Origin of the sequence: Planctomonas sp. JC2975 (assembly GCF_012985205.1) — a bacterium.
GTDB lineage: Bacteria > Actinomycetota > Actinomycetes > Actinomycetales > Microbacteriaceae > Humibacter.
On the sequence record NZ_JABEKS010000001.1, the window covers coordinates 1,146,989 to 1,203,712 of the forward strand.

The window sequence follows — 56,724 nt, forward strand, 5'->3', positions numbered from 1 at the left end:
GGTGGCTCTCGTGGCGCGACGGTACCGACGGCTGCATCCGCATCCGGCGCACTGAGGCGGGATGCGCCGGGCATGGACGCAGAATCAGGCCTCTTGCACCCGTGCACGCGAATCGCGCTGCGGTGCGATCAGCACAAGGGCGGGATACGTGACCACCGCGACGGCGACGTGCATCACGGCCAGCACGAAAACGCCGTCCGCCGCCTGGCCGAGGTGCCAGACCCACACGTCGGGCGCGAACGACACGACGGTGACGATGACCGTGAGCCAGAAGAACAGCCGTGCAGCATGGCCGGCTACGAGCGTCACGACGGGCCACGCGAGGCACGCAAGGAGCACGCCGACGACCGTGAGCTTCGCGTAGTCGGCGAACGCGAAATGGCCGTATCCCACGGTGGACGGGAAGACGGATTCGCCGGCGACCACCAGCAGGCGGCATGCGAGGAGCGAGCCGCCGATGGCGACCGCGGTAGCGATCAGGAACCGCCACCACGACGGCTGCCGGGTGCCGAGCGGCCAATCGATGCCCAGCCGCGTCAGTATCCGTGCTGCGCCACCATCTGCTCCGCGTGCGGTACCGCTCGCCGACTTCGTGCCCGACATGCACCCTCCGTTCCGTGGCCGCGGACGGCGGCCAGACGCGAGGGTACGGCGAGGTTCTCAGCACTTTATTGGAGCGTACGGCTTCCTATACTGCGAGCATGATGCAGGCGGACGCACCGCGGATCCTCGTCGTCGAAGACGACAGGAGACTCGCATCGATGCTCGCTGAGCTTCTGACGGCCGAGGGCTACGACGTCGCGCTCGCGCACGACGGGCAGCGCGCTCTGCACGAGGGCCTCACCCGAGAGTTCGACGTCATGCTGTTCGACCGGGGACTTCCTGTCATGGACGGCCTCGACGTGCTCGGTCGGCTCCGCTCGAGCGGCGTGGTGACACCCACCCTGGTGCTGTCCGCGCTCGGCAACCCCGCCGACCGTGTCGAGGGGCTCGACCGCGGCGCGGAGGACTACCTCGCCAAGCCGTTCGACATCGACGAGCTGCTGGCGCGGCTTCGCGTGCTGCGGCGGCGGCTGAATCCGAGCGTGCCCGTGCTCAGGATCCCGGGGGGCCGATTCGATCCGGATCGACGAGAGGTGACGACGGACTCCGGTGCCGTCGTGGTGCTGTCTGAGCGCGAGGGCGACCTGCTGGCGCTGCTGGCCAGACGTCCGCAGCAGATCTTCACCCGCGACGATCTGCTCGCCATCGTGTTCGCCGACGCCGACGAGACCGGGGTGGTCGACACGTACGTGCACTACGTGCGCAAGAAGCTCGGACGAGGGTGCATCCTCACGGTTCGCGGCATCGGTTACGGACTGGGGCGTGCGACGTGAGCAGCGCCGGACGCGGCAGCAGTGCGGAGGCGACCGAGCTGCGCCGAGCATCTCGTCGGCTGGCACTGCGCTTCGCCGCGCTCATGGTCGCGCTCATCGTGGTGGTGGGCGGGGTGGTGTTCATCGTGGTGATCGCCAGCCAGAACGAGTCCATCAGGCAGTCGCTCATCGACGCCGAGCATGTCGACTCCCCCAGGGATGCCGCGCCCGGCACGTACATCGCGATCGTCCAGGGCGACGGAACGCAGGTGTCGCCTAACGCGCCGGACGGCTTCCCCGACCAGGGCGCGATCGCCCAGGTGCAGCGCACCGGACAGGCCGTCGAGACGACGGGGTCGTTCGACGGCCGTCAGTACGCCGTGCGCACCGACAGCGACACCGGCAGGGTCGTGCAGGTCGCCGTCGACAAGCGGGAGAGCCAAGAGGAGTTGCAGCGGCTGGCCATTGCGTTCGGGGCTGCCGGTCTCGTCGCCGTGATCGCTGCAGGCTTCGCGGCGGCGTGGATGGCCAGGAGGGCGATGCGACCGATGGCTCAAGCGCTCGCCCTTCAGCGGCGCTTCGTGATGGATGCCTCGCACGAGCTCCGCACGCCCCTCACCTTGCTCAGCACGCGGGCGCAGATGCTCAGGCGACGCCTACCGACGGACGGATCCGATGCGCTGGCCACCGGCGTCGACGAGGTCGTCCAGGACGCCAAGTCGCTGACCGAGATCCTCGACGACCTGCTCATCGCGGCGGATCCTCGGGCGGTTGCGGAGAATGCCGACGTCGACCTCACCGCGCTCGCGGACGATGTCGTCGCAAGCGCTCGAGCGGAGGCCGCCGACCGCGGCATCACGATCACCAGGGCCGGAGCGGAATCCGCCGTGGTGGTCTCTGGCGCCCGTACTGCGCTGTCCCGGCTCATGGTCGCGATCGTCGCGAACGCGCTCGACCACGCCCGAGGCGCGATCACCGTCGATGTCACGGCGAGCGGTGCGGATGCCGTCATCCGCGTCGGCGACGACGGCCCCGGCTTCCCGGCAGACCTGCAGGAACACGCCTTCGACCGATTCGCCGGAACGCGCACCAGCACTTCTGCCCCCGAAGACGGATCGCGCCACTACGGTCTCGGTCTGGCTCTCGTCGCCGAGGTGGCCGCCCGGCACGGCGGCACGGTCGGCATCGACCGGTCGACGGCCGGCGGCGCCGAGGTGGTCGTGCGACTGCCCCTCATAGGAACGACATAGGCTCCTCGCTGACTGCTTCCAGCCCGAATAAGAAAGTTGGAAGATCGGCCGCCGAGAGTGGAGCGCAGACGCACCCTCTCGGAAGGAGCACCGATGAACGCCAGGAACCGCGGGACCCGTCTCGCCCGCGCCGTCACGGCCGTGATCGGCAGCGGGAGCGCCGCCATCGCCGTGATCGCCGGAGCGCTGCTGTGGCACAACACGGCCGAGGCCTCCACGAACAGCACCACCGGATCGCATAAGACGAGCTCGACGTCGACTTCGAGCTCGTCGAAGGACACGACGTCGACCTCGACGCCGTCTGCGACCTCGACGCCGTCGAGCACACCATCGGTCACTCCGTCTTCGGGCAGCTCATCGAGCACGGGCAGCAGCTCGTCATCCGCCGGAACCTCTCCGGTCACCTCTGGCGACTCGTCGGGGTCGTCGCAGGCCACTTCCTCGGGCTCCTGAGGCCCCGACGCGGTCGGTGCCGGCGACCGTCCGAGGATTGCCGGCACCGACGCGATCTGCACCGAAGTCCAATCCACCGATCACACGCCGCACGAGAAGGAGAGGCACCGCATGACCACCACGGGTACGACCACCGACGCACCGACTCGTATTGACTGGACCGTCTGGGGTCTCAAGGCTTCGCTGGTCGTGGATCACCCGGCCGCGCTGGACTCGGCCGAGCGCATCATGCGCGAGGTACTCGACGACGTGGATCGCGCGTGCAGCAGGTTCCGCGACGACTCCGAGCTGTCGCTGCTGCGCGGACGCCTGTCGACGGGCGCCGAGGTGTCGCCGATGCTCGCCACGCTCGTCGCGGCGGCCCTCGAAGCGGCCGAGCTGAGCGGCGGCGACGTCGACCCGACGCTCGGCAACGAGCTACACGCGCTGGGCTACGACACGGACTTCGCGCGAGTGTTGGGCGCCCGAGCACCGACTGCCGCAGGGGATATCGGCGGCGCAGGCACCGCGGCCGGCCCATCACGGGCGTCGGCCGCACCTGGAGTGTCCGTGCGCATGCTGCGACGCTCAGAGCCCGGCTGGACGCGCATCGCACTGGCGCACCGCCTGCTGACCGTACCGGACGACCTGGCACTCGACTTGGGAGCCAGCGCGAAAGCGGCCGCCGCCGACCTCGCCGCACGGCGCATCGCCGGTGGACTGGGCACCGCCGTGCTCGTCAGCCTCGGCGGCGACATCGCCACCGAAGGCGAGCCGCGCACCGGCGGATGGGATGTGCTGGTCCAGGACACGCCGCACGATCCGGCGCAGCACGTTCGCCTCGAGGGTGGCTGGGCGATGGCCACCTCCAGCACGCAGAAGCGGCGTTGGATGCTCGGTGGCCGCAGCATGCACCACATCCTCGACCCGAGGTCCGGTCTGCCGGCATCCGACGTGTGGCGGACAACGACGGTCGTGGCCAGCACCTGTCTCCGGGCCAACGCGTTGAGCACGGCCGCGGTCGTGCGCGGGCGAGGGGCCATCGGATGGCTCGCGCGGCAGGGAGCGCCCGCTCGCCTCGTGGACGACAGAGGCCGCATCCTCACGACCGACGGCTGGCCGCACGACGATGGCGGTGATCGCCGTGTTCGATGACGCGATGTGGGCGTTCGGACGGATCAGCGGGATCCTCGCCCTCGCCCTCTTCACCCTGACCGTGATCCTCGGGATCCTCACTCGCTCCGGACGCCCGCTCATCGGGATGCCGCGCTTCTCCGTGACGCTCGTGCATCGCAACGTTGCGCTGCTGGCATCCGCGTTCCTCGTGCTGCACGTCGGAACACTCATGTTCGACAGCTACGCCCACCTCAACCTTGCGGACGTGGTCGTTCCGTTCTTCGGATCGTTCAAGCCGTTCTGGCAGGGCCTTGGAACCGTCGCGTTCGACCTGGTCATCGCGATCGTGATCACCGGCCTGCTTCGGCGGGTGATCGGACAGCGCACCTTCCGCTTCGTGCACTGGTTCACCTACGCGATGTGGCCGATCGCCGTCGCCCATGCGATCGGAAACGGCACGAACGGCACCGACGCCTGGTTCCTCGCCGGATCTGCGATCGCGTGCCTGCTGGTCGCGGCGGCCGTGATCTGGCGGCTCACCGATCGATTCACGGAGACCGCCAGGGCACGACGAGAAGGACGGTTGTCATGAGTACGAACACCCTCTCGAATGAGCCGGCCATGGCATCCCGCACCTCGCCACAGGCAGTGCAACGCCTCTTCGCGGCCGGACCGCACGCCGACCATCGTGCGCATCTGGCCACCTACGGTCCGCAGGACCGCGGTGGTTCCGTCACGCTGTTCGGCGAGCTCGAGCGCTCCGGCCTGACCGGACGCGGCGGTGCGGGCTTCGCCGCATGGCGCAAGGTGCTGGCGACTGACGACGCACGTACGAGCCGCGCCATGGCGGGCAGACCCGTGGTCATCGCGAACGGTGCGGAAGGCGAGCCGCGCAGCCTCAAGGACAAGACGCTGCTCGAGCACGCTCCGCACCTCGTCATCGACGGACTCCTCGCAGCGGCCGCTGCCGTGCACGCCGGTTCGACCTACCTCTATGCGGCCTCGCGCAGCCTGGAGCCGATCGCGGCGGCCATCACCGAGCGGGAGGATGCCGACAGCATCGTCCTGCGCGAAGCTCCCGACACCTTCATCGCCGGCGAGGCGAGTGCGGTCGTCAACGGCATCGAGAACGGAATCGCTCTGCCGCAGGACCGCATCCGGCGCCTCAGCGACACCGGCCTGAAGCGCCGCCCGACGCTCGTGCACAACGCGGAGACGCTCGCCCACCTCGCACTCATCGCGCGCTACGGATCGGGATGGTTCCGAACCGCCGGCACCTCGCGCGATCCTGGCACACGACTGGTCACGGTCTCGGGCGATGTTCCGCAGCAACGTGTCATGGAGGTCCCTGGCGGCGCGGTCCTCGGCGATATGCTGCTCGCAGCCGGCGTCGACATCGCCGCAGTCGGCGCGGTCCTGGTCGGTGGATACCACGGCGCGTGGGTCCCTGCCGACGTGCTCGACGCACCGCTTTCCGCGGACGGCCTCGCCCCTCTGGGCGCCGCTCCGGGCGCCGGCGTGCTGCTCGTGCTCGGTCGTCGCCGATGCGGCCTTCGGGCAACGGCCGACATCGCCGGCTACCTCGCCGACCAGTCGGCCCGTCAGTGCGGACCGTGCATGTTCGGCCTGCCCGAGCTGGCCAGGATGCTCGGTGAGCTCGCCGCGGGGATCCGCGACAAGGATCTTCCCGCACGACTCCGCGCGCTCTCCGCAGACGTCGCAGGCCGCGGCTCATGTCATCACCCCGACGGCACCACACGGATGATCGCGAGCGCGCTCGGCGTGTTCCGCGACGACGTCCACGCCCACCTTGCCGGACGCTGCCTCGCGGCAGAGGGACGTTAGGAGGACCCCCATGCCAGCCATCGGCGGCGACCGACCGTCTGACGACGCCCGTCTGCACATCGACTGGACCCGCTGCGACGGTCGCGGCCTGTGCGCGGAGCTCCTCCCAGAGCTTCTCGATCGGGACGAATGGGGCTATCCGCTGCCCACGCAGACCCGCGACCGGTCGAACGTCTCCGTGCCATCCGACCTGGTCGATGCCGCGCGGAGCGCGACGCGGGTGTGCCCGTTGCTTGCGTTGCGGCTGCTCGAGCCCACCCGTCTGTAGAGATCGCCGTCGTTCTGGGCGAACACGACTGCACCTGAATCAGGGACGGCCGCTTACCGGCTCGTGACGGCGGCCGGCTGCGGCACGCGGCCGAGCCGAGGCTGCCTGCGGAACTGGCCGGTGAGCACGAGGACTACAGCGATCACGGCCATGACGATCCACGGGACGAGACCGAGCGGTCCGACGATGACGGGATCCGGCCGGGATCCGGCCGCCGCCAGCAGGGTGAGGATCCCGGCGGCGCCGTTGAACCCAGCGTGCGCGAACACCGAGGGCCAGACCGAGCCGCTGCGCAGGCGCAGCCAGCCGACCAGGATGCCGAGGAACAGGCATCCGCCCACCATCATCAGCAGCCCGAACAGGTTGGGCTGGGCGAAGTCGTAGCCGAGCAGGATGATCGGCGCGTGCCAGAGCCCCCACACGACTCCCGTCAGGATGAGCGCAGGCCAGGTGCCGAGCGGTCGCAGGCTCGGCAGCAGCCAGCCGCGCCAGCCGAGCTCCTCGCCTACCGTCGCGAGCGTGTTGAAGACCGACGCGAAGGGCAGCGAGACGAGCTGGATCAGCACCAGCAGTCCGATCGGCAGCGGGATCGCCTTGCCGTGCGCAGCAGCGGCGAGCAGCTCCCTGAACGCGGAGAAGTGCACGAGGTCGAGCTTCACGAGCCCCAGAGCCGCCGCCAGGAACACGCTCGCGACGACGACCAGGATGCTGCCGAGGAGCCCGACGACCGTGAGTCCGATCACGCGCTTGGCCGGGGTGAGCGGCCACACGCCCAGGTACTCCCTCAGCGGACGCGGTCGTGGCCGCTGCACGAAGAAGGCGACGATGAGCGCGGCAGCGGCCGGCGTGTACATCATGGCGACGATCAGGAAGATCGCCCCCGGCGTGTTCAGACCCTCGCCGCTCAGCCAGAGCGGCAGGCAGATGAGCCAGGCGAGCCCGAAGGCGATGACGACATAGGTGCCGACGGCGGGCCAGGGCACCCTCACGGGGAAGGGCGATGCGGATGCCTCGTCCGCATCGACAGGGGGCAGCGCGGCAGCGGACTCCGCCGTTCCCGATCGGGCTGCGTGTTCGTCGTACGTCATGGTTCCTCCTGGGCTGAGAGGGTTCCGCTGGAGCGGATTCTGATGCTGAAGGTGCGTCGACCGGCTCACCGACGACGCTGGATCGATGGACTCGCGATCAGCGCGGCGCCCGCGAGACCATGGCGAACACGATGATGCCGAGGAGGACGACGAGGAGCGCCACGCAGATGGCGATGCCCGCCGGATGCCCGAGGTTGATCGTCCAGCCGACGCCGAAGCGTCGCGGCACCATGATGGACGGGTCGTCGGGGTTCACGTAGAAGATGCCGGCCTTCCAGAAGCGGTCGTCGTCTGGCGCATCCGCTGCGGACTTCGACGCCGCCGGCTTCGGCACACCGCTGCGGATGATCCGGCCCCACCGCACGAGGAACAGCACCAGCACGAGCAGGATCAGCGCCAGCATCACCAGCGTTCCGGCCGACACCGCCCAGTGCGACTCCGGCAACAGCCAGGAGACGACCGAGATCCAGGCGAGCGTCAGGGTGATGACGAACATCAGCCGGCCGAGGAGCGCGGAAACGGCGGATCGGATGGCGCGCGCTCGCAGCACGTTCTGCTCCGCCTCGGCGGAGGGGAGCCCTCGCACCGGTACGACGCGATTCAGGAACGACAGGGCGAAGATTCCGCAGAGCACGATCCCGCCGATGATCAGCGGACCGAACACGGCCCAGATGCTCTTCTCCGCATAGCGGTCAGGCGCTCCGCCGGCTCCCCAGTGGACCGGAACCTGTGCCGGCAGCGAGTCGTAGACGCCGACGCCGATCGCTGCGGCGATCGCGAGCAGGAGGAGGGATGCGGCGAACCACCCGGCGGGAACCGGCGCGTGCACGGGGTCGACCGTCACCGATCCGACGAGCCGAACCTGGACGCCCTTGTACCACTGACCCTCGTGCTTCGCGCGGACGATGGCCTGCCTGGCGACGATGTACGCAACGGCAGTGCCCACGACGAAGAGCAGCGTGCTGACGATCGCGGCCGCAACCGGAGACACGAAGACCAGCGCCACGAGCACGACGACCGCGAGCAACCAGGCCGCGCCGATCATCCAGAAATAGCGGTGGCGAGCGGAGCGGATCACCGGCTCGTCCTGCCGTGCGACGGGCACGTTCACACCCATCGGCACCGTCGGCGGCATCATCGCCGGAAGCAGGAGCATGATCGCGGCGATGACGATCAAGGTCACGAGGATCGTGACGAAGACTGCGGCGTTCATCGGTTGTCGTTCTCTCCTGCTCCGGTGTCACCATTCGAGCGCCGATCGGCGAAGTCCGCGAGGATGCTCCCCGCCGCCGTCAGCACTGTGCCGTCCGTTTCGCCCTGCGCGACGGCCTCCGCGAGCACCGTCGTGAGGCGCGCCTCCCAGCCCGCCCGCGCGGCGGCATCCCACTCGGGTGCCGAACCGTCGTTCGTGTGCGGACCGCGCGCGATCACGGATCCTGCCGTGCGGTTCGTCCGCACGAGACCCTCGGCCCGCAGCAGGTCGTAACCCTTGCCGACCGTGGCGATGTTGATACCGAACTGTCCGGCAAGCTGACGCACGGGCGTGAGCTTGTCGCCGGGGCGCAGCCGCCCTGCTGCGATGCCCTCAACCACCCTGTCGCGCAGCTGCTGGTACAGCGGAACCTCGGAGATCGGGTCGATCTCGATCTGCATCACGCCTCCCTGTATCGCTTGTACTAGTAGTTATAACACAAGTGATACAAGCCGGCTTCGCCCGGATCCGTTTGCCGCCGGTGGGTCCGGATATGCAGGAGGACGAAGGGGTGGGGGTGTCGACGACAAGCGGACCGTGCCGGGGCGCGCGCTGGCCGCGTCGTGCGGACCGGCCCGTTCGCGCGTGGGGTCAGGCCGGGAACAGTGCCGAGATCTCTTCCGCCTCGTCGAGCGTCGGGGTCCATGCAGTAGCTGCATCCGCGTTCGAGGTGACCTGCTCGGCGGATGTCGCGCCGGCGATCACACTGGTCAGGCCGGGCTGCGCGAGCAGCCATCCGAACGTGGCCTGCAGCATCGAGATGTCGCGGACGTCGCAGAAGCGCTGGAAGGCATCCAGCGCATCCCACGGCGCCTCGTCGATGATGTGACGCCGCTGCCGCATGATACGGCTGTCGTCGGGACCGCCCGACCGCGAGAACTTGCCGGTGAAGAGTCCGTTGTGCAGCGGGAAGAACGGCAGGAACCCGAGTCCGTACGCGTTCACCGCAGGGAGGACCTCACGCTCGGCATCCCGACGTACGAGGTTGTACTCGTTCTGCGCTGAGATGAACCGCGGATGCCCGTGCAGCACCGCCTGATACTCCGCGTCGGCGATCTGCCACCCTGCGAAGTTCGAGTGCCCGATGTAGCGCACCTTGCCCTCGGAGATGAGGTCGTCGAGCACGCCGAGGGTCTCTTCGATGGGCGTCAGCGGGTCCGGACGATGCAGCTGGTACAGGTCGATCCAGTCGGTCTGGAGCCTGGTGAGGGATGCCTCGACCGCGCGCCGTACGTAGCGTCGCGAACCACGGGCGCCCCAGTCCGGACCGTTCGCGCCGCGCATGTCCATGCCGAACTTCGTCGCCAGCACGACGCGTTCGCGCTTGCCCTTCAGCGCAACGCCCATGAGCGTTTCGCTCAGTCCCGGCGTCTTGCCGTAGACATCTGCCGTGTCGAGGAACGTGACACCGGCCTCAACGGCGGCGTCCAGCACCGCGCTGGTCCCCTCCTGCGTCTCGGTGCGGGTGTCGGGACGCCCGAAGTTGTTGCAGCCGAGACCCACCGTCGAGACGACGAGGCCGGAGGGACCGAGAGTGCGGTATTCGATATCTGCCATGGGGACGACGCTAGCGAGCGGGGCGCCGCCGCGTGCACTCATCGTCCGGCCGCGTACCCCTGCACCCCCCGCGGGTTGGCCGCGGCCCACAGCTCGCGCGGCGTCGACATCCCCTGCGACGTCGTGCTGCCGACACCGCTCAGGCGTCCCAGGGTCCACCCTCCGGCGACCGTGATGCTGTGCCCGCGGCGCTCGAGTTCGGCGATCACGTCGGATCCGACGCGATCCTCCACGACCAGGCCCGCCGGCTCCCACACGCGCGGCCAAAAGCTTGAGACGTGGCTCGTGGTATGGAACGTGGGGGCATCGATCGCGGCCTGCGGATCCCAGCCGGCCACCAGCATCCGCAGCAGGGCAGGCAACTGCCACTGGTCCTGCTGGTCACCACCAGGCGTGCCGAGCGTGAGCACCCGCGTGCTGCCGTTGGGAGCGGATGCCGTCACCAGCGTCGCAGAGAGCGTCGTGCGCGGGCGGGCGTCCGGCCGCAACACAGCAGGGGACTCCGGATCCAGCCAGGCCATCTGCAGACGCGTGCCGAGGCAGAAGCCCAGCTCCGGAATCGTCGGCGAGGACTGCAGCCATCCACCGGACGGCGTGACCGTGACGACATTGCCGAAGCGGTCGGCCACGTCGAGGTGGCAGGTATCGCCGCGCGTCTGACCGTGACGGTCGACGGTCGGCTCACCGACTCCGGCCGGCAGGTCGTTTCGTGACGCGGCCGTGGCAGCGCTCTCGGCCGTTCCGGCTGCGACATCGCCCGCCTCGTCGGCGTAAGCGCCGTCAGAGCACTCGTCGTCGCCGGAGTCGTCGTCGACCTCCGCGAGCCCGTCCTTGCCGATGCCGGCCCCGACGGCCGGCAGGTACGGAGTGCGACCATCCGGCGACCCGGGGCGGAGCTCTGCGCTCGCCTCATCGCCGATGAGCGCCGCACGTGCCTCCGCGTATTCCGGGGACAGCAACGCAGCGAGCGGAACGTCGGCGAATCGCGGATCCGCATACCAGGCATCCCGGTCGGCCAGCGCGAGCTTCTGCGCCTCGGCGATGACGTGGATGCCGAACGCGGTCGACGGATCCAGGTGCTCGTCGGCGAGCCCGTGGAGGCGACCGTATGCATCCAGGATGGCGAGGGTCTGCAGCAGGACGGGACCCTGCCCCCACGGCCCGGTCTTATGCAGAGCGAACCCGTGGAACTCTATGCTGACCGGCGCCTCGTCGCCCGCCTCGAAGGCCGTCAGGTCGGCTGCCGTGAGCACGCCGGCGTGGTCGTGGCCGTCGCTGTGGCGATGCGGCGTGCGCACGAAGCGCTCGATCGCGTGCGCGACGAATCCGGTCTTCCAGGCCTCACTGGCGGCGGCGATCCGCTCGGCCCGCGTCGCCCGGCCCTCCCCCGCATCGATTAGCCGGCGGAGCACTGCGGCGTACGTCGGGTTGACCATGAGCTCGCCCGGTTTCGGCGCATTGCCCTCCGCATCGAGCCAGAGCGCCGCAGAGGTCTGCCAGTGATCCAGGAAGTGCGTGCGGATTCGCTCGATCGTCGTGACGACGTTCTGGTGCACCGGATGCCCGTGCTCGGCGTATCCGATCGCGTACGCCAGCACGTCTCCGAGTTCCCACGTTCCGTGCTTGGCCAAGAGCCACAGCCACGCCTCGACCGACCCGGGAACGGCTGCCGCGAGGGCGCCGGCACCCGGGACATCCGTCAGCCCTTCGACGTCGCGGTAGCGCTCCAGCGTCGCGGCGGCCGGAGCCGGCCCTTGACCCATCAGCACGCGGACGTCGCCGTCTGCCGGACGGAACAGGCCGGCGAGGTCGCCGCCCGGACCGTTCAGGTGCGGCTCGACGACGTGCAGCACGAAGCCGGCGGCGACGGCGGCATCGAAGGCGTTTCCCCCGCGCTCGAGCACCGACTGTGCGCTGGCGGTGGCGATCCAATGGGTCGAAGCCGCCACGCCGAACGTGCCGCGAAGCGTGGGACGGGTCGTGAAAGCGGGAGCGGGGGCGAAGGTCACGGTGTCAACGGTAGCGATGGTGCACAAGGCTCGGAGCGGAGGGACGGCTCGATCAGAGCGCTTCCGCCCAGCCGAACGGATCCTCGCCGGCCGGGATGGCCAGGATCCCGCGCCACAGCACAACGGCATCCAGCCAGCGCCGTTCGTCCGCGGTAAGCGGTTGCACGGACTGATACCCAGCGAGGAACACGTCGCGGACCTCGCGCGGCGTCGGCCGCCACTGCGTGAACCGCGTTCCGAGCAGCACGAGCGAGTTCGCGATGTCGTTGATGCGATGGTCGAGCGAGACCTCGTCGAAGTCGAGCACGGCGACGACCTCTGATCCAGCGGTGAGGATGTTGCCCGACCGGTAGTCCCCGTGGACCAGCTGCTGCGGCACCCCGATCGGGCGCAGGGACTCGAGGTCGACGCGCAGCCGAGCCGACGCATCCGGTGCTCGGCCGGCATCGTCTTCGTCGAGCCAGCGCGTCATGCGAGCACGCAGGTCGGCGGGCGGTGCGGTCTCGCCGTTGCGCTGCGGGTTGTGGTCGAGTCGATCGTCCGGACAGGCCGCGAGCGCGCGATGCAAACGCGCGAGCACGGCGCCCGCGTTGCCGACCGCTTCGTCGTCGACGACGTCGAGGTGGTCGGCCTCCACGCTCCTCTGCACGGCCATCGACAACTGCACGCCGCGTGGTCGCACGACGACGCGCGACTCTCCGTTGACGGATGCCACTTGCGGCACCACCGGCAGTCCCGCGTCGTGCAGGCGGCCGACCAGATCGCTCACCGCCGAGAACCTCGGGAAGAGCGGAGACGCGTGCGACCACTTGACCACGAGATGCTGATTCGCTGTACGCACCCAGGCGATCGCGTTGTGGGCGCTGATCAGGATGCGGTCGCACGCCACAACGTCGAGCGCCCACGATCGCGCGAGTTCCTCGCCGAGCCAGGAGACGGCATCCTCATACCGCTCGAACCCGAATCGCTCCCGTAGCGCGTTCCGCGGATCGGTCTGCTCCCAGAGCATCGACAGTCCGGAGGGAAACACCGCACGAGCCTATCGTCGGCGTGGAGACGGCCGGGCGCTGCAGCCGCCCCACCGTGCAGCGCCGGGCAGCACCGCAGCCGACCGATACGGCGCCTCAGCCGAAGTCCACGTCCGCGGTGTCGACCACCTCGGCGGTGCGCCTCGGCCCCTCGTGCTCCGTCCAGAAGAAGTTCACGAGACCGATCATCACGGCGGGCGGCGGAGCGCCCCACTCGCTGAGGTCTTCTGTCGTGTGCGCGTCGCCGACCAGAGTGACGTCGTATCCGCGGGTGAATGCGCCGTGGATGGTCGCGCGGATGCACTGGTCGGACTGCGCTCCGGCCACCACGATCCGACCGACGCCGAGATCGGCGAGCGCGGATTCCAGTGTCGTCTCGTCGAAGGCATCCGGGTAGCGCTTGGGGATCACCCGCTCGCCATCGTCCCGATTCAGGTCGGGCACGAACTGCCACGCCTCGCTGCCGAGCGGCACGTGTTCGTCCGAATGCTGGAACCACACCACGGGAACGTCGGCTGCTCGCGCCCGGTCGACGAGAGCACGGATGTTCTCCACCACCTCGTCACGTCTGTACGCGTTGCCGATCACGCCGTTCTGCACGTCGAGCACCAGCAAAGCCGTCGCCTCGCGACCTTCGAGCGTTGTCATGATGGCCCTCCTTGTCGGGCGCCAACGTACCGGGTGGCACCGACACCGCAGTCCGGCACGCGCTTCGGCTCAGGAGGCCGCAGCGCCCCTGGCCCGCGACGCCCCCTTCGCCGACCCGGCATCCTCCTCGACGCTCGTCTCCGGCTCGGGCAGAGGGAAGATCGCATCCAGCAGCGAGCGCACCCAAGCGATCAGCTCCGCGTCGGGCAGCGACTCGCCGTCCTTGACCGGAAGCGGCACGAGCGCCACCTTCTGCGCCGCGATGAGTCGCGACTTCGGATACATGCGCTGCAGGCGCACCTGGATCGAGTCGGGCAGCTCCGCCGGGGCGACCCGCAGGTTGGATCCCATGGCCACGACATCCGAGAGTCCGGCCTGCTGCGCACGCCGACGCAGCCGTGACACCGTGATGAGGTTGGTCACGGCCTCCGGCGGCTCGCCGTAGCGGTCGGTGAGTTCCTCGAGCACGAGGTCGATGGCATCCGCCTTCGCATTGGGGCCGGATGCCGCCGACAGCTTCTGATACGCCTCCAGCCGCAACCGCTCGGAGTCCACGTACTCCTCGGGGATGTGCGCATCGACCGGCAGTTCGAGCCGCAACTCCGTCTGACCCTCGGCGACCTCACCGCGGAAGGTTCCGACAGCCTCGCCGATCATGCGCAGGTACAGGTCGAACCCGACCCCCGCGATGTGGCCGGACTGCTCACCGCCGAGCAGATTCCCGGCGCCGCGGATCTCGAGGTCCTTGAGCGCCACCTGCATGCCGGAGCCCAGCTCGTTGTTGGCCGCGATGGTGGAGAGCCGATCGTGGGCGGTCTCGGAAAGCGGCTTGTCGGCATCCCAGAGGAAGTAGGCGTACGCGCGCTCTCGACCTCGCCCCACCCGGCCGCGCAGCTGGTGCAGCTGCGACAAGCCGTACTTGTCCGAGCGGTCGATGATGATCGTGTTCGCGTTGGCGATGTCGAGGCCGGTCTCGATGATCGTCGTGCAGACGAGCACGTCGAACTTGCGCTCCCAGAAGTCGACGACCATCTGCTCCAGCACGTGCTCGTTCATCTGGCCGTGGGCAACGGCGATGCGGGCTTCCGGCACGAGCTCGGCCAGTTGCGCCGCGACCCGTTGGATGCTGGACACCCGGTTGTGCACGAAGAACACCTGGCCCTCGCGCAGCAGCTCGCGCCTGATGGCCGCTGCGACCTGCTTCTCGGAGTACGGACCAACGAAGGTGAGGATCGGATGCCTGTCCTCTGGCGGTGTCGCGAGCGTTGACATCTCGCGAATGCCGGTGACCGCCATCTCGAGGGTGCGCGGAATGGGCGTCGCGCTCATCGCGAGCACGTCGACGTTCGTCTTGAGCTTCTTCAGCGCGTCCTTGTGCTCGACGCCGAAGCGCTGCTCCTCGTCGATGATGACGAGGCCAAGATCCTTCATCGAGAGGCCTTTCGCCAGCAGACGGTGCGTGCCGATCACCACGTCGACGGTGCCGTCGGCCAGGCCGTCCATGACCTCTTTCGCTTCGCGGTCCGTCTGAAAACGGCTCAACTGCCTGAGGTGCACCGGGAACCCGGCGAACCGCTCCTGGAATGTCTCGAAATGCTGCCTGACCAGCAATGTCGTCGGCACGAGCAGAAGCACCTGCTTGCCGTCCTGCACGGCCTTGAACGCCGCCCGAACGGCGATCTCCGTCTTGCCGAATCCCACGTCACCCGAGATCAGCCGGTCCATCGGGATGGGCCGCTCCATGTCGGCCTTCACCTCGTCGATGGTCTGCAGCTGGTCGGGCGTTTCCACGAACGGGAACGCCTCCTCCAGCTCGTGCTGCCACGGCGTATCAGGTCCGAACGCGTGCCCCTTCGACGCCATTCGCGCCGAGTACAGCTTCACCAGCTCGACGGCGATGTCGCGTACAGCCTTGCGGGCACGGCCCTTCGCCTGCGCCCAGTCGCTGCCGCCCATCTTCGAGAGCTGCGGCGCCTCACCGCCCACGTACCTGCTGAGCAGGTCGAGCTGGTCGGTCGGCACGTAGAGCTTGTCACCGGGGTATCCGCGCTTCGACGGTGCGTACTCCAGCACGAGGTACTCGCGCTTCGACTTCACAGCATTGCGGCCGCCCGATGACACCTCGCGCTGCACCAGCTCGACGAACTTGCCGATGCCGTGCGTCTCGTGCACGACGAAGTCGCCCGGCTTCAGCTGCAGCGGATCCACCACGTTCTTGCGCCGCACGCCGAGCTTCTTCACCTGGCGTGAGTCGTAGCCGATGGTGCGGCCGTAGAACTCGGTCTCACCGATCAGGGCGAGCTTCGCCTCCGGCACCTCGAAGCCCTGCTCGACGGATGCCGCAAGCACGTATGCCACGCCGGCCTCGGCATCCGCAGGGTAGGAGTCCACCTGCCGGGCGGCGAGTCCGCTCTCGGAAAGCACGTCGACGGCGCGCTCCACCAAGCCGTGTCCTGCGGCGACGATGGCGACGCGCCATCCGTCGGACAGCCGCTGCGCGACGTGCGAGATCGCGCCGTCCACGTTGCCGGCGAAACTCGGCACAGCGGATGCGTTGATCCGTACATAGTCGCCGGCGGACTCCACAAGGTCCTCGACGGACTGCTCCCCGATCGGGACGATCGGCTCGGCTCCGCCGGTGTCGAAGCTGGAGAAGGTCCACCACGGATGATCCGGCGCGGACTCCCCCGGACGGCTCAGCTGGGCGGCGTCGCGGAGCTGTCGCAGCGTGATGAAGTCGCCGGATGCGAGGTCGATCGGCGCGGCCGCACCGACGGTCGCCGCGCTCCAGGCGGCCTCGAGGAACTCCCGGTTGGTCTCGGCGAGGCTCACGGCACGCGCAGACACGCGCTCCGGGGACATGACGGCGACGGCCGCACCGTCCGGAAGGTAATCCGTGAGGGGCACGAGGCGGTCCACGAGCGCGGGCGCCAGGGACTCCATCCCCTCCACCGGGATGCCCTCCGCCACCTTCGTCAGCAGCTGCTCCAGCCCTGGGAACTCGTGTGCCATCTCGGCGGCGCGCTGACGCACGGTATCCGTGAGCAGCAGTTCGCGCGCGGGCGCGAGCTCGACCTGCGGCACGTCGTGCGGGAGCGAGCGCTGGTCGGCGACCGAGAACGCCCGGATCTGCTCCACCTCGTCGCCGAAGAAGTCGACGCGCATCGGATGCTCCGCCGTCGGCGGGAACACGTCGAGGATGCCACCGCGCACGGCGAACTCCCCGCGACGGGTGACCATGTCGACACGCGCGTACGCGAGGTCCACGAGGCGGGAGGAGATCCCTGTGAGGTCGTGTCCGCGGCTCCCCTCCACCAGAACGACCGGTTCCAGCAGGTCGAGACCGGCGGCGAGCGGCTGCAGGGCGGCGCGCACGGATGCGACGACGATCAGCGGATGCCCGGCATCCGGCGTCCACGTCCCCAGCCTTCGGAGGGCGGCCAGGCGGCGTCCGACGATCTCCGGGCTCGGGCTCAGCCGCTCGTGCGGCAGCGTCTCCCACGCGGGGAACTCGACGACCTCTGCGTCGGGCGCGACGGATGCCAGTGCCAGCCGCAACGACTCCGACTCGCGTCCCGTCGCCGTGACGACGAGCAGCACCTGCTTGTCGGACGGACGCGCCCGCAGCAGTGCGGATGCGAGCGGCATCCTCAGCCCCGCCGTGACCGAGAAGTCCGCATCGCGTCGGGCGTAGTCAACAGCGTCGGCGAACGTCTGGGCGCGCGAAAGCGCCTCGGTCAAGCCCTCGAGGATCACTGGATCAAGTGTACGGACTGGGTGCGACAGTTCATGGGCCGCCGGTAGTCTGCCGGAGCGGGACCCCCTCGAACGCACCGGCAACGTTTCCTCACGGATTCGGAATACTCCCGCTTCGCATGCGTTTGCATAGGAGTGCGGCCCAGTCCGCGCATCCTTTTCCTCCATCCGCTCGTACTAGGAGAACAATGACCGACACCGCCACGACCACGCTCGACATCCCCGGCTACCGCGAGGGCACCTGGGTGATCGACCCCGCGCACAGCGAGGTTTCCTTCAGCATCCGTCACCTGATGATCAGCAAGGTGAAGGGCAAGTTCGAGAAGTTCCACGCGACGTTCGTCACGCCCGCCAACCCGCTCGAGGCGACCGTCGAGGCGCACGCCGAGGTGGCATCCATCAACACGAACGAGCCGAACCGCGACAACCACCTGCGCACCGGCGACTTCTTCGAGGCCGACACGTACCCGACGATCGACTTCGTCTCCACCGGTGCCCGCGTCGAGAACGGCGACCTGCTCGTCGACGGCAACCTCACCATCAAGGGCATCACCAAGCCGGTGACCTTCGACTTCGAGTTCGGCGGCTTCGGCCCCGACGCGTACGGCAACTACAAGGCCGGCGCGAGCGCGAAGGCCGTCATCAAGCGCGAGGACTTCGGCCTCACGTGGAACGCGGCTCTCGAGACCGGCGGCATGCTGCTCGGCGACGACGTGACCATCACGATCGACCTGCAGGCCGCGCACCAGGCCTAAAGCCTCGTGGCGCGCGACGCGCGTCCGCCGGCTCGCGCCGCATCCATCGGCGAAGCGAGCCCGCACCCTCTTGACGAACCACCCCTCCCTTCGGGCGAAGAGAGGGGTGGTTCGGTGTTTCAGAGGTGGCTCGGTGCGTCAGCGGCGGTCAGCATGTGGCGGTCGAGCCCGCCGGCGGTTGCTCCGGAGGCGGGGTCGGGGCGCCATGGTTAGGCTCGCGACATGGCGACCGAGATCACGACCATCGACTACACCGTGCCTGCTGACGTGTATGCGCGCTACGGAGCGGACTTCGACACCGAGGCGGTCAACAACGCCGTGCTCGCAGAACTGAATGCGATCATCCCCGAGGGCGTCGTGATTCAGCGCAACGGCAAGGTGTTCGCCGAGAAGGACGTCGAGCAGGTCGCACGCGACCTCGACTGGAAGCAGCTTCTCGACCACATCGACCTCGACCAGATCCTGGCGGCGCACGGACGCTGAGCTCGAGCCGTTCGACAGGGGTGGGTGGGGTCGCGAAGCGACATCGCCTTCCGCCCCGGATTACTCGTCCTCGAGTACCCGCACCTCGTATATCGTTCCTTAAACCCCGCCGATAGCGTCCTTCCGTTCGCACCAGAACCGGAAGCAAAGGAGCAGCACTATGCATGGTTGGTCGCACTGATTGTTCGTCTGCCCAATCCATACGACAGGACGAACTAGTCAGCAAGCGGACATCGAGCCCGCGGGATCCGCTGCGCGGGCTCGATGTGCGCGTTAATCCTCACGACGAGCGCCGTCGTCGCGACGTGACGCCGCCACCGTCGGCTCCATGATGGTCCGACGTGCCGTCCTCGAGCGCAGCACGCCAATGAGGCCGATCAGCGACACAATCGCCCAGACACCCTCGAGCAGGAGGAACCCCCACTGCGCCTCGAAGACCGCGTCGACGGCCAGGATTCCCGAGCCGATCACGTTCAACACGAGATACCAGACCGACTTCGGATCCAGCACTTCCCATTGCGCGAGCGCGAAGCCCGCCAGCACGAGAAGTGATCCCACGATCTGAATGACGATGTTCACGATGCTCTCCATGAGCGTCGTCGTCCGATCCGGGTACGGCGCGTCTCGTCCGGGGAGCGACCGGGCGGCCGATCCTCATCGAGGGTATCTGCGCAGGCTGGTCGGATCCCGGTCAACCGCTGATCAGCCACTGATCATGCCGGCGACGAACGGTCGATCGGCGCATGATGAACTCGTCATACGGGTGGACGCGCCGACCTGGCGTGATGGAGGGAGCCCACCATGACCACGATCGGCCGTCTCCAGAACGCTCCGCCGACACGCACCTCGTATTCCCGAACTCGGTGCTGCTGGCGGGAGACGCGGTCGACACGTTGAGCGCTTTGCGCGAGAGCGACGAGGTGCAGCACCTCATGCTCACGCGCAGCCGCGAACTCCTCCGGTCCTTGCACGCTTCCGGGCTGACCGACACGTACAGCCTGCTGATCTATCCGATCGTGCTCGGCACCGAGACCCGCATGTTCGGGCAGATCGACTGGGTCGACCTCGGACTCGAGTGGACCAGCCCGACCACGACAGGCGTGCTCGCGGCGGAGTACAGCGTGCGACGGTCAGGAACGGGAGCGACGTCAGACCCAGCCGGTCAACGCCTTCTGGAACCCCGCGAAGTCGTCGCGGTGCACGGTGTGCCCGGCACCGGCCACCGTACGGATCTCAAAGCCGAGGCGGCGCATCCGCTCGGACACGGATTCGCTGACCAGCTTCGAGCGGTCCGCCAGCATCATCATCGATGGCACGGTCATGCGATCGGGCTCGCTCAACGGCATCGCCCGACCGTCGCCGAAGTTCTTGAAGAAGGAGCGGTCGAACGACGCGTAGTCGCCGACCTCGATTTCGACGTCGTCCTTGCCCCAGCGCGGGTTGCTGCGGGCGACGCTGCGCTCCCGCCTGTTGAGGATGCCGTGGAACAGCATCGGCGCACCAGCACGCTGCCACCACGGCAGCCGGTTGCCGAGGAACGCCGGGTCGATGTACACGGCCCGTTCCGGCTGCAGCACGCGCACGAGACGGGAGAGGGCGAGCCCGCCGAGCGAATGCCCGATCGCCAACTCCGGTTTGACCGGCACACTCTCGGCTATGCCGCGCACCAGGCCGGACAACGAGTACCAGCGGGACCGAGGGCTCTGGCCATGGCCGGCGAGGTCGACGGCGACGACCCGGTAACCCTTGTCGGCCAGTTCAGGTCCCAGTCTGTGCCACGTGCGAGAGCTGCTGAAGAGGCCGTGCACCAGCACCGCAACCCTGTCGCCTGTGCCCCACTCCCGGGTGAACAATTGCATGCTGCGACGTTACGGCGCGGTGATGTGCGGATGCCCGGCGAATGCGTCGTGTCACCTCCGAGCAGCCTTTGAGACTGCCGACAGCCCTCCCGTAGTCGACGCGCCCCGCATCCTCGCCTCACCATCCGGAGCCGTAGCAGAGGAAGGGGGTCGCGATGCCGGTGCGTTCCGTCGCCTCCGCGAGGGCCGCCACCGGTGAGATCCCGTCCGCCAGTCCGGAGTGCACCTCGCTCAGCACCTCGCAGGCGTCGTCGTCGTTCACGCACACCGGGGAGGCGATCACGCTGCGGGCCCCCGCTTGCAGCCACGTGCGTGCCATTCCGAGTGCTTCGTGGCCCCAGCCGACCGACGAGCGACCGAGCTCGCAGGCCGAGATGACGACGGTGGACGGCATCCGGCGGAGGCGCTCGATGTCGTAGCCGAACCATGGCCCGTCGACGAGCTCGATACCGGAGAAGTGCGGGTTGGCCGCCGCGTGCCGGCCATGCCCGGTCACGTGAAAGACGTCGACCTCGGCCGCGAGTTCCGCCGCTGCCGCCGTCGTCGCGTCAGGGCCCTCGACGACGGTCGCTGTCGGCCAAGCTGCGGCGGCCCGTCTGACCTCCTCGGAGGCGCGCGGCACTCCCGGCCCCGTGACGAACCCGACGGTCTCAGTCCCCCGGCGATCGTCGGACGCCGCTCGATTCCGATCCGCGAGCCACCGGGTCGCGGACGAGGGGACCGTCACCGGATGCCCGAATAGTCCGCCGAGCATCGACCACGGGATCCCGGCGAGGATGCCGGGCGGCACGATCACGATCTTCGTGCCGCGTGCCGATGCGCGCTGGGAAGCCGCGAGCACCGGTCGGATCAGCAGGTCGTCTAGTCTCTCGAGGCGGCGGGTGAGGGATCCTTCGACCGCGTCGCCCAGGGCGCCGCCCAGTCGGGCGGCATGCATGTCGAGGTCGGCGAAGAGTGCCGCCCGTTCGGTCGTCCCGACTCCGTCCGCGCCGAGCTCGACGGTCAGTGCGAAGTCCCTTTCGAGCACCAGTGCGACGAGGCGGTCGCCGGACCACAGATACGCGACGAGAACGGTTCGATCGTCGAGTGACGTCCGGACATCGTCGAGGGAGGCCATCGCGAAGACCACGCCGGAGCCCAGGCTCGTCCACTGGCTGCTGCGGATGCTCTCCCTCAGCTCGAGTTCGCGTCGAAGATCGGCGGGAGTCTGTATCGGGGAGAGTCGGAGCCCGCGGAGTTCGGTCAGCGCTGCGGCGACCGCCAGATCGTCGGGAGGTCTTGGCGCGACCGCGTGACTCGCGATGGCTCGGGCACGTTCCGACCATTCGAAGATGGCGTGCACCTCGCCAGACCGAAGGGCGGCCGAGATCCCGGCCGTGGTCAGCGCTTGACCGTGCATGGCCGCACTGGTCTGCAGGTCGACCGAGCCGAACACCGCCTGCCACTCGGCGAGCTCGTCCAGTCCGAGGCGGGCCTCGCGCTCCACGCGACCATCGTCCGCCAGTGCCTGGGCCGCCTCCGCCCGCACCTCGTGCGCCAGGATGCGCCTAGTGATGGGAGCATTCGCCTCGACACGGATCCGTCGCAGCGCTTCCCGCGCACCGCTGTCACCTCCACGACGCACACGCACCCGCTGCAGCACGAGCCGCAACTCCTTGGCGTCGTCGTGCAGGCCGTGCCGTGACAGTTGACGCGCGGTGCCGGCAAGGTCGGCCTCCAGCCGCGCGGAGCGCCCTCCGCTCCTGACTTCAGCGCGCAACACCACGGCACGCGCCCGCAACGCGCCCGACTCGTTGCCGTGCGACTCGTACAACCGCTCCGCCGAGCGAGCAAGGCGCCGTGCGGTTGGTGGATCGAAGTACAACTCCGTGCGCGCCCTGCGCCACACCGCGTCGGCCTGACGGAGACGGAGACGCCTTGCACGGTATACGGCGGCGGCATCGGCCAACGCTGCCGCCGCCTCGAACGGCATGCCTGCTGCCACAAGCACCTCTGCCCGGTCGACGTTGCCCACTGCGGCATCAACAGGAGACGCTGCCGACGCACGATCGCGTGCCGCATTCATATACCGCAGAGCCGAGACGAGGTCGCCGGTGATGAGTGCGGCGTAACCCTGGTTGTGTTTCGCCTTCGCCGCGGTGTCGGGCAACCCGGCCTCGTGGAATAGCCGAGCGGCAGTGTCGAAGTCAGCGAGCGCCCCCGCCGGATCGCCCAGCTCGAGCAACGTGTTGCCGCGATTCATCGCCACCCGCGCGGCGCCGACAGGATCGACGTCCAGGCTCTCGACGGCCAGCCCGAAGAGCCGCAGCGCCTCGCGGCGGTTGCCCAGATGGAGCTCGATCAAGCCGAGCTGGCCCTGCAGAACACCCTGGGTATGCGCCGTCAGGCCGCTGCTGTCGAGCGCACTCCGGCAGACGATTTCGGCGTCCGAGATGTCGCCGCGCTCAAGCATGAGGTAACAACGCGTGCCGGCGATCCGCGCCAGGAGGTTCGAGTCTCGCGTGCGCTCCTCCGCCGCGGCGAGGGCGCGTCGAGCCAGCGCGTGACGCCCCGAATTGGAGAGGGTCAGAGCGCGGTCATAGAGCGCCTCCGCACTGAGCACGGTTCAATTATCGGCGCCCGGCGGCGCGCGCAGAGCATCACCGGGCGCCCAACTCGCTACACCCCCTCATGATCCCCGACCACCTCCTCGATGGCACGCCCGGCCCGCGTGCGCCGCTCCGCGGGCGTCGTCGCATCGCCGAGCCGGTCGAGCGCCGCCGCGATGCGTCCGGCCACTACGGGCGCGGCGAACGACGTACCGCTCCAGACCGCGAATCCGCCGCGGAAGTCGTCCGGATCCACCGACGCCCTCCGATGTCCCTCGAAACTGCGGGAGGCGAGGGGGTTGAATCCTCCGTTGACCGGCGGCATCGTGCTGACCACCGACGCCCCGGGTGCCCAGACGCGCACCCACGGGCCGTCGTTGCTGAACAACGCGGTCGTTCCGTTCGGGTTGAGCGCCCCGACGGAGAGGATCGGCGTCGCATCCTCGACCGGCCGCACGAACGACGCGCCTGACTCGTTCGGCCAGTCCCAGAACGCCGCCGGGAACTGCGGGCGATCCGTCGCATCGTTGCCCGCGGAGCAGACGACGACGGTGCCGGTCCGCCCGATCGCCGCCAGGAGCTCGTAGAGCGTGATGTCGTAGAGATCGTCCTTCGGCGTCTCGTGGTAGTAACCGATCGACAGCGTGAGTACGTCGAGACGGAGTCCTTCGCGGCCTGCCGCGTCCTCGCCCACCAAGCGGGCAACGTCCGAGAGTGCGGCCAGCAGCGCGTCCTCGTTAACTGTTCCATCCGCTTCGACCACCCGCCAGCTCACAATGTCGCAGTCCGGATTCGCCTGATGGATCAGGCCAGCGATGAACGTTCCGTGTCCCGTGATGGGATCGAGTGCGCCGTCGAGCCTTTCGTCGCTCTCGGCGTGCGAGACGCCATCCGTGCGGCCCTTGCGATATCCGATCGCCTTCACGGTCCCGTCCGGCATCCGCACGCCGATGTCGCGCGAGACGACCGCGTCCCCCGACCGCGAGTCGAACCAGGGATGCGTTCCGCATCCGCTGTCGAGGATGGCCACCCTGCTGCGTTCCGCAAGTGCGTGCCGCTCGGGAGGCACCAGCGTCACGGCCACGGGCTCGAGCCCTCCCGACCCGGACATGGCGTATCCGGACAGCGCGGCGAAACCGGACCGGGTGTTCCGCAGCCCGTACGGATTCGTCTGCTCGTACGGGTTCGTCTGCTCGTACGGGTTCGTCTGCTCATACGGGTTCGTCTGCTCATACGGCTGCGCGGTGACGTCCGCACCCACGCTCAACACGTGGTTGAGGCCGACGCCCTGGATCGTGTTGTCAGGAGCGAGCATCCGTGCCCGCTGCAGGACGAGCCAGGCGTTGGGTGCCTGCACACTGCTTTCGCCCGCGACGATCGGGATGCTCTTCACCCCGAGAGGACCGGTGGCCCACGGATGCCGCTGCACCCTGCGCGACCGCACGGCGTCCTCTTCGTCGAGGTGGGCGACGTCGGCGATGCGGTCTCGCGCGATGGTCCAGCCGAACGTCTCCGCCGCCTGCGACAGCAGGTCGAGCGTCGCATCGACGTCGCCCAGGGTCGAGACCAGGAGACGGTCAGGTGCGTACACGGTCGGATGGGCCACCACCCCCGGCACGGGAACCGCCTTCGCCGTCTCGGCTGTCAGCATTCCCAGCTCGGCCGGCGGTGTCTGCGGCTTCCAATGCCTCACGTGCCGCATTGCGCGTGTGTTCTCGGCCATGGTCTTTCCTTTCGGATCGGAGTGAGCGCAGCCACGGAAGGAGTTCCTCCGGGTCCGGGCGTCTTCGAGGGGGTTAGAGCATGAACGCGGCGGTCGTCCAGACGGGAGTCGATCCCGACGCGACCAAGGAGATCGCCGCCTCTCCGGGACCGATGCCGGCGAACGCGAACCGGCCGAAGTCATCTGAGTCGACGGTGCGTTCCCGCCCGTCGACGTCGATGTGCACCTCACCCTGTACGGCAGGCGTGCTCCAGCCGTCGATGCGGTAGCCGTCCGACTCGCGCACGACGCGCAGCAGCACCTCGTACCCGCCGGCGACGAAGCGCAGCGTTCGCTCTCCGTCGCCGCGCACGTTCTCGAAGGCGAAGTCTTCGGAGAGGAGTTCGAGCACGAGGAGGTCTCCGTCGAGCTCCGCACGTTCGAACGCCTCGACAGCGAGGGCATCGAGGTCATCGGGCGGCGTATCCATCCGTCGCCACATTCTGCGCAGCGCAGCGAGGAGTTCGGCGTCACCGAGTGCGTCGGGCTTCATCCGACCGCCTCCGCTTCGAGTGCGTCCCTGAGTCTCTCGAGGCAGCGCGAGCGGGTCGGTCCAATGCTTCCAATACGCATCCCCGTCTCCTCGGCGATCCTGCGGTAATCAGGTTTGTCGTCGAACGCCACAATGCGCAGAAGCCGCTGGCAGCGCGTCGACAGCATGCGAACGCATCGCCACAGGTCGGCGTCGGTCATGCGCCGCACAGCCGCGTCTTCCGCAGAGGGAGCCGCGTCCAGTCGGGGTTCGAGCTGGACGGGTTCGACCGGCATCGCGTCAGAGAGCCGCTTCATCGTGCGCCACGCCTCACGACGCGCTGTAACGGTCAGCCAAGCTGCGACGGCCGTCGGGTCTTCGATGGCGACGTAGCCGCGCACGAACCTCGCCCAGGTCTCCTGAACGACATCCTTGGCCGTGGCCTCGTCGAGGCGATACGCCCGCACAACGTGCCACAGCACGGGATTCATGGCCTGCACCAGACGGACGATAGCGGTGCGGTCGCCGTCCAGCCAGGAGCGGAAGGCATCCGCCGCCACCGCGTGAACGGGACGCGCGGATGCCTCCGCGGATTCGCCGGCCCCCATGGACACCACTGTGGCGCGTGCGCCCGGCTGCTGCAAGACGATCACGGAAGCCGAATGACCGTGATCGGTTGGGTGACTTCGAACGCTATCCGAGCGAGGTGGTCATCCCGGCGCTCGGCCGGTGACCGCTCGGAACTGGACCCAGCGTCGTTCTCCGTCACCGACTTCGTCGATGTCTTCTCCATGGCGAACCTTCCTTCGATCAACAGGAGCCTGTTCATCGGGGTTTGATACGCCACAACAAGATTATTTGCCGGTGTATCAGAACGATGAAGTCACGCTCCTCTTCGACGTCGGAACCAGAACAAGGAGTGAAGATGTCTGGAGTGCACCCGCCGCTGCCGAGCGAGATCCCCGGCGGCCTGCCCGAACTGATCATCGGACTTGACGGTCACATCTATCCCGCCACGGCCAACACGACGTCTGTCGTCGTTGCCGGCCGCAGGCATCCGCGGCTCTTCTCCCGCACGCACCGTCAACGAAGCTGGCGCGCGTGACGATGCGGCCCGAACGCGCGGGACTCGTGCTGCTCGCGGACGGTGCTACTGCGCGGCGGTGTGATACCGCTGCTGCGCGGAGGTCAGGCCCTCCGTTGTGACGTGGTCCACGGCATCCGCCCCGTCGGAGACGAGGTTCGGCAGCACCTGACGCTCGGCGGACGTGAACGGGCTCAGCACGTGGTCTGCGGCATCCGTGCGTCCGGGCGGTCGACCGACACCGACCCTGATGCGGATGAAGTCGGGCGTTCCGATGGCGCTCGCGATGTCGCGTACGCCGTTGTGGCCGCCGTGTCCGCCCCCGGACTTGAGCTTGATGGTGTCGAACGGGATGTCGAGCTCGTCGTGCACGACGATCAACCGCGACGGCTCGATCGAGTAGAACCGCACGAGCTGGGCAACGGGGCCGCCGGACACATTCATGAACGTGTTCGGCTTCGCCAAGACCAGGCGAGGGCCGCCGGGGACGATGCGTCCCTCTGCGACCCTCGCGTTGGTCTTGTGCGTCTTGAACGTGGCGGATGCGCGACGCGCGAGCTCGTCCACCACCATCTGTCCGATGTTGTGGCGGGTGCGCTCGTACTGCGCACCCGGGTTGCCGAGGCCGACGATGAGCCAGGGCTGCTCCGCCATGCGCGCGCTCCGCTTGTTCTAGTGCTGAGTTGTGGAGGAGGACTACTCGGCGGACTCGGCCGAAGCCTCGGACTCGGCAGCCTCGGCCTCGGCGGCCTCCTCTGCCTCTTCCGTCTCCTCCTCGACCGGAGCGGCCGGCAGGGTGATGGCGACGACGAGCGCCTCGGGGTCGCTCACGAGCGTGGAACCGGACGGCAGCACGAGTTCGGCCGCCGTGATGTGCGTGCCCTCCTCGAGGCCCTCGACGTCGACGACGACGCGCTCCGGGATGTGCGTGGCCTCGGCCTCGAGCGACACCGTCGCGAGGTCCTGCACGACGATGGTGCCCGAGAAGGGCTCGCCCTCGATGTGCACCGGAACCTCGACCTGGACCTTCTCGCCGCGGCGGACGATGATCAGGTCGATGTGCTCGATGATCTGGTGCACCGGATCCTTCTGCACGTCCTTGACCAGGGCGAGCTGGGACTTGCCGGAGATGTCGAGGTCGAGCACGGCGTTCGCCTTGCGCAGGATCAGACCCAGCTGGTGCGCGGGCAGCGTCACATGCTGCGGGTCGGTGCCGTGACCGTAGAGCACGGCAGGGATCTTGCCGGCGGCGCGGATCTTGCGCGCAGCGCCCTTGCCGAACTGGTCGCGGGTCTCCGCGACAACCTTGTTGCTGTCGTCAGCCATGGTGATGTCTCGCTTTCGGTGGGCATTCGGCCCACGTCGTATTGGGGATTCGTTGTCAACTCGTGCTGCATGTCAGCGTGAGGACAGACGTGAGCCTGGTCCACCGCGTCGATCACGGATGCTGCACCTGCGAAGCCGCGTTACCCGCGTTCGAGCCGGTGCCGGCATCCCTCGCCGAAGTTCGGTGTACAAGTCTACCAGCGCGCTGGAGCTAAAAGTGAAAGCCCGCTGGGGGCGCCAGCGCCGAGGCGGCTGCGCTGCGTCGGTTGAGCGAAAAGCCAATCCCTGCCGCTACCCCATGGCGTCGGCGCACAGCTGACCGAACAGGTCATCCGGGTCGCTCGGCACCCCGCGTCGCCCGAACCACGTGCACACGTTGCGCACATCGCGCTCGAGCAGGTCGAATCCGTTCGGGTTGCCGATGAGGTCCACGATCTGCGGCAGGTCGATGACGACGACCCGGCCGTCCTGCACCAGGAGGTTGTACGGCGAGAGATCCCCGTGGGCGGTCTGCGCCAGTGCGAACCGGTGCATGATCTCCACGACCTGGTCGAAGCACGCGCGGAGGTCGCCGTCGGTCAGCGACGCAGACGCCAGGCGCGGGGCAGCCCTGCGCGCGAGCGGATCGCCGATGAACTCCATCAGGATCTCCGTGCCCTGCACCTGCACCGGATACGGAACCGGGATGCCGACGCTCCACGCACCGCACAGCGCGCTGAACTCCGCAGCGGCCCACTGCACAGCGGCGACCGAGCGCCCGTAGTCGGACTTGCGGGCCATGGCGCGCATGTCGCGTGTGTTCCGCACTCGGCGTCCTGCCGTGTAGTCACCGGATCGGTGGAAGTCGCTGTTCTCGGCGCCGCGGTAGCGCTTGGCGGCGAGCACGACGGAGCGTCCGCCATCTACATCAGGCACGATGCCCGGCACTGCCCGCTCCAGCAGGAAGACGTCGGCCTCTTTACCAGTTTTCAGGATGCCGAGCTCGGTGTCGACGGCAGCCGCCGACGTGACGACCCAGTCGGGATGCGGTCTGGGACCGCGCTCGCTGGGCATGGTGGCAGGCCAGGTCGACCTGCGCTGACCGTCGTCGATGTCGAAGACGGTGAAAGTGGGGACGACGAAGTCGTCGCCGAAGAAGGACACTGCGGTCTCCAAGGGTGGGGAGGCCGCGGCCGTCGGCGAGGATGCTAGCGGCGAGCGGCCCCGCGTCGAGTGAAGGATCGGACCGGGACACGAAAGACTTCGGCCACGTTGAACACCTCCTTCACTCGGGCACCACCTGGTGCAGGTTCGTGCGGATGATCGCACCGCACACGTTCGGTGACATTACCAGCCCCGCACGCCGCAAATCGACCCGCCCCTTGCCGCCGACTCACCCTGATACTGCGTGCTGCAGTGGGGCGAGTGGGCGGCAAGGGGCGACTCGACGAGTTCAGGTCACTTGGCGGGGCATTGAGCCGGAAGCGTCACCAGTCGTGCATCGAACCGTCGAGCAGGCGGTTCACCGGGAGGTAGGCGCCGGCGTACGGATGCGCCGCAGCGACCTCGTCGTCGTACTCGACGCCGAGGCCCGGGGAATCCGAGGCGTTCAGCATGCCGTTCTCGAACGTGTACGTGGTGCGGAACACCTCGTGCGTGACCGGCGCGTGCTGCATGTACTCCTGGATGCCGAAGTTCGGGATCGCTAGGCCCAGGTGCACGGCGGCGGCCAGGCCGACGGGCGAGACATCCGTCGGCCCGTGCGCACCCGACTTGATCTGGTAGACGGCCGCATAGTCGAAGATGCGCCGCAGGCCCGTGATGCCGCCCGCATGCGTGACGGGGCTGCGCACGTAGTCGATCAGCTGCTCCTCGAACAGCTCGCGGTAGTCCCAAATCGTGTTGAACACCTCGCCGATGGCGAGCGGCGTCGTGGTGTGCTCTCGCACACGGCGCAGCACGGCCTGGTTCTCGGCCGGCGTCACGTCCTCCAGCCAGAACAGGTCGTATGGCTCGAGCGACTTGCCGAGCTTAGCGGCCTGGATCGGCGTGAGCCGGTGGTGCGCGTCGTGCAGGAGCGGCAGCTCGGGGCCGAACTCGTTGCGCACGGCCTCGAACACGGTCGGCGCGTGACGCAGGTAGGCACGGGTGTCCCAGCTCTCCTCAACGGGAAGGGCGCTGCGGCGTGCGGGCTCGTAGTCGTAGCGGGCGTCGGATCCGGCATCCGTTCCCGCTGACGCGTTGCTCGAGTGCGCAACGCCGTACACCGAGGGCAGGCCAGGGATGCCGGTCTGCACCCGGATGGCGCGATATCCCTCGTCCAGGTGCTCGCGGATCGAGTCGAACAGCTCCGGCAGGTCGACTCCGGATGCGTGGCCGTAGACGAGCAGGCCATCGCGGCTCCGTCCGCCGAGCAACTGGTACAACGGCATGCCTGCTGCCTTGGCCTTGATGTCCCAGAGCGCGGTATCGACGGCGGCGATGGCAGCCATCGTCACGGGTCCCCGGCGCCAGTACGCGCCGCGGTAGAGGTACTGCCAGGTGTCCTCGATGCGGCTGGCGTCGCGTCCGACCAGCAGAGGCACGACGTGCTCCGACAGGTAGGCGGCGACGGCGAGCTCGCGGCCGTTGAGCGTCGCATCTCCGAGTCCGGTGAAACCGTCGTCTGTCGTGATGCGAAGGGTGACGAAGTTGCGTCCAGGGCTCGAGACGAGCACCTCGGCGGACTGGATGATCATGTGCGGATTCTCCTCGTGATGGGTCCGGAGTAAGAGAGTGGGCTGCGACGGAAAGCGGGCTCAGCCCAGGTACGCGCGACGGGCGAGCCCCGGTTGCAGAACGTCGAGGGCTTCGGCGAGGTCGAGCCCTCTGACCCTCCCCCATTCCTCGATGGTGGCGAGGGATGCCCTGCCCGGCTCGTCGCCCGCGTCGAGCCTGGCAGTGATGATGGCGGCCTGCCGCTGCCGCAGCTTCTGCTGGCTGCCGTCGTCGATCTGCACGAGCCGGTGTGCGATGCGCGGATTGGCGAAGCGCGTGCGCAGGGCGGAGAGCGCGGCATCCGTCGTGGCCTCGTCGAAGGGCAGCAGCACACGTGCTTCAGCCCAGAGATCCTCGAGCAGCATGCGGCATTCCTTGTCGGCGAACGCCTCGGCGACGGTCTCGTGGCCGCGCGGGATGCCTGTGGCGGCCAGCAGCGTGTGCCCGGCATTCAGCAGCCACAGCTTTCGTCGCTCGTACGGCTCGATGTCGTCGACGAAACGCGCGCCGACCAGCTCCCAGGCCGGACGTCCGGCCGGGAAGTCGCCCTGGATGATCCACTCGCTGAACGGCTCGGTGACGACGGGGACGGCGTCGTCGTATCCGGTGAGCTCCCGAGCGGTGTCGCGGTCGGCGTCGGTGGTATGCGGAGTGATGCGGTCGACCATCGTGGAGACGAACGACACGTTCTGGGCGATCCACTCGGCGAGCGCACCATCATGCACCTCACGGTGCACGGCAAGGCGCAGCGCTTCGCCGTTGCCGGTGAGGTTGTCGCAGCTCACCAAAGCGATGGGGCCGGCGGATGCCTGCGCCCTCGCCGCGAGACCGCGCACGATCCGCGCTCCCGCCGTCTCATCGGCAGGCTCGGCGTGACCCGACTGCTCCTCAGCCGTCTCGTACGCCCGCTCCGTCACGGTGACGGTGACGAGTGCGACGGAAGGATCCGCAACGGTCCGTTCCCAATCGGATCCGGCTCCGTCGTGCGCCCGAACGATCGACTGCACGAGTTCAGCGCTGTCACCCTCCGCCGCACGGGTGATCAGCGTGTAGACGCAGTCCTGCGCGGCGAGGGCCGCGGCGGTGCGCGGCGAACGCCCGGTGAACGCGGCGATGCCCCAGGCATCGCGGTCGGCAGGCGGAAGCGCGTTCGCACGTTCCGTGTACCAGGCCTGATGCGCGCGGTGGAAGTAGCCGAGCCCGAGATGCGCCATGCGCACCTCGGGGCGCGAGGAGCGGGCGTCAGCGACCGAGGGCATCCGCGGGCCTCCGGCGACGTCCGCTCACGTTCAGCGACACGGGCAGGGTCCTCACGCGTCGACCGACTCGGTGACGATCTCGGTGTGCACGGGCTCGTCGTCGTACACGCCGTCGAGCACGTCGTCGACGAGGACTTCGCGTCCGAGGGTCGCCGACAGGTACACCGAGCGAACCACGGCCAACGACAGCAGTGCGTCGGCGACGGTCACGCCCGGCGCACGGCCCGTGCGAATGGCGTCGACGATGTCGAGGTACTGGCGCTCGTGTCCCTCGACGAAGGCGTCGGCGGGTCGAGTCGTTCCGTAGAGGTCGCCCGGACCGACCAGTTCCGCCGCGCGATTCTGCGTGCTGGAGCGTGTGGGATCCGCGTTCGAGTCGCCGGCTGCACCACCGGAGACGAAGTACGCCAGCTGGTCCTGCTCGACGACCGCCGAGCCGTTCGAGCCGTGCACCTGCACGCGCACGGGGAGTCCGGGGAATCCGGCGGTCGTGGCGTGCAGCACCGCGAGGGCACCGTTCTCGAACCGCACCGTGGCGACGGCCGTGTCCTCGACCTCGATCCTGTCGTGCGCGAGCCTGGCCGTGTGCGCGTAGACCGCGACCGGCTTCCCGAGGAACCACACCATCAGGTCGACGGTGTGCACACCCTGGTTCATGACGGCTCCGCCGCCGTCGAGCTCCCATGTGCCGCGCCACTGACCGGAGTCGTAGTACTCCTGCGTGCGCCACCACGGAACGGATGCGACGGCGCTGGTCAGCACGCCGAACTCGCCGGAGTGCGCGGCGTTCGCGACGACCACCGAGGCCGGGTCGAAGCGGTGCTGGCTGATCACGGATGCGACCAGGCCGCGCTCTGCAGCCTCGTCGGCCAGCTCGCGGATGCGCCTCGCCCGCGGCACGGACACATCGAGCGGCTTCTCGATCACCACGTTGCTTCCGGCCTTCAGCGCCGTCTCGGCGAGCTGCACGTGCAGGCCGCTCGGCGTGCAGATGACGACCAGGTCGACGGGATGCGCCTCCAGCGCTTCCCCGAGATCGGCGAACAGTGCAGGGCGCGGCTGACCGGTCAGCTCGACGAGCCCCGCCACGCGTTCCGCAGCGGGCGTCACCGGATCGATCAGCGCGACCGTGTCGAACTGCCCGAGAGCGGCGAGCGCTCGCACGTGGTTGTCGGCGATGACGCCGCAGCCGACGATGGCAGCGGTCAGGCGGGGCCCGGCGTCGATGCCCGTAGTGGTCTGAGACAGGGAACTCATGCTGCGGATACTCCGATCCGGTCGAGGAGGCGGTTCAGCGCGCGTCCGGCGGTGCCGAAGGCGCGTGGCCCGGAGAAGCCGCCGAGGGCGAATCCGTCGGCGAGGTGGGGTTCGAGGGAGGCGAAGCCGCTGTATCCGGCATCCCTGAGGGCTGTGACGGTCTGCAGCAACTCGCCGTCGCCCTCTCCGGCCGGCACGACGCTGCCATCGGCGAAGAGCGCGTCTTTCACCTGCAGGTACTCGACGTGCTGGTTCAGGAGCTGCCAGGCATCCGTGAACGGCTTGACGCCCACTTGAACGAAGTTGGCGTTGTCCCAGGCCAGGCGGAGGGCGTCGGATCCGACGGATTCCACGATGTCGAGCACGCGGGACGGCACGTCGCCGTAGATCTCCTTCTCGTTCTCGTGCAGCAGCACGACACCCTCTCGCTCGGCGAGATCGGCGAGCGCGCGCATCCGCACGAGAACGTCGTCGCGGATGTCCTCTGCCGCGATGCCCTCGCCCCGGTAGAACGAGAAGATGCGCACGTAGCGCGAGTCGAGTGCGTGGGCCGCAGCGATCGCTCTGCTCAGGCGCTCCACCTCGTGCTCGACGGGCAGCGAGATGTCGACCTTGCCGATCGGGGAGGCGATGGCGGAAACGCCGAACCCTGCGCCATCGATCAGCGTCTTCAGCTCGGCCAGGCGATCGGCGTCCAGGTCGACGATGTTGACGTTCCAGGCGCTGCGCACCTCGATGTGCCGGGCGCCGAGCGCCTCGAGCACGGCCAGTTGGATATTCGGGTCTGCATGGATCTCGTCTCCGAAGCCGGAGAGAAGCCAGGTGGGGCCTTCAGCGGCCGTGGCGGAGCTCATGCCATCGACACTAGGCAGCCGCTGGATGCGACTGCAAACGTTTGCCACGGTTTGCCATGGGCCGCACCGCACCGGCGCCAGGACGAGCCATCGCCTCAGCTGATGATCTCGTGGAACCCGGTCAGGGCGGAGCTGCCGCCGGTGATGCCGAAGACCTCGAGGGAGATGATCCGCGTGACGGGAACGGATCCATCCGTCGACGGCGGGTGCGAGATGTCGTACTGCACTGCGGCGCCGTTCTGCAGGATCCCCTTCAGCGACGAGCAGTACGTGTCGACGCCGCCGCTGAACGCCATCTGGGTCGCGACGGTGTCGGTTCCCTCACCGTCGGCGTCCCGCGTGTCGAGCCGGAATCCGGGGATCGTCACGCTGTCCATCGAGAGCTTGAGCACCGTCGCCGTGCTGCCATCGGAGAGGCGCACCGTGGCGAGGCCGAGGTAGCGAAGCCCCGAGAAGGCGAGGGACGAGCCCTGCAGGAGCGCCGGCTTGCCGGTGAAAACGGGAGAGGCGGATGCCGGCGCGATGAGCTGCGGTCCGGCCGGGACCGCAGGAGTGGAGGTGCCGCCGCCCGTGCCGCCGCCGGTGCCGGCGCCGGTGGCCCCGCCTGATGACGGATCCGTCGCCGTGCCCAACGGCGCAGGGGTCCCCGTCGAACTCGGCGTGGGCGTGGGACTGGGGGTCGAGCAGTCGCCGATGAATCCGAGGATGCACACACCCGTCGCCTCGGCAGCAGCAGCCCGCTGCGGTTGGCCGGTAGTGAGTCCGACTCCGACGGTGACGGTCAGCGCGATCGCGAGCGCTCCGCCCGCGGTGCTTCGTCCGACTCCCTTTCCCGTTGATCGGGATCCACGACGCCGCACCGACGCAGCTGGTGCGGCTGCTCTTGCCGGGCTCGCGGTCGCGACCGGTGCGGAATCGTCGAATGCGTCAGGAACCGGCGGCAGGTCGTCGTCCGAAGGTGGCACGAGCGCGGCGATGGCATCCGCTGAGGCACTCGTCTGGTCGTCCGTCTCGCCGTCGGAGTCGTGGTCCGCCTTATCGGTCACACTGTCACGATCGGCCGGGTCGTCGTCGGACTCTGCACGGCCCTCGGCTTCCGCGGTTGCGGCGTGACGCGGCATCCAGGAGACGATCATCACCCCGCCGACGCTCGCCAGGATCATGCCCACGAAGAACCCGCCGAGGTTCACGCCGACGAGCGAGTAGACGGCGACGACGAGCGCGATCACGCCGTAGAAGATGCGGTGCTGGGGCATCAGCGTCGCCAGCACGCCGACGAGCACGAGCACGATCGGGATCAGCGTCGCCTGGAACCCCTCGATGCCCACCTGCACCTTCATGTCGCCGAGCGACAACTGGCCGGAGAAGAACATCTCGATTCCGCCGAGCACGGTGAGGACTCCACCGATGAACGGTCGCTTGCGGTACCACGCGACGAAGGCGTGCCACCTGCTGGCGGTCTGCACAGTGTTCTCCATTCGGGCTGGAATTCGGGACGGTGCCGTCGGGTCTGGCTGCGGAGCGGATGGCGCAGCGCAGAGTGAGGAAGTACGAACTGGGCGGGTGGCGGATGCCTCGCCGGCTGCATCCGCCACCCGTCGCGAGAGCGTTCGGCTAGAAGCAGGTCTCGCCGTTGGTGAGCTGCAGGTGCAGGCCGGACAGGTTGAAGACGGAGGCCTGGGTGCTCCACGCGGTCTGCTTCAGGCCCTTGATGACCACCGAGTCGGCATCCTGGGCGAAGTCGCCGACGGACCCCTTGGCGTCCGTGTTCACCGTCGACGCGTCGACGCCGATGCGGATGTTGTTGAACGTCGCGTCGCCCTGCAGGTCCGTCATGCCGATCTGCATGTCGGTCGCGGTCGCTGGATTACCGCCCCCGCCTGCCGTGATCTTCAAACCGACCGGCATGCCGGGCACGACGACGGACTGGCAGAGGTCGTAGAGCTTCGCGCTGGAGATGTTCGCGACCGACACGGGGTGCGTCGTGCCGTCCTGCTGCTTCGCCACGCCGGAGTATTGCGAGAACCCTGTGGCATCGAGCTCGCTGGCGCCGACCTGGAACGTCGAGCCGGAGACGGTGAACGCGACAGGCACGGCGCCGTTGGCGACCCCCGTCATGAGCAGGCTCGCAACGACTCCGACCGGCACGGCCGCCAGTGCGACCCGGCCAGCGCGCGAAGACGTCAGGGAACGGAACTTCATAGATCCTCCTTGATCCGAAGTGCTGATGATGTGAACTGCGGAGCTGTCGTGCGCTGCGGTGAGGGCACGCGATGCGCCAACGCGGCTCGGAGTCGCGGGGTTGCATCGCTATTGACCGAGCGTCAGTAACTATTTACCACGAGTCAATAACGGATGCCAGTCCCCAGTTTCGTCCCCCAGGTGGGGGTCATGCTAATCCGCGGGGTCCACGCTCCGATAGAGCCGTGACCGACGGCATCCGTCTTCCCGGCGAGGGGCGCGCCCGAGCACGCCCTAGGCTCATTGCATGCCCGCCGAGCGCCGTACCCGCATGACGCCGGACGAGCGTCGCGCCCAGCTCATCGCACTCGGTGTCGCCGCTCTCGCCGACCGTCCGCTCGGACAGTTGAACGTCGAGGACCTCGCCGCGCAGGCCGGGGTCTCCCGTGGCCTGCTCTTCTACTACTTCGAGTCGAAGCAGGGCTTCCATCGCGAGGTGGTTCGTGCTGCGCGCGACGGCATGCTGAATGCGACAGAGCCCCAGCTCGACCTCCCTCCGTTGGAACGGCTGCACGCGACGCTGGAGAAGATCGTGACGTTCGTGCGGGATCACCGCAGCACGTTCGTCTCGCTCGTGCACGGCGTCGCCAGTGGCGACGACGAGGTACGCGCCGTTGTCGAGGAAGCGGAGCGGATCCAGACGGAGCGCGTGATCGCGGTGTTCGACGAGCTCGGCGTTCCCTCGTCGCCGCTGCTGCGCGTCGCGCTCCGTGCCTGGGTCTCGTTCGCGGAGCGCGCGCTCGTGGACGGCGAACTCGAGCCGGGCGAAGCCGGGGACGCGGCGGCGGCCGAATTCCTGTCGTTCCTCGAGCGAAGCGTTCTCGCGGTCGTCGAGACTGTGACGGGTCCGTTGCCCGGGGCCGCACGCTGACACCTCGACGCCACTGCCCCTGCGGACAGAGACTTGGCAAACGTTTGCCATTTGTTGCCGAATCGGCGGATCGCTTGCTTTGCTGTCTCCATGCAGGACCAGGGCGAACGCGCAGCGCGACCGGCGACGCTCGCCGACGTGGCGGAGCGCGCCGGCGTGGCGATCTCGACCGCATCCCGAGCGCTCTCGAATCCCGGACGCGTCAACGTCACCACCCGTGAGCGCATCGAGCGGATCGCCGCAGAGCTCGGATACTCCCCCAATTCGCAGGCCCGCGCCCTGACATCCGGCCGCAGCGGCGCCGTCGCCGTTCTCGTGTCGGATGTCACGAACCCGTTCTACTTCGACATCATCCGCGGCACGCAGCGGCAGCTGAAGGCGTCCGGATACTCGCAGCTGCTGATCGACACCGAGGAGTCCGACCAGAACGAGGATGCGCTTCTGCACCGGCTGCGTTCCTCGTTCGACGGCGCGATCCTGGCGGCATCCCGCCTCTCGGACAGGGCGCTTGCAACCCTCGCCGCCGAACTGCCGCTCGTGGCGATCAATCGCCAGACGCGGGGCGTGCCGAGCGTCTTCATCGACACACCGAGCGGCACCGTGCAGGCCGTCGAGCACCTGGTGTCGCTCGGCCACCGATCCATCGCGTACGTTTCGGGCCCAGCGACCTCCTGGCCCAACGAGAGCCGCTGGCGCGCCTTCGTGAAGGCCACGAAGGCGCATGACGTGCGCGCGGTACGGCTGGGTCCGTTCTCACCTCGTCAGAGCGCCGGTGCGGCGGCGGCGGACGCCGTTCTCAACGCGGATGTGACGGCCGCCATCGCGTTCAACGACCTGCTCGCGATCGGCATGCTGCAGCATCTGGCGAGCCGCGGCATCCGCGTTCCCGCCGACCTCAGCATCGTGGGATGCGACGACATCTTCGGTGCTGACTTCTGCAACCCTCCGCTGACCACCATGACCGCGCCGATCGAGCAGGCCGGACGGCTCGCCGTCTCGCTGCTGACTGCACAGCTGGATCCGCGGTCGGCGCCGAGCGCACGCCACGCCGCCGTGCTTCCCACGCACCTCACGGTGCGTGCGTCCACCGGCGCGGCGCCCGCCGAGCCTCCTGTCTCCGCACCTGCATCTGCACCGGCGCCCCAAGCGGTACCGACATCGCACGCCGCACCGAGTTCTGATGCGGACTCCGGTACGGAGTCCGTTCCTTCTGCCGCGCAGCTCGACGCCTGAGCCCAGCATCGCCCATCCAGTTCCCGAGGAGATCGCCGACATGACCGCACTCGCACCGCATCCCGACCGACTCTTGCCGGCAGATCCGGCGACCAGGGATGTGGCCAGGCGACTGTACGCCGAGGTCGCGGACGCCCCGATCTACTCGCCCCACGGCCACGTCCCGGCCGACATGCTGCTCGACGACGAGCCGTTCGGCGATCCCGCTCAGCTGCTGATCACCCCCGACCACTACGTGACGCGTCTGCTGCACGCCGTCGGTGTGCCGCTCGGGCGGCTCGGTGTCGTGCGTCGCGACGGAGATGGCGCCGGCGGCACGGCAGCCGCATCCGGTTCCGGTTCGGCCGAACCCGCGGTCTCGGGACGCGAAATCTGGCGCACGCTCTGCGAGAACTGGGACGTGTTCCTCGGCACGCCTGTTCGCTACTGGTTCGAGAGCGAGTTCAGCGAGGTGTTCGGGCTCACCGATGCCCCGTCCCCGCAGACCGCCGACGCCCTGTACGACCAGCTGACCGACGCCCTCGCACGACCCGAGTTCCGTCCGAGGGCGCTGTTCGAGCGCTTCCGCATCGCCGTGCTCGCCACGACCGACGATCCGGCAGACGACCTCGCCGCACACCTCGAGCTTCGGGACGACCCTTCGTTCGACGGCCGAGTGCTGCCGACGTTCAGGGCCGATCGGTACATGCATCCGCTCGAGCCCACCTGGCGGGGCAAGCTCGATGAGCTCTCTGCAGCGGCGAACATCGACTGCGGCACCTACGCCGGCCTGCTCGACGCGTTGCGGTCGCGGCGCGCGTACTTCAAGGCTGCCGGCGGAACGGCGACCGACACCGGGGTCATCGACGCCGGAAGCGAGCCGCTGCACACCGCGGACGCCGAGCGCATCCACCGCGAAGCGCTCGTCGGAACGATCAGCCAGGCGGATGCCGATGCCTACCGTCGCAACATGCTCTACCGTCTCGCCGAGATGAGCGCCGACGACGGGCTCGTGATGCAGCTGCACGCCGGCGTCATCCGCAATCACCACCGGCCGACCTTCGACGCGTTCGGACCAGACACCGGGCACGACCTGCCTGCTGTCGGCGGATACACCGTGCCGCTCACGCCGATCCTGCGCGACTTCGGCGTGGACCCCACGTTCCGCATCGTGCTGTTCACGGTGGACGAGACGCTGTTCTCGCGTGAGATCGCACCGTTGGCCGGCTTCTATCCGAGCGTGTTCGCGGGCGCGCCGTGGTGGTTCCTGGACTCCCCCGCCGGGATCGCGCGCTACCGCTCGGCGGTGACCGATTCCGCCGGATTCGTCAAGACGAGCGGATTCATCGACGACACCAGGGCGTTCTGCTCGATCCCGGCCCGCCACGACATGTCGCGTCGCCTGGATGCCGGGCACCTGGCATCTCTCGTGGCGACGCACCAGCTGAGCGAGGACGACGCGCTCGGCGTCGCCCGCCGCCTGGTCGCCGACGTGCCGATCGGAACCTTCCGCCTCTGACGTTTCGCGCGGAGGAACACGCATCCTCACGTGGAGGAACACGCACCCTCGGGCGGAGAAACGGGCACCCTCGGCCGGAGAAACACGCACCCTCGCGCGGAGGAACGGGCACCCTCGGCCGGAGGAACGGGCACCCTCGCGATGAAGGGGCGCCCTTCCCTTGGGAAGAGCGCCCCTTCGGACGAACGCGTGTGGGCTACAGGTTGATCATGTGGCCGACGAGGCCGTGGAAGGCGTCCTGCATCGACTCCGAGAGGCTCGGGTGCGGGTGCACGTTGCGGGCCAGCTCGAGTGCTCCGAGATCCCACTTCTGGGCCAGCGTGAGCTCGGGCAGAAGCTCCGAGACGTCGAGCCCGACCATGTGGCCGCCGAGCAGTTCGTGGTGCTTCGTGTCGGCGACGAGCTTGACGAATCCCCTGGCGTCGCCGAGGGCGTGCGCCTTGGCGTTCGCCAGCATCGGGAACGTCGCCACCTCGACGTCGTACCCTGCGTCGCGCGCCTGCTGCTCGGTGAGTCCGAAGCTCGCCACCTGCGGCTGCATGTACGTCGCGCGGGGCATGTTGCGGTAGTCGCCGAGCGCCATGGTCTCCGCGCCGCCGATCGTCTCGGCGGCCACGATTCCCTGCGCCTCGGCCACGTGGGCGAGCTGGAGCTTGGCCGTGACGTCGCCGATGGCGTAGATGCCGGGAACGTTGGTCCGCATGAAGTCGTCGATCGCGATGGCGCCGCGATCCGTCAGTTCGACGCCGGTGTTCTCCAGGCCGAAACCCGTGACGTTCGCGGCGAATCCGACGGAGATGAGCGCCTTGTCGGCCACCGCTGTGCCGGTCGAGCCGTCCGCCGCCGTGTACGTCACCGTCACCTGGTTGCCGTCGTCGACCACCGTCTCCACCTTCGTGGAGGTGAGGATCGGCACGCCGAGCGACTTGAAGTGCTTCGTGATCTCCTTGGAGACGTCGACGTCCTCGTTCGGCAGCGCGCGGTCGAGGAACTCGATCACCGTGGCCTGCACGCCGTAGTTGGCCATCACGTAGGCGAACTCCAGGCCGATGGCGCCCGCGCCGACGATGACGATCGACTTCGGCAGGTCGCGGTCGAGGATGAGCTCCTTGTACGTCACGACGTTCTCGCTCAGGGTCACGCCCGGCAGCAGGCGAACGGTCGACCCGGTCGCGATGATCGCGTTCTCGAACGTGAGCTGCTCGGTGCCGCCCGCGGCGAGCGCGACATCCATCGACTTCGGGCCGGTGAAGAATCCGTGGCCGTCGAACTCGGTGATCTTGTTCTTGCGCATGAGGAAGTGCACGCCCTTGGCGCGGGCATCCGCGACCTGGCGGCTGCGGTCCCAGCCGACGCCGTAGTCGGCGTGGATGTCGCCCGAGATGCCGAACTGGGCACCCTCGCGCGTGACGAGGCTCAACACCTCGGCGTTGCGGATCAGCGTCTTCGCGGGGACGCAGCCGATGTTGAGGCACACCCCGCCCCAGTACTGCTGTTCGACGACCGCGACCTGAAGGCCGAGTTGCGCCGCGCGCACGGCCGCGACGTAACCGCCGGGTCCGGCTCCGAGCACGACGAGGTCGAAGTGGGGCATGGGTCCTCCTTGATGCATCTGATTCCGCTGCCGGATGCCGAACGCGAACGAACGAGACATCGACGCGGGCCGAGGCACGACAATGCCTCGCTCCGGGCTCCAGCGCGCACTACGGGATGCTACCGGCTCGCCCTCGGAACGCGGCCCCGCGCTGCTCAGAGCTCATCCGCTCAGCGCGAAACCGCACCGGATGCCGTGCGCCCGACGCTCCGGAACCGTCGCAGTCGCAGGCTGTTGCCCACGACGAACACGCTCGAGAGCGCCATGGCCGCGCCGGCGAACATCGGATTCAGCAGCCCGAGCGCCGCGATCGGCAGGGCGGCGACGTTGTACGCCAGCGCCCAGAACAGGTTCGCCTTGATGGTGCCGAGGGTGGCGCGGGACAACCGGATCGCGTCGACGGCCGCGAGGAGGTCCCCGCGGACCAGGGTGATGTCGGAAGCCTCGATGGCGACATCCGTGCCGGTTCCCATCGCCAACCCGAGGTCGGCAGTGGCGAGCGCAGGGGCGTCGTTGACGCCGTCGCCCACCATCGCGACGACGTGGCCGTCGTGCTGGAGGCGTGCGACGACGTCGACCTTGTCCTCGGGCAACACCTCGGCCAGCACCTCGTCGATGCCGACCTCGGCCGCGATCCGGTGCGCGACCGCCGCGTTGTCTCCGGTGAGCAGAACGGGGGTGAGCCCCAGGCGCTTCAGCCGTGCGACGGCATCACCGCTGGTGGGCTTCACCGTGTCGGCGACGACGAGGATGCCGCGTGCGGCACCGTCCCACCCGACCGTCACGACGGTCTTGCCGCCCTGCTCCGCTCGTGCCTTCGCCGCCGAGACCGCTGGGCCGAGCTTCTGCCCCCGGTCGCTCAGAAGCGCTTCGCGCCCGACGACGACGGCGCGACCATCGACGACCCCCTGCACTCCCCTGCCTTCGAGGTTCGTGAACCCCTCGACGGGCGCAAGCGTTCCTGCCTCCTGCGTCGCCGCCTTCGCGATCGCCTGTGCGATGGGGTGCTCGGAGGCGTCCTCCAGAGCCCCCGCCACACGGAGAAGCTCGGCGCGATCCGTTCCGGGCTCGGTGACGACGTCGACGAGCGTCATGCGTCCGGTCGTGACGGTGCCGGTCTTGTCCAGCACGATCGTGTCGACTTTGCGGGTCGACTCGAGGATCTCCGGTCCTCGGATCAGGATGCCCAGCTGCGCCCCGCGCCCCGTTCCGACCAGGAGCGCCGTCGGCGTCGCGAGTCCCAGAGCGCAGGGACAGGCGATGACGAGCACGGCGACGGCGGCGGTGAACCCCGCCGATGCCGGATACCCCAGAGCCGGCCACATCACGAGCGCGACAACGGCGATGCCGATGACGATGGGCACGAAGACGGCGGAGATGCGGTCGGCGAGACGCTGAACCTGCGCCTTGCCCGATTGGGCCTCTTCGACGAGACGGGCCATCCGGGCCAGCTGCGTCTCGGATCCGACCCGCACGGCCCGCACCACGAGGCGTCCACCCGAGTTGACGGCTCCGCCGGTCACGTCGTCGCCCGCCGCGACCTCGCGCGGCACCGGCTCTCCCGTGAAGGTCGACGTGTCGAGTGCCGACGTGCCAGAGGTGACGATGCCATCGGTGGCGACCTTCTCGCCAGGACGCACGACGAATTCATCTCCCACGTGCAGCTGCGCGATCGGGATCCGCGTCTCAACACCGCCGCGCAGGACGCACACGTCCTTCACACCGAGCTCCAGCAGCCGCCGCAGCGCCGCCCCGGCCTTCCGCTTCGAGCGCCTCTCGATGTAGCGGCCAGCGAGCACGAACGTGGTCACGCCGGCGGCGACCTCGAGGTAGATCTGCGACGATCCGTCGCCTCGTTCGAGCGTGAACTCGAAGGGATGCGTCATGCCGGGTATCCCTGCGGTGCCGAGGAACAGCGCGTAGAGCGACCAGAGGAACGCGGCGAGCGTGCCCATCGAGATGAGGGTGTCCATCGTCGCCGCGCCGTGCCGGAGGTTGGTCCAGGCGGCCCGATGGAAGGGCAACGCGCCCCACACGATGACGGGCGCCGCGAGCACGAGCGACGCCCACTGCCAGCACGTGAACTGCAGCGCAGGCACCATCGCGAGCACGATGACCGGCAGGGACAACACGGCTGACACGACGAGTCGCGTGCGCAGGGAGCCGAGTTCCGGATCCGACTCGCCGGCGCCATCCGTCTCCGCCTCCCGTGCCGTCTCGGCCGGCGGCGCGGGAAGCACGGCCGTGTAGCCGGCCTTCTCGACTTCGGCGATCAGCAGCGAGGTGTCGAATCCGGTGGGTACGGCGGCCGTCGCCTTCTCCGTGGCGTAGTTGACGGTGGCCGTGACGCCGTCGAGCCGGTTGAGCTTGCGCTCGATGCGGGTCGCGCACGACGCGCACGTCATGCCCCCGAGCTCCAGCTCGACGCTGGAGCTTTGAGCGGATGTCACGGAGGCGCGACCGGCCGGTATGCCTCGTGCGGGCACCGGGGCGACGGTGCTCACGCGATGCGCGCGGCCGAGTATCCGGCCTCGTCGACCGCGGCCAGCACGGCGGCATCGTCGAGGACGTCGGTCGAGTCGATGACGAGCTTTCCGGTCTGCGCGCTCACCTGGATGCCGTCGACGCCGGCCACGAGACCGACCTCGTCGCGCACCGAACGCTCGCAGTGCTCGCAGGTCATCCCTGTCACTCGGTACTCCGTCGTCGTCATGCCGTCGTCCTCTCCGTGGCTATACCCGTTAGGGGTATGCGCTCAACAGCATAGTACCCCCTAGGGGTATCCCAGACACTTCACCATTCTTCGATCCGGACCGAGCCGATCCGAACAGATCGGGATCGCTATCCGATGGGCAGGCCGACTCGATTCGCCTCGAACGCGCGCCGAAGCTCAGACAATGCCGACCGTGCGACTTCGAGATCGCCTGGATCGACGACGGAGGAGATCAGCTCGTCGAGCCGCCTGTCGAAGGTCTCCTCGGCCTCGGCCACGAGGACCTCGCCCGCCGAGGTCAGGCTCAGGAGCGACGATCTCCCATCAGCCGGATTCGGTGAGCGGAACGCCCATCCCGCGGCCACGAGCCGGTCACCGCCCTTGCTGATCGCGCCGACACCCGCGGCGAACGCCGTGGCGATGTCCGCCACCCTGGCGCCCGGATGGTCACGCAGGTACCGCAGGAACTCGAACTGGGACGTGCCGATACCGTGCTCCGCCCTCAGGGTCTCGCCGACGGCGTTGTACAGACGCGTCTCGCACCTCACCAGGTCGTCGAAGAAGCCACCATGTCGCGTCTTTGCAGATTTGGATGCCACGGCATACAGTTTACAAACTAGATGCCGCGGCATATACATGTCCGCGAAGTCAAGCGATCGCGGCGGTGAGGATGACGATGAGCGCACAGCAACGGATCGAACTCGACGCGCAGCTGAGGTTCACGCCCCAGCCGGCCGGACCGGCGACGATCGAGCAGGCTCGGGCCGGATTCGCCGCCTTCATGGGCCAGTTCCCGGTTCCCGCCGGTGTGCGCAGCACAACGGCGATGCTGGGCGGACGGCGGGCCGTTGTCGTAGAGGCTGAACAGCACGTCCGGCCGGGGACGATCCTTTATTTCCACGGCGGATCATTCTCGCAGGGATCCCCGGAGACGGCGATGGCCGTCACGGCCAACCTTGTCGTGCGCACCGGCATGCGCGCGGTCTCGGTGGACTACCGGCTGGCGCCGGAGCATCCGTTCCCGGCGGCGATCGACGATGGAGTCGCCGCCTACCGCTCGCTCCTGGAAAACGGCGCGGATGCGTCCACCGTCGCGTTCGCCGGCGACTCGGCGGGCGGCGGGCTCGCCGTCACCGTCAGCCTCGCAGCTCGCGACGCCGGGCTGCTGCTTCCGGCTGCCATCGTGGCGTTCTCGCCGGGGTTGGATCACACGCGCACCGGAGCGAGCATGCGCATCAAGGAGGGCGTTGACCCGTTCTTCACGTTCGCCGGGCTGGAACGCAACGGCGACCTGTATCTGAACGGCCAGGACGCCCGCCAGCCGCTCGCCACTCCGGCCGTGTACGCCGACCTCACCGGCTTTCCGCCGATCCTGCTGCAGGTCGGCACGAACGAGCTGCTCCTCGACGACTCGGTCCGTCTGGCCGATCGTGCCAGGGAGGCGGGCGTGGACGTCATCCTCGACGTCACAGCGAACGTCCCGCACGTGTTCCAGGCGTGGGCCGGCGTCCTCGATGAAGCGGATCACGCACTCGATCGCGCCGCGCTGTTCCTCACCCAGCGCGTGGCTGCGGCCACGGATCCCGGGTCGTCGGGCCTTGGGACTACGCCGGCCCGGCGAGTCCGATGATGTTGCCCTCTGGGTCGGCGAACTGGGCGACGCGGACTCCGCCGTCGGGTCGCGTCGTCACGGCGACGACGATCGTGGCGCCGAGCGCCACGGCACGCCCCAGGGTCGCAGCAACGTCGTCGACTCCGACGTAGAAGACCACCCGCGGAGCGAATCCCGACCCGCCGCCGATCCCGACCGGAACGCCGTCTCCCCCGGGGGACGGGTTGAACGAATACGACTCCGGATCGGAAACCTCTGAGGCGACGGGATCACCGGGCGGCGCGTCCCATCCGAAGAGTGCGGAGTAGAACGCGCGGAGCTCGTCCGGATGCTCTCCGATGATCTCGGCATGAACCACGGTGTCGACCATGATGCGATCCTCCCTCGCTTCAGACGTCGACTGATGAGTCGCGCATCCGACAACCGGAGGGGATCGATCACCGACCGGCGGCTCCGACCGGGGACGCCACGCACTGCGCGACGCCGAGATCGATCAGCCGGCCTGGGCCGCGAGGGTGTCTTCGGGCGCCCGCAGCCCGGCGAGGAGCAGCAGCACCATCCGCCTCGTGCGTCCCGAGGCCTCGGCCTCGATGGGCTCGCCGCCATGACAGAGGTTCGCGACTGCAGCCAGGAACTCGGCGGCGTCGACCTGCTGAACGATGTCTCCGGATGCGCGCGCCGCATCGAGCAGGCGCTCCAGCGTCGGCGCGAGGTGCGTGGCGAAGTACTCGGCGAGCGGCTCGTAGGCCGGATCCCCTGAGTGCAGCGCCGCCGCCAGTCCACGCTTGGCGGCAACGAACTGCGTGTAGCGCATGATCCAGCGGTCGAGCGCCTCGCCGGGCGGATATGCGGCCTCCAGTTCCGGCGCGGCGTCGACGCACGCGTCGATCTCGCGACGGAACACGGCGGAGATCAGGTCGGATCGAAGCGGGAAGTGGCGATAGAGCGTTCCCACGCCGACACCCGCCCTGGCCGCGATGGACCGGATCGGCGCATCCACGCCCGATTCCGCGAACACGCTCTTGGCCGCCTCCAGGAGCGAATCGAGGTTCTGGCGCGCATCCGACCGCATCCGCCGGGGCGAGGCGGCGTCAGCGAGAACCGACTCTGCGCTCGGGGTTGAGGACATTCGGAGCTCCTCGGCGACGGACGCGGACATGGGTGGTGGCAGGTGTTGATCAGGAGCGGACGGTTCGCGCGACGAGGCAGTGCGATTCGGCGAGCAAGCGTGTACAGTCCACTCTCGTAAGCGGAACACTGTTCCGGTAAGCCGTTCCAGCTCACCCGGAATGCTGTTCCGATTAATTCGATCATACGGCACCGCCCTCTCGGCGCCACGGTCGCAACTCGCGAGGAGCAACACACATGCAGTACCGCACACTCGGCCGTACCGGCATCAAGGTCACCCCGTTCGCTCTCGGAGCGATGATGCTCGGCTCGCTCGGCAATCCTGATCGACAGGAAGGCGTCCGCATCATCCACCGCGCCCTCGACGCCGGCATCAACTTCGTCGATACCGCCGACCGCTACGGCGACTCCGAAGAGGTCGTCGGCGAGGCGCTCAAGGGACGGCGCGACGACGTCGTGCTCGCCACCAAGTTCTGGGGGTCGGTCGACGACGACATCAACCATCGTGGCGCCTCCCGGCGCTGGATCATGCACGCCGTCGAGCGTTCGCTCCGCAACCTGCAGACCGACCACATCGACCTCTACCAGCTGCACAGGCCGGACCCCGAAACGGACATCGACGAAACGCTCTCCGCTCTCACGGATCTCGTGCGACAGGGCAAGGTGCTGGCAATCGGATCGTCGTCCATGCGCGGATCCGAGATCGTGGAGGCGCAGTGGATGTCCGAGCGTCGTGGATTCGAGCGATTCCGCACAGAGCAGCCGAACTATTCGATCCTCGACCGGGAGATCGAGCGCGAGATCCTGCCCGTCACTCAGCGCTACGGCATGGGGACCCTCGTCTACAGCCCGCTGGCCGGGGGCATGTTGACGGGTCGCTACCGCGCCGGAGCCGAGAACGACAACTTCCGCTCGACGCGAACCGGCATGCGCCACCTGCGCGACGAGCGTCGCATCGCGACCGTCGAACGACTCATCGCCCTCTCCGACGAGGTGGGCATCAAGCTGACCCACCTTGCAATGGCGTTCGTGATCGCCCATCCGGGCGTCACGTCCGCGATCGCAGGACCGCGCACGATGGAGCAGCTCGAAGACACCCTGGCCGGTGTGGACGTCGCCCTGCCCGACGAGGTGCTCGACCGCATCGACGAGATCGTCCCGCCGGGAGAGAGCGTCGGCGCGATGGACATGGTGTACCGCGGCCCGGAGATCGGCACCAGCGCTCTGCGTCGTCGACCGGCTTCCGAACGGACCGCGGCCGAGCCGACAGCGGCCTGAGCGGACGCCGGGCGTACGTCACGGATGTCACGGGAGACGGATCGTCCGCACACACAACTCGCGGCGGACGTCCGCACCCGCGCCGGCCGGGGCCGTGACGCCCGCGCGCCGCGTCAGAGCCGCCAGTGCAGGTTCACCAGTGCATGCACCTCGAAGAACACGACGTAGAGCACGTAAAGAGTGAGCACGACGGCCAGGAACCACTCGCGTTTGGAACCGGTGCGCCCGAGGACGGGCAGGCTCACGTATCCGTTGTCGTGCCAGAAGTGCCCGAGCAGCGCACTGCGACGCCACCAGTGCGGCGGCTTCGGCACCCACGGGTAGGTCGGCGGAATCCCCTCCACCGTGAGGAAGTCGCCGACGAGGTGCACGGCGTATCCGAGCACGACGGCAAGCAGGAGCCATCCGAAGCTCGTGCGGATGCCGGTGTCGATCGCGAGCGCACCGATCACGCCCACGAGCCACGCACGCGGCCAGGTGCTGATGATCTTGATCGACTTGATGGTGTGCGTCGCGAATGCGATCGCCGGGGCGGTCACGAGCAGGAGTCCGACGGACAGCGTTCCGACCGGTGAGTGTGTGTCCCACACCAGCAGCGAGGCCGCCCACGCGATCAGGCCGGCGATGACCGCCGCCCACACGGTGTGCGTCCCTTTGCGATGGCCGCCGGATGCCGTTGCCACCGCCTCGGAGGCGAGCTTGCCGAGCACGGGAACGGACCGCGAGATCGTCGCGGAATGATGGTCGAGATCCGCCACCAGCGCCCACCCCGCGACGACCAGAGCCCCGAGCAGTGCGACCTCCGGCGGTTGCACATCGAGCCCGGTGCTCATCGGGAGCACCCGTCCCGCCACGAACGGGATCGCCGGTGCGGTCGCCGTGACGGCGAGCCACACGGCGGCACCGCTGACGGCGTGATGCGCGCCCATCATGCGTGAGCACCCACCCGTCCGGTGCAGGTGCGTACCGCGGTCGCCCCGGTGGGATGCGCACAGCCGTGCGCGGGGTTCGGATGGTCGGCATCGAGTGGCACGGAACGCGAACGATCGGAGTCCGAATGGTTGAGGGAAGTCATCCTTTCGACCCTGGCATAGCCCGGCGACACCCGGACCGCCTGCCGCGTCGAGCCAGAGTGGTGTCCGACGCGGACGCGACGTGCATCGCGAGCGCCTGCCGATTGCGGAGTACGTTCGTCCGCGTGACGAGGTTGACAGCTGACGCGCATGTCCACAGCGAGTGGTCGTGGGACGCGGGTTCGGATCCGGCCTCGGCGGGTGCCATGCGGCGCATCTGCGAGCGGGCGGTCACGATCGGGCTGCCTGCCGTCGTGTTCACCGAGCACCTCGATTTCGAGGATGCCTGGCGAGCCGACGACGGCGACATCGGGGACCACGCGCAGAAGTACGTCGACGGCACCGGGCACGTGCGACTTCCGAGGTTCGACGTCGAGGGCTACCTCGATGCCATCGGACGGTGCCGACGCGACTTCGCCGATCTGCGCATCCTCACCGGCGTGGAGTACGGGCAACCGCATCTCTGGGATGCGAAGGCCGCCGCGCTGCTGTCGAGCGGTGCGATCGACCGCGTCAACGGGTCGCTGCACATGCTCGCGTTCGAGGGCGGGGATCGCACGGAGCCGACGACCCTGTATCGATACCGGCACGCGCACGATGTCATGAACGCGTATCTCGAGGAGATTCCGCTCATGGTTGCGGGATCCGACTCCTTCGCGGTTTTCACGCACATCGACTACGCCGTGCGGTCGTGGCCCGTCGCGACGGCGGGGCCCTTCGACCCGTACGACTTCGAGGAGGGGTTCCGCACGGCGATGCGAGCAATCGCGGAATCCGAGCGCGCCCTGGAGATGAACACCAGGCGCCTCTGGCCGTGGATCCCGCAGTGGTGGGCTGAGGAGGGAGGCCGCGCCGTTTCGTTCGGGAGCGACGCGCACCAGGCCGAGGGCCTCGCGTCGAACTTCCCCGAAGCGATGGCCATGGTGGAGTACTTCGGATTCCGCCCCGGCAGTCGGCCAGAGGACTTCTGGACGCGCTGATGCCGTCGGTGCGGGCGTCGCGAGCCTCAGCTCAGCCGTTTACCTGCTGACAATCTCCCGGTGCGCGCCGAATCCGGCGCAGGGCGCTACTCCGCGGCGGCGAGCTGCCCGCAGGCGCCGTCGATCTCCTTGCCGCGCGTGTCGCGGAGGGTCGTCGGGATGCCGGATGCCTCGAGCCGGCGCACGAACTCGTCGGTGACATCCTTCTCGCTCGCGGTCCAGATGGAACCCGGGGTCGGGTTGAGCGGGATCGGGTTGACGTGCACCCAGCCGTGCCCGCGCTCGTTGAGCTTCTGCGCGAGCAGGTCGGCGCGCCAGCCGTGGTCGTTCATATCCTTGATGAGCGCGTACTCGATGGAGACGCGGCGGCCGGTCTTCTCGAAGTAGTAGCGGGCGGCATCCAGGGCCTCGTCGACCTTCCAGCGCGAGTTCACCGGGATGAGCTCGTCGCGCAGACCGTCATCCGGCGCATGCAGCGACAGGGCGAACGTGAGCGGGATGTCCTCGTCGGCGAGCTTGCGGATGGCGGGCACGAGTCCCACCGACGACACCGTGATGCCGCGAGCGGACATGCCGAGCCCGTCGGGCTGCGGTGCGACCAACGTGCGCACCGCCGTCATCAGCCGCTTGTAGTTGGCCAGCGGCTCGCCCATGCCCATGAAGACGATGTTGTGCACGCGCTCAGGCGCACCGCTCGGGCTGTGCCCCAGCTCGCCCTGGGCGATGGCGCGGTTCGCGGCCACCACCTGGTCGACGATCTCCGCAGACGACAGGTTGCGGGTCAGTCCCTGCTGGCCGGTCGCGCAGAACGGACAGTTCATGCCGCATCCGGCCTGCGACGAGATGCACAATGTGATGCGTCCCGGATAGCGCATGAGCACGGATTCGACGAGCGCGCCGTCGAAGAGGCGCCAGAGGAACTTGATGGTCCGTCCGTCATCCGTTCGGAAGCGCCGCACCTCGGTGAGCAGGGGCGGGAGCAGAGTCGAGACGAGTTCGTCGCGACGGGATGCCGGCAGATCCGTCATGGCCGCGGCATCCGTCGTGTAGTGGGTGAAGTAATGCGTCGCCAGCTGCTTCGCGCGGAAGCCGGGGAGTCCGAGCTCCTCGACCTTCGCCTTGCGCTCAGCAGGCGTGAGGTCGGCGAGGTGCGTCTCCGGCTGCTTGCGGCGCGGCGACGCGAACTGCAGGGCAGGGCGGCCGTCGGCCGCCAGTTGCTGGGTCCAGCCCTCCGTCGCCGGGCGAACCTGGGGGCGCGAGGCGGCGTCCGCGCCGGCGCCCTCCCGGGTCGTCGCACGGCCGGTCGTCCGGATCGTCGTCTCGCTCACCCGTCAATTGTCGCAGGGCGCGGCTGGACGTTCACGGTCAGGCCCAGTACCACGTCGATCGGGCTGCCGCTCTGCTACTTCTGGATCCATGGCAGATCTCAGTGAACGCGTCTCTCGCGTGCTCGAACTCGATGCGACCTTTCCCGCGACGAAGCACGTCGGGCGGGTGGAAGTGCGACGCATCCGGATGCTCGCCGGCACCCCATCGGGAGCGCACGTGCACAACGGGCCCGTCTTCGGCGCGATCCTGGCCGGACGGGTTCGCTACGTGATCGCGGGCGGCGAGGAGCGGATCCTGCAGCCGGGCGACGTCTTCTACGAACCGGAGGGCTCGAAGATCGAGCGCTTCGATGCCCTCGACCACGATGTCGAGTTCATCGGCGTCTTCCCCCTCGAACCCGGCCAGGACGCGGCCATGGTCTTCGTCTGACGGGCCGGAGCCCGCTGAGCGGGCGCAGCCGCAGCCCTACGGGCCCGCTGAGCGAGTGCAGCTGCGCGGCGACCCTCAGGCCGATCCACCGTCGCCCGCGAGGGCCGACCGGATGTCCTCCACGGTCTGCTCGACCGACTCGTCGTCGCTGAACACCCGTCCGAACTCGTCGGGCTCGAGCGGCTCGAGTGCGGAGAGCTGGGAGTCGAGCAACCCTGAAGGCATGTACTCGTGCACCCGGGAATCGACTCGGTGCTGGAGCGTGGTGCGGCTCGGATCCAGGTGCGCGAAGAAGGCGTCGGGCGCGTATCCGCGCAGCAGGTCGCGGTAGCGGCGCTTCAGCGCACTGCACGCCACGATCACGCCGTCGCCGACGGCCAGCCGCTCGCCGATGATCCGCAGCCAGGGTTCGCGGTCGGCATCGGTCAGGGGGATGCCTGCGCGCATCTTCTCCTTGTTCACAGCCGGGTGCAGGTCGTCGCCGTCGATGAAGACGCGGCCGGAGGCATCTGCGAGCGCGTTGCCCACGACGGTCTTTCCTGCACCGGACACCCCCATGAGCACGATGGGCGGAAGCTGGGCGGGTGGCACGACGGTCATGCAGACATTCTGTCCGATGGCCGCGTGCGCGGCAGATGGTTTGCCACGCGCGACATGGGCAGTCCTTTAGAGTGGGAAGCCCGCGGCGTTGGGATACCAGCCGCGAGAGACATCCCCCTCCCCCGTCTTCATGAAGACCCGTCATCGAGGAGAAGTGCCGTGGCCGAGAACTCGGAATCCGCGAAGTCCGTTGCGAACATCGGTGTAGTCGGGTTGGCGGTGATGGGCTCCAACCTCGCCCGCAACCTCGCCAGCCGTGAAGGCAACACCGTCGCGGTCTACAACCGCACGCGGTCCCGCACCGACGAGCTGCTCTCCGAGCACCCCGAGGCAGGATTCCTGCCCGCGTACGACTACGAAGAGTTCGCCGCCACCCTGTCGAAGCCGCGCGCCGCGATCATCATGGTGCAGGCCGGACGCGGAACCGATGCCGTCATCGACGAGCTCGTCAGGGTGTTCGAGCCGGGCGACATCATCGTGGACGGTGGCAACGCACTGTTCACCGACACCATCCGCCGGGAGAAGGCCGTGCGCGACACGGGCATCAACTTCGTCGGCGCCGGCATCTCCGGCGGTGAGGAGGGCGCGCTGAACGGACCGTCGATCATGCCGGGCGGATCGGACGAGTCGTGGGTCACCCTCGGCCCGATCCTGCGCTCGATCGCCGCGGTCGCCGAGGGCGAGCCATGCGTCACGCACGTCGGCCACGACGGCGCCGGCCACTTCGTGAAGATGGTGCACAACGGCATCGAATACGCCGACATGCAGCTCATCGCAGAGGCGTACGACCTGATCCGCCGCGGAACGGGCAAGTCGCCGGCCGAGATCGCCGACATCTTCGCGCAGTGGAACAAGGGCGAGCTGGAGAGCTACCTCATCGAGATCACCGCCGAGGTGCTGCGACAGGTCGCCGCCGAGACCGGCAAACCGCTGGTCGACGTGATCCTCGATCAGGCGGGCGCCAAGGGCACCGGTGCCTGGACCGTGCAGACGGCGCTCGACCTCGGCATCCCCGTGTCGGGCATCGCCGAGGCCGTGTTCGCCCGCTCGCTGTCGAGCAAGCCGGCGCAGCGCACCGCGGCATCCGACCTGCCCGGCCCGTCGGAGACGTGGAGCGTCTCGGATCCCGACGCGTTCGTCGAGGACGTGCGCAAGGCGCTGTACGCCTCCAAGATCGTCGCGTATTCGCAGGGCTTCGACGAGATCGTCGCCGGCGCGCAGCAGTACGGCTGGGACATCGAGAAGGGCGACATCGCGGCGATCTGGCGCGGTGGTTGCATCATCCGCGCGCAGTTCCTCAACCGCATCACCGAGGCGTACGCCGAGGATGCCGGGCTCGTGGCGCTGCTCACCGCCCCGTACTTCCGCGAGGCGCTCGGGCGCACGCAGGAGGCGTGGCGTCGGGTGGTCGTGGCTGCGGCGCAAGCCGGGATCCCGTCCCCCGCGTTCAGCTCGAGCCTGGCGTACTACGACGGCCTTCGTGCCGACCGTCTGCCGGCCGCGCTCGTGCAGGGTCAGCGCGACTTCTTCGGCGCGCACACCTACAAGCGCGTCGACAAGGACGGCGTGTTCCACACGCTGTGGTCGGGCGACCGCTCGGAGATCGCGACGACACCGTCCACCCACTGACGACCTGACACCGAGGCCGTCGGAACACACCGACGCCACCAGGATCGCGGATCGGCGGGCACGCAACGAGAGCGTGCCCGCCGATCCGCATTTCAACCATCGACCGTCGCCTTGGCGCGACCGTCATCCACTACGGCCGGACGCACGGGAAAGCGCGGCGGGCGCCACTGCGATCAGATCGCCGCGTCGGCCAACGCGTCATGCGGATCCGCTGCCGTTGCAGGCGTCCGCACGAAGAACGCGGCGAGCACCGCGCCGAGCGACAGCACACCGCCGACGAAGAACGCCAGTCCGATCCCGGATGCCGTCGCCTCCCGCACGCTGGATCCCGCGGCGACGACGGTCGCCTCGCGCACCGACATGACGGCGACGAAGAGCGCCGTGCCTGCGGCGCCTGCGACCTGCTGAACGGTGCCGATGATCGCACTGCCGTGCGAGTAGAAGCGTTCGGGCACGGCGCCGAGTCCCGCTGTGAACAGTGGCGTGAAGAGGAACGCGAGGCCGATGCTGAGCACCACGTGGGCGGTCAGCAGGTACCAGGGCGGCGTGGCTGATCCGACGAAGGCGAGCATCCACAGCGCAGCGCTCATGGCGATGGCTCCGGGGATCACGAGCGGCCTCGCACCGACGCGGTCGTAGAGCCGGCCGACAAGCGGCGCCAGCAGCCCCATGATCAGGCCACCGGGCAGGAGGAGCAACCCGATCGCGAGCGGCTCCAGTCCCAGCACCTGCTGCATGAAGATCGGCAGGAGGATGACGGTGCCGAGCAGCGCAGCCATGCTGATGGCCATGAGCACGATCGTCACCGTGAAGGTGCTCGAGCCGAAGGTGCGCAAGTCGAGCAGTGCCCTGTCCTTGCGTTGCAGCAGCAGCTGGCGGAGGACGAACCAGATCAGCGCACCGCCGCCGACCACGAAGGCGAGGATCATCGGCATGGAACCGGCGCCCGCCGACTGGTCGGTCGCACCGATCTGGCTGAGTCCGTAGACGAGTCCACCGAATCCGAAGACGGACAGCACGACCGACAGCACGTCGATCGGCACCTGCGCGGGCGTGGACACGTTTCGCACCCGCAGCGCCCCGACCACGAGCATGACGACGGCGATCGGCAGCACGAACCAGAAGATCCAGCGCCACTGCAGCGCACTCAGGATGATGCCCGCGATGGTCGGCCCGATCGCCGGTGCGACCGAGATCACGATGGAGACGTTGCCCATCGTGCGCCCCCGCTTGCCGGGTGCCACGACCGTCATGATCGTCGTCATCAAGAGCGGCATCATGATCGCGGTCCCTGACGCCTGCACCACGCGTGCCGCGAGCAGCACGCCGAAGACCGGCGCGGTGGCCGCGATCAAGGTCCCAGCGCTGAACAGCGACATCGCGGCGATGAACATCGACCGGGTGCTGAATCGCTGCAGCAGGATCCCGGTGATCGGGATGACGACCGCGAGGGTCAGCATGAACGCGGTCGTCAGCCATTGCCCCGCCCTGGCATCCACGTGGAAGTCGCGCATGATGTCGGTGATCGCCACCGACATGATCGTCTCGTTCAGAATGACGACGAACGTCGCGACGAGCAGCAGCCAGAGCACCCTGGAATCCCGCTGCTCCGCCCCATCGACGTCAGCGCTCCGCGAGCCGTTCGTCGTGGATGTGGCCGTTCCCCGTTCGGTCATCGGGCCAGCGTAGCTACCGGGGGTGACATCCGCGTGTCGGTAGCCTTGACGCATGCCTGAACTCGTTCCCGGTCCGGTGCCGGCGCATGCGTGAACCGAAGTGGCGGGAGACCGGTGAGGACCCCGACTACCGGTTCTCCCTCGCCAACGAGCGCACGTTCCTCGCGTGGATCCGCACGGCGCTCGCCATCCTCGCCGGCGGCGTGCTTCTCGAGGAGTTCTCGAACAAGATCGGACCGCACTGGATCATCGTGATCCTCGCGGTCGTGCTCGGTGCCCTCTCGGCTGTGCTGGCCGTGATCGCCTACCTGCGCTGGCGCGCCAACGAGATCGCGATGCGCAACGGCAAGCGCCTGCCGCTCACCATCGCCGTGCCGCTGATAGCGGCCGTCGTACTCGCCGTCGGCGCCGTGATCACCATCCTGATCGCCGTCTACGGCCGATGAGCGCTGCTCCCCTCCGCGACCCGGGTCTGCAGGGAGAGCGCACGGCGCTGGCCTGGTCGCGCACCTGCCTGGCGCTGGCCGTCAACGGACTCCTGGCGTTGCGCGACGGCTGGCAGGACGACGCCGGCCCGCTGATCGTCACCGGTGTCATCCTGATCGCCGTCGCCGCCGCGTTCGTGCTCTACGGGAACCTGCGCGGGCGGGCGCTCGCCGGAAACGGCAGACACCACGACCGGATGCCCCGAGCGACTCCCACGATCCCGCTCGCGCTGCTCGCACTGGCGACGCTCGCCGCGTGCGGTGTCGGCATCGCCTCGACGCTCATCCAGCGCTGACCGGCAGCGCGGTTCGTAGC

Annotated in this window: 55 protein-coding genes and 1 riboswitch (1 of these 56 running past the window's edge); of the genes, 21 read left to right on the plus strand and 34 right to left on the minus strand. The window is 68.6% G+C overall.

Annotated elements, in window-relative coordinates; genetic code table 11:
- A protein-coding gene (gene nhaA, locus HII28_RS05320; protein ID WP_170024452.1) for a Na+/H+ antiporter NhaA crosses the window boundary here: on the plus strand, positions 1-55 show its final stretch. 1,100 nt of this gene lie to the left of the window's left edge; only the last 55 of its 1,155 coding nucleotides appear in the window; the start codon falls outside the window, past its left edge; the stop codon is at positions 53-55.
- A gap of 29 nt (positions 56-84) precedes the next feature.
- On the opposite strand, the gene HII28_RS05325 is transcribed toward nhaA, so the two are convergent.
- On the minus strand, positions 85-603 hold the full coding sequence (locus HII28_RS05325; RefSeq protein ID WP_170024453.1) for a DUF6069 family protein: 519 nt from the start codon (positions 601-603) through the stop codon (positions 85-87).
- A 98-nt stretch (positions 604-701) separates the two neighbouring features.
- On the opposite strand from HII28_RS05325, the gene HII28_RS05330 reads away from it, so the two are divergent.
- The 7 genes from HII28_RS05330 to HII28_RS05360 all read left to right on the plus strand — a co-directional run bounded on the left by HII28_RS05330 (position 702) and on the right by HII28_RS05360 (position 6,266).
- Positions 702-1,376, plus strand: coding sequence for a response regulator transcription factor (locus tag HII28_RS05330; RefSeq protein WP_346769196.1), 675 nt, complete (start codon positions 702-704; stop codon positions 1,374-1,376).
- Positions 1,373-2,605, plus strand: coding sequence for a HAMP domain-containing sensor histidine kinase (locus HII28_RS20635; RefSeq protein WP_170024454.1), 1,233 nt, complete (start codon positions 1,373-1,375; stop codon positions 2,603-2,605). The genes HII28_RS05330 and HII28_RS20635 overlap by 4 nt, the downstream gene beginning before the upstream one ends.
- 93 nt (positions 2,606-2,698) lie before the next feature.
- A complete protein-coding gene (locus HII28_RS05340) occupies positions 2,699-3,058 on the plus strand; it encodes a hypothetical protein (protein WP_170024455.1) in 360 nt (119 codons plus the stop codon).
- 111 nt (positions 3,059-3,169) lie between these two features.
- Positions 3,170-4,192: an FAD:protein FMN transferase gene (locus HII28_RS05345; RefSeq protein WP_170024456.1), complete on the plus strand. Its 1,023-nt coding sequence runs from the start codon at positions 3,170-3,172 to the stop codon at positions 4,190-4,192.
- Entirely contained in the window at positions 4,173-4,745 is a 573-nt protein-coding gene (locus HII28_RS05350; RefSeq protein ID WP_346769197.1) for a ferric reductase-like transmembrane domain-containing protein, read from the plus strand. Before HII28_RS05345 ends, HII28_RS05350 begins: the two co-directional genes overlap by 20 nt.
- Positions 4,742-5,998, plus strand: coding sequence for an NADH-ubiquinone oxidoreductase-F iron-sulfur binding region domain-containing protein (locus tag HII28_RS05355; RefSeq protein ID WP_240977243.1), 1,257 nt, complete (start codon positions 4,742-4,744; stop codon positions 5,996-5,998). Before HII28_RS05350 ends, HII28_RS05355 begins: the two co-directional genes overlap by 4 nt.
- 10 nt (positions 5,999-6,008) lie before the next feature.
- On the plus strand, positions 6,009-6,266 hold the full coding sequence (locus HII28_RS05360) for a ferredoxin (protein WP_170024457.1): 258 nt from the start codon (positions 6,009-6,011) through the stop codon (positions 6,264-6,266).
- Positions 6,267-6,319: 53 nt separating this feature from the next.
- Here HII28_RS05360 and HII28_RS05365 read toward each other — a convergent pair whose 3' ends face one another.
- The 8 genes from HII28_RS05365 to mfd form a co-directional block, all read right to left on the minus strand.
- Complete coding sequence (locus tag HII28_RS05365; protein ID WP_170024458.1) at positions 6,320-7,354, minus strand: CPBP family intramembrane glutamic endopeptidase; 1,035 nt, start codon at positions 7,352-7,354, stop codon at positions 6,320-6,322.
- A 97-nt stretch (positions 7,355-7,451) separates the two neighbouring features.
- Positions 7,452-8,567 (minus strand): DUF5808 domain-containing protein, encoded by a 1,116-nt coding sequence (locus HII28_RS05370; RefSeq protein WP_170024459.1) that lies wholly within the window; start codon positions 8,565-8,567, stop codon positions 7,452-7,454.
- Positions 8,564-9,007: a GntR family transcriptional regulator gene (locus tag HII28_RS05375; RefSeq protein ID WP_170024460.1), complete on the minus strand. Its 444-nt coding sequence runs from the start codon at positions 9,005-9,007 to the stop codon at positions 8,564-8,566. Before HII28_RS05375 ends, HII28_RS05370 begins: the two co-directional genes overlap by 4 nt.
- Before the next feature lie 190 nt (positions 9,008-9,197).
- The gene (locus HII28_RS05380; RefSeq protein ID WP_170024461.1) at positions 9,198-10,163 is read right to left on the minus strand and encodes an aldo/keto reductase; all 966 of its coding nucleotides are present in this window, start codon (positions 10,161-10,163) and stop codon (positions 9,198-9,200) included.
- 38 nt (positions 10,164-10,201) lie between these two features.
- Positions 10,202-12,172, minus strand: coding sequence for a gamma-glutamyltransferase (locus HII28_RS05385; RefSeq protein ID WP_346769198.1), 1,971 nt, complete (start codon positions 12,170-12,172; stop codon positions 10,202-10,204).
- Positions 12,173-12,224: 52 nt separating this feature from the next.
- On the minus strand, positions 12,225-13,202 hold the full coding sequence (locus HII28_RS05390) for a phosphotransferase (RefSeq protein WP_170024463.1): 978 nt from the start codon (positions 13,200-13,202) through the stop codon (positions 12,225-12,227).
- 94 nt (positions 13,203-13,296) lie between these two features.
- Entirely contained in the window at positions 13,297-13,848 is a 552-nt protein-coding gene (locus tag HII28_RS05395) for an isochorismatase family protein (protein WP_170024464.1), read from the minus strand.
- A gap of 69 nt (positions 13,849-13,917) precedes the next feature.
- Entirely contained in the window at positions 13,918-17,604 is a 3,687-nt protein-coding gene (gene mfd / locus HII28_RS05400; protein WP_170024465.1) for a transcription-repair coupling factor, read from the minus strand.
- Positions 17,605-17,792: 188 nt separating this feature from the next.
- On the opposite strand from mfd, the gene HII28_RS05405 reads away from it, so the two are divergent.
- Both HII28_RS05405 and HII28_RS05410 read left to right on the plus strand, forming a co-directional pair.
- Positions 17,793-18,359, plus strand: a complete 567-nt coding sequence (locus tag HII28_RS05405) for a YceI family protein (protein ID WP_170024466.1) — start codon at positions 17,793-17,795, stop codon at positions 18,357-18,359.
- Between the two features lie 222 nt (positions 18,360-18,581).
- Complete coding sequence (locus tag HII28_RS05410) at positions 18,582-18,842, plus strand: hypothetical protein (RefSeq protein ID WP_170024467.1); 261 nt, start codon at positions 18,582-18,584, stop codon at positions 18,840-18,842.
- A 273-nt stretch (positions 18,843-19,115) separates the two neighbouring features.
- Here the strand turns inward: HII28_RS05410 and HII28_RS05415 are convergent, their stop codons facing one another.
- From HII28_RS05415 to HII28_RS05445, 6 genes are all read right to left on the minus strand, one after another.
- A complete protein-coding gene (locus HII28_RS05415) occupies positions 19,116-19,421 on the minus strand; it encodes a hypothetical protein (RefSeq protein ID WP_205864573.1) in 306 nt (101 codons plus the stop codon).
- A gap of 11 nt (positions 19,422-19,432) precedes the next feature.
- Positions 19,433-19,496, minus strand: a riboswitch (guanidine-III (ykkC-III) riboswitch).
- A 494-nt stretch (positions 19,497-19,990) separates the two neighbouring features.
- A complete protein-coding gene (locus HII28_RS05425; protein ID WP_170024468.1) occupies positions 19,991-20,701 on the minus strand; it encodes an alpha/beta hydrolase in 711 nt (236 codons plus the stop codon).
- A 118-nt stretch (positions 20,702-20,819) separates the two neighbouring features.
- Positions 20,820-23,303 carry a CHAT domain-containing protein gene (locus tag HII28_RS20640; protein ID WP_170024469.1) on the minus strand — a complete coding sequence of 828 codons (2,484 nt, stop codon included), beginning with the start codon at positions 23,301-23,303 and terminating at the stop codon, positions 20,820-20,822.
- A 56-nt stretch (positions 23,304-23,359) separates the two neighbouring features.
- Entirely contained in the window at positions 23,360-25,012 is a 1,653-nt protein-coding gene (locus HII28_RS05435) for a S8/S53 family peptidase (protein WP_170024470.1), read from the minus strand.
- 73 nt (positions 25,013-25,085) lie between these two features.
- Positions 25,086-25,544 carry a hypothetical protein gene (locus tag HII28_RS05440; protein ID WP_170024471.1) on the minus strand — a complete coding sequence of 153 codons (459 nt, stop codon included), beginning with the start codon at positions 25,542-25,544 and terminating at the stop codon, positions 25,086-25,088.
- The gene (locus tag HII28_RS05445) at positions 25,541-26,131 is read right to left on the minus strand and encodes a sigma-70 family RNA polymerase sigma factor (protein ID WP_170024472.1); all 591 of its coding nucleotides are present in this window, start codon (positions 26,129-26,131) and stop codon (positions 25,541-25,543) included. The genes HII28_RS05440 and HII28_RS05445 overlap by 4 nt, the downstream gene beginning before the upstream one ends.
- 317 nt (positions 26,132-26,448) lie before the next feature.
- Between HII28_RS05445 and HII28_RS05450 the strand changes: the two genes are divergently transcribed.
- Positions 26,449-26,628, plus strand: coding sequence for a hypothetical protein (locus tag HII28_RS05450; protein WP_170024473.1), 180 nt, complete (start codon positions 26,449-26,451; stop codon positions 26,626-26,628).
- Between the two features lie 45 nt (positions 26,629-26,673).
- Here HII28_RS05450 and pth read toward each other — a convergent pair whose 3' ends face one another.
- The 9 genes from pth to HII28_RS05495 all read right to left on the minus strand — a co-directional run bounded on the left by pth (position 26,674) and on the right by HII28_RS05495 (position 36,241).
- On the minus strand, positions 26,674-27,261 hold the full coding sequence (gene pth / locus HII28_RS05455; protein ID WP_170024474.1) for an aminoacyl-tRNA hydrolase: 588 nt from the start codon (positions 27,259-27,261) through the stop codon (positions 26,674-26,676).
- Positions 27,262-27,303: 42 nt separating this feature from the next.
- Positions 27,304-27,933: a 50S ribosomal protein L25/general stress protein Ctc gene (locus HII28_RS05460; RefSeq protein ID WP_170024475.1), complete on the minus strand. Its 630-nt coding sequence runs from the start codon at positions 27,931-27,933 to the stop codon at positions 27,304-27,306.
- 291 nt (positions 27,934-28,224) lie between these two features.
- Positions 28,225-29,076, minus strand: a complete 852-nt coding sequence (locus HII28_RS05465; protein ID WP_346769199.1) for an RIO1 family regulatory kinase/ATPase — start codon at positions 29,074-29,076, stop codon at positions 28,225-28,227.
- Between the two features lie 323 nt (positions 29,077-29,399).
- Complete coding sequence (gene manD / locus HII28_RS05470; protein WP_170024476.1) at positions 29,400-30,650, minus strand: D-mannonate dehydratase ManD; 1,251 nt, start codon at positions 30,648-30,650, stop codon at positions 29,400-29,402.
- A 60-nt stretch (positions 30,651-30,710) separates the two neighbouring features.
- The gene (locus HII28_RS05475; protein ID WP_170024477.1) at positions 30,711-31,928 is read right to left on the minus strand and encodes a mannitol dehydrogenase family protein; all 1,218 of its coding nucleotides are present in this window, start codon (positions 31,926-31,928) and stop codon (positions 30,711-30,713) included.
- A 51-nt stretch (positions 31,929-31,979) separates the two neighbouring features.
- Positions 31,980-33,185: a Gfo/Idh/MocA family oxidoreductase gene (locus tag HII28_RS05480; RefSeq protein WP_170024478.1), complete on the minus strand. Its 1,206-nt coding sequence runs from the start codon at positions 33,183-33,185 to the stop codon at positions 31,980-31,982.
- Positions 33,182-34,039, minus strand: coding sequence for a sugar phosphate isomerase/epimerase family protein (locus HII28_RS05485; RefSeq protein WP_170024479.1), 858 nt, complete (start codon positions 34,037-34,039; stop codon positions 33,182-33,184). The genes HII28_RS05480 and HII28_RS05485 overlap by 4 nt, the downstream gene beginning before the upstream one ends.
- A gap of 95 nt (positions 34,040-34,134) precedes the next feature.
- Complete coding sequence (locus tag HII28_RS05490; protein WP_170024480.1) at positions 34,135-35,505, minus strand: DUF6114 domain-containing protein; 1,371 nt, start codon at positions 35,503-35,505, stop codon at positions 34,135-34,137.
- Positions 35,506-35,653: 148 nt separating this feature from the next.
- Positions 35,654-36,241 carry a DUF6230 family protein gene (locus tag HII28_RS05495; RefSeq protein WP_170024481.1) on the minus strand — a complete coding sequence of 196 codons (588 nt, stop codon included), beginning with the start codon at positions 36,239-36,241 and terminating at the stop codon, positions 35,654-35,656.
- Between the two features lie 286 nt (positions 36,242-36,527).
- Here HII28_RS05495 and HII28_RS05500 point away from each other — a divergent pair, with 286 nt between their 5' ends.
- From HII28_RS05500 to uxaC, 3 genes are all read left to right on the plus strand, one after another.
- A complete protein-coding gene (locus HII28_RS05500) occupies positions 36,528-37,151 on the plus strand; it encodes a TetR/AcrR family transcriptional regulator (protein ID WP_170024482.1) in 624 nt (207 codons plus the stop codon).
- Positions 37,152-37,241: 90 nt separating this feature from the next.
- On the plus strand, positions 37,242-38,384 hold the full coding sequence (locus HII28_RS05505) for a LacI family DNA-binding transcriptional regulator (protein ID WP_170024483.1): 1,143 nt from the start codon (positions 37,242-37,244) through the stop codon (positions 38,382-38,384).
- A 40-nt stretch (positions 38,385-38,424) separates the two neighbouring features.
- The gene (gene uxaC, locus HII28_RS05510) at positions 38,425-39,882 is read left to right on the plus strand and encodes a glucuronate isomerase (protein WP_170024484.1); all 1,458 of its coding nucleotides are present in this window, start codon (positions 38,425-38,427) and stop codon (positions 39,880-39,882) included.
- A gap of 196 nt (positions 39,883-40,078) precedes the next feature.
- On the opposite strand, the gene lpdA is transcribed toward uxaC, so the two are convergent.
- The 4 genes from lpdA to HII28_RS05530 all read right to left on the minus strand — a co-directional run bounded on the left by lpdA (position 40,079) and on the right by HII28_RS05530 (position 44,788).
- Positions 40,079-41,476: a dihydrolipoyl dehydrogenase gene (lpdA, locus tag HII28_RS05515; protein WP_170024485.1), complete on the minus strand. Its 1,398-nt coding sequence runs from the start codon at positions 41,474-41,476 to the stop codon at positions 40,079-40,081.
- A gap of 170 nt (positions 41,477-41,646) precedes the next feature.
- A complete protein-coding gene (locus tag HII28_RS05520) occupies positions 41,647-43,881 on the minus strand; it encodes a heavy metal translocating P-type ATPase (protein WP_170025979.1) in 2,235 nt (744 codons plus the stop codon).
- A gap of 95 nt (positions 43,882-43,976) precedes the next feature.
- The gene (locus tag HII28_RS05525) at positions 43,977-44,189 is read right to left on the minus strand and encodes a heavy-metal-associated domain-containing protein (RefSeq protein ID WP_170024486.1); all 213 of its coding nucleotides are present in this window, start codon (positions 44,187-44,189) and stop codon (positions 43,977-43,979) included.
- 128 nt (positions 44,190-44,317) lie between these two features.
- Entirely contained in the window at positions 44,318-44,788 is a 471-nt protein-coding gene (locus tag HII28_RS05530; RefSeq protein ID WP_346769200.1) for a MarR family transcriptional regulator, read from the minus strand.
- A 77-nt stretch (positions 44,789-44,865) separates the two neighbouring features.
- Between HII28_RS05530 and HII28_RS05535 the strand changes: the two genes are divergently transcribed.
- On the plus strand, positions 44,866-45,819 hold the full coding sequence (locus HII28_RS05535) for an alpha/beta hydrolase (RefSeq protein ID WP_170024488.1): 954 nt from the start codon (positions 44,866-44,868) through the stop codon (positions 45,817-45,819).
- Here the strand turns inward: HII28_RS05535 and HII28_RS05540 are convergent.
- Both HII28_RS05540 and HII28_RS05545 read right to left on the minus strand, forming a co-directional pair.
- A complete protein-coding gene (locus HII28_RS05540) occupies positions 45,794-46,171 on the minus strand; it encodes a VOC family protein (protein ID WP_170024489.1) in 378 nt (125 codons plus the stop codon). The two genes, HII28_RS05535 and HII28_RS05540, sit on opposite strands and share 26 nt — an antisense overlap.
- Positions 46,172-46,294: 123 nt before the next feature.
- Complete coding sequence (locus HII28_RS05545) at positions 46,295-46,930, minus strand: TetR/AcrR family transcriptional regulator (RefSeq protein ID WP_170024490.1); 636 nt, start codon at positions 46,928-46,930, stop codon at positions 46,295-46,297.
- Between the two features lie 236 nt (positions 46,931-47,166).
- Between HII28_RS05545 and HII28_RS05550 the strand changes: the two genes are divergently transcribed.
- The gene (locus HII28_RS05550; protein WP_170024491.1) at positions 47,167-48,207 is read left to right on the plus strand and encodes an aldo/keto reductase; all 1,041 of its coding nucleotides are present in this window, start codon (positions 47,167-47,169) and stop codon (positions 48,205-48,207) included.
- Between the two features lie 113 nt (positions 48,208-48,320).
- On the opposite strand, the gene HII28_RS05555 is transcribed toward HII28_RS05550, so the two are convergent.
- Positions 48,321-49,139 carry a metal-dependent hydrolase gene (locus HII28_RS05555; protein ID WP_170024492.1) on the minus strand — a complete coding sequence of 273 codons (819 nt, stop codon included), beginning with the start codon at positions 49,137-49,139 and terminating at the stop codon, positions 48,321-48,323.
- Positions 49,140-49,405: 266 nt separating this feature from the next.
- Between HII28_RS05555 and HII28_RS05560 the strand changes: the two genes are divergently transcribed.
- Positions 49,406-50,260 carry a PHP domain-containing protein gene (locus HII28_RS05560; RefSeq protein WP_170024493.1) on the plus strand — a complete coding sequence of 285 codons (855 nt, stop codon included), beginning with the start codon at positions 49,406-49,408 and terminating at the stop codon, positions 50,258-50,260.
- A gap of 86 nt (positions 50,261-50,346) precedes the next feature.
- Here HII28_RS05560 and rlmN read toward each other — a convergent pair whose 3' ends face one another.
- Complete coding sequence (gene rlmN, locus HII28_RS05565; RefSeq protein ID WP_346769201.1) at positions 50,347-51,588, minus strand: 23S rRNA (adenine(2503)-C(2))-methyltransferase RlmN; 1,242 nt, start codon at positions 51,586-51,588, stop codon at positions 50,347-50,349.
- Positions 51,589-51,676: 88 nt separating this feature from the next.
- Between rlmN and HII28_RS05570 the strand changes: the two genes are divergently transcribed.
- The gene (locus HII28_RS05570; protein ID WP_170024494.1) at positions 51,677-52,018 is read left to right on the plus strand and encodes a cupin domain-containing protein; all 342 of its coding nucleotides are present in this window, start codon (positions 51,677-51,679) and stop codon (positions 52,016-52,018) included.
- Positions 52,019-52,093: 75 nt separating this feature from the next.
- On the opposite strand, the gene HII28_RS05575 is transcribed toward HII28_RS05570, so the two are convergent.
- A complete protein-coding gene (locus HII28_RS05575; RefSeq protein WP_170024495.1) occupies positions 52,094-52,618 on the minus strand; it encodes a gluconokinase in 525 nt (174 codons plus the stop codon).
- A 159-nt stretch (positions 52,619-52,777) separates the two neighbouring features.
- Between HII28_RS05575 and gndA the strand changes: the two genes are divergently transcribed.
- A complete protein-coding gene (gndA, locus tag HII28_RS05580; protein WP_346769202.1) occupies positions 52,778-54,247 on the plus strand; it encodes an NADP-dependent phosphogluconate dehydrogenase in 1,470 nt (489 codons plus the stop codon).
- A gap of 173 nt (positions 54,248-54,420) precedes the next feature.
- Here gndA and HII28_RS05585 read toward each other — a convergent pair whose 3' ends face one another.
- Positions 54,421-55,923, minus strand: coding sequence for a DHA2 family efflux MFS transporter permease subunit (locus HII28_RS05585; protein WP_170024497.1), 1,503 nt, complete (start codon positions 55,921-55,923; stop codon positions 54,421-54,423).
- 86 nt (positions 55,924-56,009) lie between these two features.
- Here HII28_RS05585 and HII28_RS05590 point away from each other — a divergent pair, with 86 nt between their 5' ends.
- The gene (locus HII28_RS05590) at positions 56,010-56,369 is read left to right on the plus strand and encodes a DUF202 domain-containing protein (protein WP_170024498.1); all 360 of its coding nucleotides are present in this window, start codon (positions 56,010-56,012) and stop codon (positions 56,367-56,369) included.
- The gene (locus HII28_RS05595) at positions 56,366-56,704 is read left to right on the plus strand and encodes a DUF202 domain-containing protein (RefSeq protein WP_170024499.1); all 339 of its coding nucleotides are present in this window, start codon (positions 56,366-56,368) and stop codon (positions 56,702-56,704) included. The genes HII28_RS05590 and HII28_RS05595 overlap by 4 nt, the downstream gene beginning before the upstream one ends.
- Positions 56,705-56,724: the final 20 nt, after the last annotated feature.

Excerpts from the sequence above, each read along its gene's own strand:
- HII28_RS05375 (WP_170024460.1), bottom strand. The coding sequence starts at position 9,007 with ATGCAGATCGAGATCGACCCGATCTCCGAGGTTCCGCTGTACCAGCAG.
- HII28_RS05435 (WP_170024470.1), bottom strand. The coding sequence starts at position 25,012 with ATGGCCGAGAACACACGCGCAATGCGGCACGTGAGGCATTGGAAGCCG.
- HII28_RS05355 (WP_240977243.1), top strand. The coding sequence starts at position 4,742 with ATGAGTACGAACACCCTCTCGAATGAGCCGGCCATGGCATCCCGCACC.
- HII28_RS05365 (WP_170024458.1), bottom strand. The coding sequence starts at position 7,354 with ATGACGTACGACGAACACGCAGCCCGATCGGGAACGGCGGAGTCCGCT.
- lpdA (WP_170024485.1), bottom strand. The coding sequence starts at position 41,476 with ATGCCCCACTTCGACCTCGTCGTGCTCGGAGCCGGACCCGGCGGTTAC.
- HII28_RS05500 (WP_170024482.1), top strand. The coding sequence starts at position 36,528 with ATGCCCGCCGAGCGCCGTACCCGCATGACGCCGGACGAGCGTCGCGCC.
- HII28_RS05550 (WP_170024491.1), top strand. The coding sequence starts at position 47,167 with ATGCAGTACCGCACACTCGGCCGTACCGGCATCAAGGTCACCCCGTTC.
- HII28_RS05485 (WP_170024479.1), bottom strand. The coding sequence starts at position 34,039 with ATGAGCTCCGCCACGGCCGCTGAAGGCCCCACCTGGCTTCTCTCCGGC.
- HII28_RS05495 (WP_170024481.1), bottom strand. The coding sequence starts at position 36,241 with ATGAAGTTCCGTTCCCTGACGTCTTCGCGCGCTGGCCGGGTCGCACTG.
- HII28_RS05570 (WP_170024494.1), top strand. The coding sequence starts at position 51,677 with ATGGCAGATCTCAGTGAACGCGTCTCTCGCGTGCTCGAACTCGATGCG.
- HII28_RS05480 (WP_170024478.1), bottom strand. The coding sequence starts at position 33,185 with ATGAGTTCCCTGTCTCAGACCACTACGGGCATCGACGCCGGGCCCCGC.
- HII28_RS05460 (WP_170024475.1), bottom strand. The coding sequence starts at position 27,933 with ATGGCTGACGACAGCAACAAGGTTGTCGCGGAGACCCGCGACCAGTTC.
- HII28_RS05345 (WP_170024456.1), top strand. The coding sequence starts at position 3,170 with ATGACCACCACGGGTACGACCACCGACGCACCGACTCGTATTGACTGG.
- HII28_RS05380 (WP_170024461.1), bottom strand. The coding sequence starts at position 10,163 with ATGGCAGATATCGAATACCGCACTCTCGGTCCCTCCGGCCTCGTCGTC.
- pth (WP_170024474.1), bottom strand. The coding sequence starts at position 27,261 with ATGGCGGAGCAGCCCTGGCTCATCGTCGGCCTCGGCAACCCGGGTGCG.
- HII28_RS05330 (WP_346769196.1), top strand. The coding sequence starts at position 702 with ATGATGCAGGCGGACGCACCGCGGATCCTCGTCGTCGAAGACGACAGG.
- HII28_RS05340 (WP_170024455.1), top strand. The coding sequence starts at position 2,699 with ATGAACGCCAGGAACCGCGGGACCCGTCTCGCCCGCGCCGTCACGGCC.
- HII28_RS05370 (WP_170024459.1), bottom strand. The coding sequence starts at position 8,567 with ATGAACGCCGCAGTCTTCGTCACGATCCTCGTGACCTTGATCGTCATC.
- HII28_RS05540 (WP_170024489.1), bottom strand. The coding sequence starts at position 46,171 with ATGGTCGACACCGTGGTTCATGCCGAGATCATCGGAGAGCATCCGGAC.
- HII28_RS05425 (WP_170024468.1), bottom strand. The coding sequence starts at position 20,701 with ATGCAATTGTTCACCCGGGAGTGGGGCACAGGCGACAGGGTTGCGGTG.
- HII28_RS05475 (WP_170024477.1), bottom strand. The coding sequence starts at position 31,928 with ATGCCCTCGGTCGCTGACGCCCGCTCCTCGCGCCCCGAGGTGCGCATG.
- HII28_RS05545 (WP_170024490.1), bottom strand. The coding sequence starts at position 46,930 with ATGTCCTCAACCCCGAGCGCAGAGTCGGTTCTCGCTGACGCCGCCTCG.
- HII28_RS05525 (WP_170024486.1), bottom strand. The coding sequence starts at position 44,189 with ATGACGACGACGGAGTACCGAGTGACAGGGATGACCTGCGAGCACTGC.
- HII28_RS05325 (WP_170024453.1), bottom strand. The coding sequence starts at position 603 with ATGTCGGGCACGAAGTCGGCGAGCGGTACCGCACGCGGAGCAGATGGT.
- HII28_RS05440 (WP_170024471.1), bottom strand. The coding sequence starts at position 25,544 with ATGAAGCCCGACGCACTCGGTGACGCCGAACTCCTCGCTGCGCTGCGC.
- HII28_RS05360 (WP_170024457.1), top strand. The coding sequence starts at position 6,009 with ATGCCAGCCATCGGCGGCGACCGACCGTCTGACGACGCCCGTCTGCAC.
- HII28_RS05410 (WP_170024467.1), top strand. The coding sequence starts at position 18,582 with ATGGCGACCGAGATCACGACCATCGACTACACCGTGCCTGCTGACGTG.
- HII28_RS05590 (WP_170024498.1), top strand. The coding sequence starts at position 56,010 with ATGCGTGAACCGAAGTGGCGGGAGACCGGTGAGGACCCCGACTACCGG.
- uxaC (WP_170024484.1), top strand. The coding sequence starts at position 38,425 with ATGACCGCACTCGCACCGCATCCCGACCGACTCTTGCCGGCAGATCCG.
- HII28_RS05395 (WP_170024464.1), bottom strand. The coding sequence starts at position 13,848 with ATGACAACGCTCGAAGGTCGCGAGGCGACGGCTTTGCTGGTGCTCGAC.
- HII28_RS05555 (WP_170024492.1), bottom strand. The coding sequence starts at position 49,139 with ATGATGGGCGCGCATCACGCCGTCAGCGGTGCCGCCGTGTGGCTCGCC.
- HII28_RS05520 (WP_170025979.1), bottom strand. The coding sequence starts at position 43,881 with ATGACGTGCGCGTCGTGCGCGACCCGCATCGAGCGCAAGCTCAACCGG.
- HII28_RS05585 (WP_170024497.1), bottom strand. The coding sequence starts at position 55,923 with ATGACCGAACGGGGAACGGCCACATCCACGACGAACGGCTCGCGGAGC.
- HII28_RS05445 (WP_170024472.1), bottom strand. The coding sequence starts at position 26,131 with ATGGGGGCCGGCGAATCCGCGGAGGCATCCGCGCGTCCCGTTCACGCG.
- HII28_RS05575 (WP_170024495.1), bottom strand. The coding sequence starts at position 52,618 with ATGACCGTCGTGCCACCCGCCCAGCTTCCGCCCATCGTGCTCATGGGG.
- HII28_RS05535 (WP_170024488.1), top strand. The coding sequence starts at position 44,866 with ATGAGCGCACAGCAACGGATCGAACTCGACGCGCAGCTGAGGTTCACG.
- HII28_RS05595 (WP_170024499.1), top strand. The coding sequence starts at position 56,366 with ATGAGCGCTGCTCCCCTCCGCGACCCGGGTCTGCAGGGAGAGCGCACG.
- HII28_RS05450 (WP_170024473.1), top strand. The coding sequence starts at position 26,449 with ATGTCTGGAGTGCACCCGCCGCTGCCGAGCGAGATCCCCGGCGGCCTG.
- manD (WP_170024476.1), bottom strand. The coding sequence starts at position 30,650 with ATGATCATCCAGTCCGCCGAGGTGCTCGTCTCGAGCCCTGGACGCAAC.
- HII28_RS05405 (WP_170024466.1), top strand. The coding sequence starts at position 17,793 with ATGACCGACACCGCCACGACCACGCTCGACATCCCCGGCTACCGCGAG.
- HII28_RS05505 (WP_170024483.1), top strand. The coding sequence starts at position 37,242 with ATGCAGGACCAGGGCGAACGCGCAGCGCGACCGGCGACGCTCGCCGAC.